Source organism: Streptomyces sp. SYSU D01066-1, assembly GCF_054956795.1.
The window spans coordinates 1-57,671 of sequence record NZ_JBUDHV010000020.1 but is presented as its reverse complement, the minus strand read 5'-3'; the positions used below and the strand labels follow the sequence as shown (position 1 = coordinate 57,671).

30 protein-coding genes and 1 pseudogene are annotated in these 57,671 nt (G+C 74.0%); 8 read left to right on the top strand and 23 right to left on the bottom strand.

Going from position 1 to position 57,671, the window contains the following annotated elements; translation table 11 throughout:
* Nucleotides 1-397: 397 nt before the first annotated feature.
* Both ACY1JF_RS19495 and ACY1JF_RS19490 read right to left on the bottom strand, forming a co-directional pair.
* The gene (locus ACY1JF_RS19495; protein ID WP_462706429.1) at nt 398-901 is read right to left on the bottom strand and encodes a TIGR04222 domain-containing membrane protein; all 504 of its coding nucleotides are present in this window, start codon (nt 899-901) and stop codon (nt 398-400) included.
* Nucleotides 902-1,323: 422 nt separating this feature from the next.
* Nucleotides 1,324-1,965, bottom strand: a complete 642-nt coding sequence (locus ACY1JF_RS19490; protein ID WP_462706428.1) for a hypothetical protein — start codon at nt 1,963-1,965, stop codon at nt 1,324-1,326.
* A gap of 547 nt (nt 1,966-2,512) precedes the next feature.
* Between ACY1JF_RS19490 and ACY1JF_RS19485 the strand changes: the two genes are divergently transcribed.
* Nucleotides 2,513-3,109: a LuxR C-terminal-related transcriptional regulator gene (locus ACY1JF_RS19485; RefSeq protein ID WP_462706427.1), complete on the top strand. Its 597-nt coding sequence runs from the start codon at nt 2,513-2,515 to the stop codon at nt 3,107-3,109.
* Nucleotides 3,110-3,241: 132 nt separating this feature from the next.
* On the opposite strand, the gene ACY1JF_RS19480 is transcribed toward ACY1JF_RS19485, so the two are convergent.
* The 6 genes from ACY1JF_RS19480 to ACY1JF_RS19455 all read right to left on the bottom strand — a co-directional run bounded on the left by ACY1JF_RS19480 (nt 3,242) and on the right by ACY1JF_RS19455 (nt 12,500).
* Nucleotides 3,242-5,026, bottom strand: coding sequence for an ATP-binding cassette domain-containing protein (locus ACY1JF_RS19480; protein WP_462706477.1), 1,785 nt, complete (start codon nt 5,024-5,026; stop codon nt 3,242-3,244).
* A 674-nt stretch (nt 5,027-5,700) separates the two neighbouring features.
* Nucleotides 5,701-7,488: an ABC transporter ATP-binding protein gene (locus tag ACY1JF_RS19475; protein ID WP_462706426.1), complete on the bottom strand. Its 1,788-nt coding sequence runs from the start codon at nt 7,486-7,488 to the stop codon at nt 5,701-5,703.
* A gap of 206 nt (nt 7,489-7,694) precedes the next feature.
* Nucleotides 7,695-7,823, bottom strand: coding sequence for a mycelium formation morphogenetic lantipeptide SapB (gene ramS, locus ACY1JF_RS19470; protein ID WP_215167632.1), 129 nt, complete (start codon nt 7,821-7,823; stop codon nt 7,695-7,697).
* A complete protein-coding gene (lanKC, locus tag ACY1JF_RS19465) occupies nt 7,820-10,477 on the bottom strand; it encodes a class III lanthionine synthetase LanKC (RefSeq protein ID WP_462706425.1) in 2,658 nt (885 codons plus the stop codon). The genes ramS and lanKC overlap by 4 nt, the downstream gene beginning before the upstream one ends.
* A 133-nt stretch (nt 10,478-10,610) precedes the next feature.
* Nucleotides 10,611-11,216, bottom strand: a complete 606-nt coding sequence (locus ACY1JF_RS19460; RefSeq protein ID WP_462706424.1) for a histidine phosphatase family protein — start codon at nt 11,214-11,216, stop codon at nt 10,611-10,613.
* A gap of 75 nt (nt 11,217-11,291) precedes the next feature.
* Nucleotides 11,292-12,500, bottom strand: a complete 1,209-nt coding sequence (locus ACY1JF_RS19455; protein ID WP_462706423.1) for a pyridoxal phosphate-dependent aminotransferase — start codon at nt 12,498-12,500, stop codon at nt 11,292-11,294.
* Nucleotides 12,501-12,587: 87 nt separating this feature from the next.
* Here ACY1JF_RS19455 and ACY1JF_RS19450 point away from each other — a divergent pair, with 87 nt between their 5' ends.
* Nucleotides 12,588-13,250, top strand: coding sequence for a winged helix-turn-helix transcriptional regulator (locus tag ACY1JF_RS19450; RefSeq protein WP_462706422.1), 663 nt, complete (start codon nt 12,588-12,590; stop codon nt 13,248-13,250).
* 441 nt (nt 13,251-13,691) lie between these two features.
* Here the strand turns inward: ACY1JF_RS19450 and ACY1JF_RS19445 are convergent, their stop codons facing one another.
* From ACY1JF_RS19445 to ACY1JF_RS19435, 3 genes are read right to left on the bottom strand one after another with little or no spacing between them, the layout of a single operon-like run.
* Nucleotides 13,692-14,519, bottom strand: coding sequence for a hypothetical protein (locus tag ACY1JF_RS19445; RefSeq protein ID WP_462706421.1), 828 nt, complete (start codon nt 14,517-14,519; stop codon nt 13,692-13,694).
* The gene (locus ACY1JF_RS19440) at nt 14,519-15,802 is read right to left on the bottom strand and encodes a VWA domain-containing protein (protein WP_462706420.1); all 1,284 of its coding nucleotides are present in this window, start codon (nt 15,800-15,802) and stop codon (nt 14,519-14,521) included. Before ACY1JF_RS19440 ends, ACY1JF_RS19445 begins: the two co-directional genes overlap by 1 nt.
* Nucleotides 15,803-15,858: 56 nt before the next feature.
* The gene (locus ACY1JF_RS19435) at nt 15,859-17,466 is read right to left on the bottom strand and encodes an IucA/IucC family protein (protein ID WP_462706419.1); all 1,608 of its coding nucleotides are present in this window, start codon (nt 17,464-17,466) and stop codon (nt 15,859-15,861) included.
* Nucleotides 17,467-17,605: 139 nt separating this feature from the next.
* Between ACY1JF_RS19435 and ACY1JF_RS19430 the strand changes: the two genes are divergently transcribed.
* Nucleotides 17,606-19,159 (top strand): IucA/IucC family protein, encoded by a 1,554-nt coding sequence (locus ACY1JF_RS19430; protein WP_462706476.1) that lies wholly within the window; start codon nt 17,606-17,608, stop codon nt 19,157-19,159.
* Between the two features lie 165 nt (nt 19,160-19,324).
* On the opposite strand, the gene ACY1JF_RS19425 is transcribed toward ACY1JF_RS19430, so the two are convergent.
* The 7 genes from ACY1JF_RS19425 to ACY1JF_RS19395 form a co-directional block, all read right to left on the bottom strand.
* The gene (locus ACY1JF_RS19425) at nt 19,325-20,398 is read right to left on the bottom strand and encodes an ABC transporter ATP-binding protein (RefSeq protein WP_462706418.1); all 1,074 of its coding nucleotides are present in this window, start codon (nt 20,396-20,398) and stop codon (nt 19,325-19,327) included.
* Entirely contained in the window at nt 20,395-21,228 is an 834-nt protein-coding gene (locus ACY1JF_RS19420; protein ID WP_462706417.1) for an ABC transporter permease, read from the bottom strand. The genes ACY1JF_RS19425 and ACY1JF_RS19420 overlap by 4 nt, the downstream gene beginning before the upstream one ends.
* On the bottom strand, nt 21,225-22,037 hold the full coding sequence (modA, locus tag ACY1JF_RS19415) for a molybdate ABC transporter substrate-binding protein (RefSeq protein ID WP_462706416.1): 813 nt from the start codon (nt 22,035-22,037) through the stop codon (nt 21,225-21,227). Before modA ends, ACY1JF_RS19420 begins: the two co-directional genes overlap by 4 nt.
* A 152-nt stretch (nt 22,038-22,189) precedes the next feature.
* Entirely contained in the window at nt 22,190-22,585 is a 396-nt protein-coding gene (locus ACY1JF_RS19410) for a TOBE domain-containing protein (protein WP_462706415.1), read from the bottom strand.
* 28 nt (nt 22,586-22,613) lie between these two features.
* Nucleotides 22,614-24,755, bottom strand: coding sequence for a UvrD-helicase domain-containing protein (locus ACY1JF_RS19405; RefSeq protein ID WP_462706414.1), 2,142 nt, complete (start codon nt 24,753-24,755; stop codon nt 22,614-22,616).
* 80 nt (nt 24,756-24,835) lie between these two features.
* Nucleotides 24,836-26,431 (bottom strand): serine/threonine-protein kinase, encoded by a 1,596-nt coding sequence (locus ACY1JF_RS19400; RefSeq protein ID WP_462706413.1) that lies wholly within the window; start codon nt 26,429-26,431, stop codon nt 24,836-24,838.
* A gap of 128 nt (nt 26,432-26,559) precedes the next feature.
* The gene (locus tag ACY1JF_RS19395) at nt 26,560-27,045 is read right to left on the bottom strand and encodes an ATP-binding protein (RefSeq protein ID WP_462706412.1); all 486 of its coding nucleotides are present in this window, start codon (nt 27,043-27,045) and stop codon (nt 26,560-26,562) included.
* 129 nt (nt 27,046-27,174) lie between these two features.
* On the opposite strand from ACY1JF_RS19395, the gene ACY1JF_RS19390 reads away from it, so the two are divergent.
* Together ACY1JF_RS19390 and ACY1JF_RS19385 are read left to right on the top strand one after the other, a co-directional pair.
* Nucleotides 27,175-28,035 (top strand): helix-turn-helix domain-containing protein, encoded by an 861-nt coding sequence (locus tag ACY1JF_RS19390; protein ID WP_462706411.1) that lies wholly within the window; start codon nt 27,175-27,177, stop codon nt 28,033-28,035.
* Nucleotides 28,032-28,238: a DUF397 domain-containing protein gene (locus tag ACY1JF_RS19385; protein ID WP_462706410.1), complete on the top strand. Its 207-nt coding sequence runs from the start codon at nt 28,032-28,034 to the stop codon at nt 28,236-28,238. The genes ACY1JF_RS19390 and ACY1JF_RS19385 overlap by 4 nt, the downstream gene beginning before the upstream one ends.
* Nucleotides 28,239-28,293: 55 nt before the next feature.
* On the opposite strand, the gene ACY1JF_RS19380 is transcribed toward ACY1JF_RS19385, so the two are convergent.
* The 5 genes from ACY1JF_RS19380 to ACY1JF_RS19360 form a co-directional block, all read right to left on the bottom strand.
* Nucleotides 28,294-31,476, bottom strand: coding sequence for a type I restriction endonuclease subunit R (locus ACY1JF_RS19380; RefSeq protein WP_462706409.1), 3,183 nt, complete (start codon nt 31,474-31,476; stop codon nt 28,294-28,296).
* Nucleotides 31,473-32,732: a restriction endonuclease subunit S gene (locus ACY1JF_RS19375; RefSeq protein WP_462706408.1), complete on the bottom strand. Its 1,260-nt coding sequence runs from the start codon at nt 32,730-32,732 to the stop codon at nt 31,473-31,475. The genes ACY1JF_RS19380 and ACY1JF_RS19375 overlap by 4 nt, the downstream gene beginning before the upstream one ends.
* Nucleotides 32,729-34,720, bottom strand: a complete 1,992-nt coding sequence (locus ACY1JF_RS19370; RefSeq protein WP_462706407.1) for a type I restriction-modification system subunit M — start codon at nt 34,718-34,720, stop codon at nt 32,729-32,731. Before ACY1JF_RS19370 ends, ACY1JF_RS19375 begins: the two co-directional genes overlap by 4 nt.
* A 101-nt stretch (nt 34,721-34,821) precedes the next feature.
* Entirely contained in the window at nt 34,822-36,957 is a 2,136-nt protein-coding gene (locus ACY1JF_RS19365; RefSeq protein WP_462706406.1) for an N-6 DNA methylase, read from the bottom strand.
* 95 nt (nt 36,958-37,052) lie between these two features.
* On the bottom strand, nt 37,053-51,944 hold the full coding sequence (locus ACY1JF_RS19360; protein WP_462706405.1) for an SDR family NAD(P)-dependent oxidoreductase: 14,892 nt from the start codon (nt 51,942-51,944) through the stop codon (nt 37,053-37,055).
* A 1,136-nt stretch (nt 51,945-53,080) separates the two neighbouring features.
* Between ACY1JF_RS19360 and ACY1JF_RS19355 the strand changes: the two genes are divergently transcribed.
* The 3 genes and pseudogenes from ACY1JF_RS19355 to ACY1JF_RS19345 all read left to right on the top strand — a co-directional run bounded on the left by ACY1JF_RS19355 (nt 53,081) and on the right by ACY1JF_RS19345 (nt 57,094).
* Entirely contained in the window at nt 53,081-53,764 is a 684-nt protein-coding gene (locus ACY1JF_RS19355; RefSeq protein WP_462706404.1) for a thioesterase II family protein, read from the top strand.
* Between the two features lie 501 nt (nt 53,765-54,265).
* Nucleotides 54,266-54,391 (top strand): annotated as a pseudogene (locus ACY1JF_RS19350) (HipA family kinase); the annotation flags it as partial.
* 891 nt (nt 54,392-55,282) lie between these two features.
* A complete protein-coding gene (locus ACY1JF_RS19345; protein ID WP_462706403.1) occupies nt 55,283-57,094 on the top strand; it encodes a DUF2207 domain-containing protein in 1,812 nt (603 codons plus the stop codon).
* The last annotated feature ends 577 nt before the right edge of the window (nt 57,095-57,671 follow it).

Here is a 57,671-nt window from a genome sequence, read left to right as displayed (position 1 = left end):
CGCGGAGCACCGGGTGCCGGTCGTCGTGGAGGCGGTCCCGGAGCGGGTCACCGACCCTTCCGTGCCGGCGGCGAACGGCATCACGGCCGTACGGAGTCCGAGGAGACGGCCACCGGGCCCGGCCACGCCCCGGCCGCCGTCGGGCCGCTGAGGCCCTGAGCCCCCGCGGACCCGGCGGAGGGCGGTCCGCTCCCGGGCGGGCCGCCTCCTCGCCGGGCTCAGTCGCCGCCGCCTCCGCCTCCGCCCCCACCGCAGCCGAAGCCCCCGCCGCCGTGACCGCCGTCGTGACCGGAGCCGGCACCGGACCCGTCCTCGTCATCGTCGGCCCGCCACCGCAGGAACCGGTCCGTGCGGCCGAACGGGAAGCGGCCCGCGTCCGCGTGGGCGCCCCGTCCGGTCAGCCGGGCGCGCTCGGTGAAGCGCGGCAGCAGCGCCGTGAGCGCCGGGTCCCGTACAGGGCGACGGCGAGCGCCATCTCGTCGTACGTGAACCCTTCGGGACCGGCGGGCAGCGGGAAGGCCGCGCGCAACTTCCTCAGGCGCCTGCGGCCGGCACGGGTCGGACGGCCGGTCAGCGGTCCCAGCAGCCCGGCCGCCACGAGCTCCCTCCGTGCCCGGGACACCGCCGCGCACACCACCGAGCGCGCCCGCAACTCCTCCAGCCCGGCCGGGCGGTGGAGCCCGCCGCGCACCGCGCGCTCCAGGTCGTTGCGGTGCGGCGGGTGCCGCGCCGCGTCCGGGACCAGCGTCCGGCGCAGGGTTCCCGGCCGTCCGGCGGCCACCGCGCCGCGCAGGTGCAGGGCCACCACGGCGACCGTGACGGCGGCGCGTGCTCCGCCGCGCATCAGCGCGACGTGGTACGGCTCCAGCCGGATGCCCGTGGCGCGGTCGGCGCTTCTCATGCGATCACCCCCGTTACGGGGGGACGTGCCCGCCGGCGGGGGTGGTCCAAGCGCGCCGGCGCCGGTTTCGGAGGAGGACTTGAGGATGCCGTACCGCGCGTACGGCCGAGGGTGTACGCGCGGTACGGCGGGCAGGACCAAGACCGCGGGCCCGGTCCGCGCGTACGGCCCCGGCCGCCCCGCCGGACACAGCCCGGCCGGCGCGCCGATGAGCAGGGTCGCCGCGGCGCCGCTCGGCTGCTGTCGGCGGCCCAAGGCGGTGACCGCCCGGCGTGCTCCGCGCAGCCGAGGTGCCCGGCCCGGTCGAGGCGGCCCGGCGGATCCGTCTCGTACCCGCGGACGGTCACCGGAACGGGGAACGGCCGGCCCGCGGCCGCCGCCCTTCCTCGTGGACGGTCCGACCGGGCGGTCGTGACCACCCGTCACACCCGGCGTGGCGACGCCAGCAGGTAGCGGACCCTGGTCCGTGGCTCGGTGTGCGCGCCGGCCTGCCAGCCGGCCCGCTCCAGGGTGTCCGCCGCCGCCCGCAGCGCCCCGGTGTCCGGCGCGTACACGGCGACCGCCTCGGGCTGCGGAGTGGCCCGCACCCGGTAGCCGTCGGCCTCCGCGTCCGCCGGCCGGTGCCCGGCCGCCTCCAGGGCGAGAGCGGCGGCCCGCACCAGATGCGTCCGTTCCCAGCCGCAGGGCCGGTCCGTGGCGCCGTCCGGGTTGGTCATCCGGCGCAGCTCCAGCAGCCCCTGCCAGGCACCGCGCACCTCCCGGAGCCGCTCCGGCCCGGCGGGCCCCTCCTCCTCACCGCCGACCCGCGCGGCGAAGACACCGTCGGAGGCGGCGGGCGCCGTCTCGGCGGCGTGCGGCGCGGCGCCGCCGGCCTCCTGGGCGGACTCCCGTGCCCGATGGCCGGCCGGGGTCAGGAAGTGGGCGTGCGGCGGGCGCGGGTGCCGGAAGGCGAGCCCCTGCCGCACCAGCGCCGCGAGCTGCGCCGGCGTCCCCTCCAGCCGCCCCGTGACGGGATCGGCGGCGTCGATGACCCGCCGCTGCGCGGCGGTCGGCGGTCGGACCACGGCGTACACCTCCCTTCGGCGGGCCGCGCGGCCCGCCGGCGTCTTTGGGTCCCGGCCGCTCGCACCCTCGTCCTCGGTCGAAGAGTAGTTCGGCCGACGGCCCGGGGCTGAAGCGCATCGGCCGGGCGGGCGGCCCGGCCGACGGATTCCGGACAGATGGGACGGCGACGCTTTCCGGCCGTTCCCGAACGGGCCCCGGTCCGCTGCTCCCGGCGTCCGGTCCGGCGGGTTCCGGCGGGTTCCGGCGGGCCCGTGGTCGTGCGCCGGTCCCTGGCCAGGGAGCCGGGGCATCGGCGGCGGGCGGGCGTCCGCCCGGGCACCCGCCGGTTCCGCCCTCGGACCGGTGGGCGTACTGGCCGGATCGCGCCCGCGTGAGCGTCACCGTTTCGCCTCCCCGGGAGCGCGGAGGCGGCAAAATGACTCCGATGCACCCTTCACGCCCTCCGGTGCTGTGTTCCGCCGGGAGAAATCAGGGCACATGGCCGGTGGCGTGGGAGGGGCGCGGGTCGGCGTCCTGCCGGACAGCCGCTGACGAGGGGTGGGGGAGATGGTTCGGGTTCTCGTGGTGCACGACGAGGAGCTGCTGCGGTCGGCGCTGGTGCAGCTGCTCAGATCCGACGGCGCCCTGGAGGTCTCGTCCACGTCCCCCCGCGTCGGCATGCCGGATCATGACGCGTTGCCGACGGACGTGTGTGTCGTGGACGGCGAGTGTCTGCAGGAAATACAGGAGATATGTGACGCGCGGTCCCGGGAGTGGTGCGGGGAGCGGTCCGTCGTCCTGACGACGCCCAGTCGGCCGGGTGTGCTGCGCAGGGCGTTCGACGCCGGCGCGCTCGGGCTGGTCGACAAGAACGCCCCGCCGCAGCGGCTGATCACGGCGGTGCACGCGGTGGCCAAGGGGGAACGTTTCCTCGACGGGACGCTCACCGTGGCCCTGCTCGAAGGCGCGGAGATGCCCCTGACCAACCGCGAGCTGAGCGTGCTGTCCCTGGCGGCCCAGGGGGCGCCGATGGCCGAGATAGCGGCCTGTCTGCATCTGTCCCGGGGGACCATCCGCAACTACATGGCCACGGCGATCCGGAAAGTGGGCGCCCGCAACCGGGTCGACGCGATCCGCATACTGCAGAGCGCCGGCTGGACGTGAGCGCCGGCTGGACGCGGGTGTCGGCTGGACGTGCGCGCCGGCTGGACGCGCCTGTCGGCAGGGCGTGACGCGTCGGCAGGGCGTGACGCGTCGGCAGGGCGTGACGGGCAGGCCGGGCGCGACGCTCCGCCGTCAGGTCTCCCCGTGCGGCCCCGCGTTCCAGTGGCCCGTCAGGTCGCGGTAGAGGGGCGAGCGGGCCAGCACGTCCTCGTGGCTGCCGCACACCGCCCGCACGCCGTCCAGGACCAGCACCCGGTCGGCCCGGACGGCGGACGACAGCCGGTGCGCCACGACCAGCAGCGTCCCGGGCCGCCGCGCGAGCGCCTCCTCCGCGCGCGCCTCGGCCGCCGGATCGAGGTGGCTGGTGGCCTCGTCGAGCAGCAGCAGGGGCGCGGGTGACAGGTACGCGCGCGCCAGCGCGACCAGCTGCTTCTCCCCGGCCGACAGCCCGGTAGGACACACCGGGCCGTCGAGCCCGCCGAGGCGCTCCACCAGTGACCGCAGGCCGAGCGCCCGTACGGCCGCGTCGAGCTCCGCGCGGCTCGCGTCCGGACGCAGATAGGCGAGGTTGTCGCCCACGCTGCCGGAGAAGACGTACGCCTCCTGGGGGACCAGGGCGCGCAGGGCGGCCAGTTCGGCGGCGGGACGGCCGGTCACCGTCCGCCCGGCCACCCGTACCTCGCCGTGGCCCGGCGCGAGCGTCCCCGCGATCAGACGGACGAGCGTCGACTTGCCGATGCCGCTCGGTCCGACCACGGCGAGGTGTTCGCCCGGGGCGACGCGCAGGTCCAGGGAGTCGAGGACCGGCTCGGCGCGGACGCCGTAGGACAGGGTGACGGAACGCAGCTCCACCGCCGCGGCCGGCCGGCCGGTCACGGGAGGCCGCGCCCCCGGGGCGGACGGCCGCACGGAAGCGTCGGTGAGGTGCCCGGACGGGCTGACCGTGCCGGGCGGGGAGACGGCCGCGGGCCGCGGTCCGGGGCCGGTGATGCGGTCCAGGACGACCAGCAGACGCGCGCCGGCCGTGCCCAGCGCGGTCATCAGTGTGTGCAGGGCGGGCAGCAGGGACTGGACGAGATAGGTGAACGCGCCCAGCAGCGCGCCCGCCGTCACCCCCCGGCCGCGCAGCCACGGCACGGTGACGAGCAGCGCCAGCACGGGCAGGTGGCCCGCGACCCCCAGCGCCGCCGTGCGCACCGCCGCCCAGCCGGCCAGGGTGCGGGCCGCCGAGGCGGCGTCGGCCACCGGGCGGGCGCCGTGCCGCTCCGTCCCGGGGCCGGTTCCGCAGGCCGTGAGGTCACGCAACGCCGTCCGCACCCGCGCCGCGTGGTCGCCCAGCGCCTCGTCGGCGGCCAGGGCACGCCGCTGCGCCGCCGCCATGGGCCGCAGCGTGGCCAGGAACAGGGCCAGTCCGCCCAGCATGGGGGGGAGCACCACCACGAGCAGGGCCGGGTGCAGGGACAGCAGGCCGAGCAGCGCCCCGGCGGCGGTGAAGACGAACGAGCGCAGGGTGAGGACCAGACCGGCGAAGCTGTCCCGGGCGATCTCGACCTGGTTGGTCAGCCGGGAGACGGCCGCCCGGTCCGTCCCGCCCGTCCCGTCCAGCGCGTGGGCCAGGGACCGGTCGACGGCCCGCCGGACCAACCCGTCGCGCAGCGGCTCGGTCAGCCCCGCCAGCCCGGCGAACACGCCCCGTGCCACCGGCGCGCCGGACACCACGGCGACCAGGGCGACGGTGAGCCACAGCAGCCCCCTGCGGGTGTCTCCGGTGAGGAACCCCTGATCGACGGAGCGGGCGACCCCGTACCCCACCAGGAACGCCTGGCCCGCCTCCGCCAGCGACCACAGCGCGAGCCGTGCCAGCACCCCCTTGCGACGGGCGAGGAAGCGACGCGCCGAGGGAACCGTCCGGCGCAACGCCCCGGCCCCGTCACCCGCGAGAGGCGTCCCGCCATTCCGAGAGGGAAGTCCGTCGGTCTTGCCGGTCCTGCCGGTCCTGCCGGTCTTGCCGGTCCCGTCGGTCCTGCCGGTCCTGCCGGTCCTGCCGGTCCCGTTGGTCCTGCCGGTCCCGACGGTCCAGTCGGTCCTGCCGGTCCTGCCGGTCCCGTTGGTCCCGACGGTCCTGCCGGTCCCCTGGGAGGGGTTGCCGCTGTGCGCGACGACTCCGGTGCCGTCCCCGGCGAGCGGTTCGTCGTCCGCGTGAGGCTCACGGGCGCCTCCGACGGGGGCGTCGCCGCCTCTGCCGGGGGCGTTGCCGTGTCCGGTGGGAGTTCCGCTGCCGCCGGTGGGTGCGGTGTGGTCCCCGGTGGGGGATTGGTTGTCGCCGGAGGATGCGCCGTGATCCCCAGTGAGGGCTCCGCCGTCGCCGGTGGGTGCGTTGTGGTCTTCGCCGGGGGCTCCGCTGTCACCGGTGAGTGCGCCGCTGTCCCCGGTGAGGGCTCCGCTGTCCCCGGTGAGGGCTCCGCTGTCGCCGGTGGGGAAGCGGTCGTCCCCAGTGAGGGCTCCGCTGTCGCCGGCGGGTACGCTGCCGTCCCCGCCCCCAGGCTCCTGCTGCCCGGCGCGTGCGCCGTCGCGTCCGCTGGTCGTGCTGGTCACGGTCGTGCCTTCCGGGAGGCGGGACGCCGGTCCCGTGCGGCGTCCCGGGTCGTCGTGGCCACGGTTCCGGCGACGCCGAAGACGGCCCGGTACGCGGCCGTGTGCCACAGCTCGCGGTGCGCCGCGACGGCCCGCACCCGTCCGTCCTCCAGCCAGATCACCAGATCCGCCCGGGCGGCGACCGACGGCCGGTGCGCGACGACCAGCCGGGTGCCCCGCCGCGGGGAGTGGCGCAACGCCCGGTCCACCTCGTGCTCCGTGGCGGTGTCCAGACTGGACGTCGCGTCGTCCATGATCAGCAGCCGCCCCGCGTGCGCGAACGCCCGTGCCAGCCCCAGACGCTGGCGCTCACCCCCGGACAGGGGCGCCACCGGCAACGGCGTGCCGGCACCGCGCGGCAGCCTGCGTACGAAGCCGTCGGCGCCCGCGGCGCGCAGGGCCGTCCGCACCTGCTCGCCGGAGACCCGCCGCGGCCCCGCGGCGACCGCCTCGGCGACCGTGCCCTCGCCCAGCACCGGACGCTCGAAGGCGAAGGCGACCTCGGCGCGCAACGCCTCGCGGCTCAGCCGCTCCAGGGGGACACCGTCCAGCAGCACCTGTCCCTCGTCGGGGTCGGTGAGCCGCCCCGCCACGGCCACCAGCACCGACTTGCCCGCCCCGCCGCGGCCGACCACCGCGACGCCGGCGCCGCCCGGTATCCGCAGGTCGTCGACGCGCAGCACCTCCCGGCCGTCGCGTACCACCCGCACACCGCGCAGTTCGAGGGCGCCCGGCCCGTCCGCCGGAAGGCCCCGCGTGCCGTAGGCCAGCGCGGGCAGCCGCTCCAGCGCCAGGGTCCGGGCCCGCGCCGCCCGGCCCCGTACCACCGCGCCCAGCAGCGACGCGGCCCCGCCGACGCCGGCCGCCAGCTGCGCGTACCGGCAGGCGGCGAGCAGGCCGCCCACGCTCAGTGCGCCCGCCGCCAGACGCAGCCCGCCCACCGCGGTGGCGGCCAGCACCAGCGACGGCACCAGGACGCCGCTCCTGCCCAGTGCCCGTCCGTGCAGGGCCCACATCCGCCGCCCCAGGGCAGCGAGTTCCGGCAGCGGGGCCAGCACCCGCTCGCGTTCGCGTGCCGCGGTGCCCGCGGCGGCGATCGTCGCCGCGCCGTCCAGTGCCTCCAGCAGCCGGGTGGCGATCTGCGACTGGACGCGCTGGTAGGCGGCCACCGACGCGCCCGTGTCCCGGGCGAACGTCCGCAGCACCAGCGCCAGCGCGGGCAGCCCGGCCAGCACGCACCCCGCCACCCATACGTCGACGAGGGCCAGCGCCGCGAACGCTCCGGCCGGGGTGATCAGCGAGGCCGCCAGCGCGGCGCGGGCGGCCGGGGCCGCTCCCGCGTCGGCGGCGTTGAGGGTCAGGCGGGTCCCGACGTCCCCCGGGGAGAACTCGCGCGCCCGGTCGGGCGCGCAGCGCAGCAGTCCGGCGAGGGCACGGGAGCGGACGGCGGCCGTCCACCCGGCGGTGCAGCGGCCGGTGGACAGCGCGGTGAGGCTGTCGAACAGCACCTCGCCGACCAGCAGGCCGGCACTGAGCAGCAGCCAGCGTCCCGTGTCACCGCCGCGCAGCAGCAGGTCGAGGGTGCGGCCCAGGACGAAGGGCTGGGCCACCCCGGTCACCGCCGCCCCGACCGAGCACAGCAGCACCAGCAGCTCGGGCACGCGTGTCGGCCGCGCGCCGTCGGCCGCGGCCCCCGCCGAGGGCGCCCGTCGTGCCCGCCGTGCCCGGGGCCCGGTCGTCACCATCGAGGAACTCCCTTCCGCCCGGCGCCCGACCCGCCGTACCGGTGGCGCGGACGCGAACCCGGCGCCCTGGGCGTGGACCCGGCGCCCCGGAGGCGAACCCGACGTCCCGGAGACGACCCCGGGGCCCCGGACGCGAACCCGGCGCCCCGGACGCGAACCCGGCGCCCCGGGTGTGGACCCGGGGCGCCGGTACCGAGTGGCCTCGGTCAGTTACAGGTCGTGACGCTGAGGCTGCTGTCGCCACACAGCAGCAGGCTCGCGCGGCTGCCGGTCTCGACGTCGCCCATGGCCTCGTCCTTCGGGGTCTCCAGCGACTGCAGTTCGAACAGGTTCATGACATGTTCCTCTCGTACGGCAACGGGTTCCGTTGTTTCATCACGACCCCGGATGAGGCCGAGTCGGAGGGCCGCAGCGCGGGGCGCGGCGGCGGGAGGAACGGCAGCCCGGCGGGCGGGTCGCCGTGCACGGCGGCGACGGCCAGCAGGCAGCCGGCCGTTCCCGTGGACAGGTCCATGGACAGCCGCATCATCTGCTCGCCGGGGAAGGCGAGGTGGCCGCGGTAGGACATGGCGTGCCAGGACAGCGCGTCGAGCTGGCGCCGGACGGCCTCGGGGCCCGTGCCGGGTACCGGGGCCGTGGTGCGGGCCAGGTACAGCACCATCCCGGCCACGCCCCGGTACAGGCCCGGCTGGGCGTAGAACATGGCCTGCGCCGCGGCCACGATCTCCGCTCTGGCCCGCGCGAACTCCTCGTCGTCGCGGTGCGCCAGGTAGTCGTCGAGCACCATGCCGATGCCCACGCTGCCCGCGCCCAGGTAGGGCATGGTGCGCCACCCCTCGTCGACCTGGAGCGCGCCGCCCGCGCCCCGGACGCAGCGGGCCAGGTCCCGGCGCAGGGCGTCCCGCGCGAGATCGAGCAGCGCGGTGTCCCCGGTGCGTTCGTACAGCCGCAGGAAGAGCAGGGCGCCGCCCGTCGCGCCGTGCAGCAGCCCCGCGCGCGGGGGAGCGGAGGAGCCCGCGCCCCCGGCCGGCGCGTGACGCGCCGTCAGGTCGGCGCAGCGCAGGGCGGCCGACCGCAGCGCGGTGTCACCGGTCGTGGCGGCCAGCGAGTCCAGGGCCAGGCCGAGCCCGGCGGTGCCGCTGTGCAGGTCCGGGGACAGGTGGTCGAAGGACTGGTCGAGGAGGAGCCCGGCGAGGTCCAGGGCGCGGTCGCGGTGGCCGAGGTGCTCCAGCGTCCAGGCGATCCCGGCGAGTCCGTCGTGGAAGCCGAGCGGCGTGCCCGAGGGCAGCTGCCCGGTGCGGTCCAGCAGCCACTGCTCCTCGTCCTCGCGGCGCTCCGCGCCGCTCACGGCCAGGGCGTACAGCACCCCGGCCGCGCCGTGGCCGAAGGCCAGCCCGCCGCCCGCCGTCGCGAACTGGGCGATGTCGCCCGGGAAGAGACGGTCCGTACGGGAGGGGGTCGCCGACGCGTGGATCGCCGCGGCCATCGACTCCCGGCTGCGCGGCCAGTCGCCCGGCTCGACGGGGACCACCGGCCCGCCCGGGCCCCGTGCCGGGGAGGAGCCCGCGGCTCCCTGTGTTATCTCCTCGACCGCCGCGTCCAGGAAGGCCCGGTCCACCGGGAACTGCTTCGCCACCAGGTCGGCGAGGTGCGCCGCCTTGTACCGGTCCAGGGCGAACAGGCTGGTGAGGGGCAGGAAGAGGGCCAGCCGCAGACAGGCCAGCGCGTACCGGTCCACCGCCACGCCCCGCCGGTCGGCGGGTGCCACGAAGGCCGGGTTGGCGACGGTCTGCCGACCGGGTTCCCCGACGTGGTGCGCGGCCTCGAAGTCCAGCAGGGCGACGCTGCCGTCGTCCCGGATCATGATGTTGAACAGGTGCAGGTCGTTGAAGACCACGCCCCGCGCGTGGACGTCCGCGACGGCGCGCTCCACCCGGGCGTGGACGTCGAGGGCCCAGTCGGTGTACTCGGCCAGCCGCCGCTCGTCCGGGTCGGCCTCGATCAGCGGATGGCGGCGTGCGAAGAACGTGTTGAGCGGTTTGCCGTCGAGGTACTCCAGCACCAGGAAGTGGTGGTCCCCGACCGTCAGGTGATCGAGCACCTCGGGGGTGCAGCCGAGCCCCGACAGCCGTTCCAGCGCCCGCCGTTCGCGGTGCAGCCGGGCCACGGCGTCGGCGCCGTCGGCGGCCAGTCCGGCGTGCGGCCGGGCCTCCTTGAGCACCACCCGCTCGCCGGTACGGGTGTCCCGGCCGAGGTAGACCCCACCGCCGTTGGAGAAGTGCAGCGCCGACTCGACGGTGTAGGGCAGGCCGGCCACGGTCACCGCGGAGCGGGCCTCCAGGTGCGGGCGCAGGAAGGCGGGCACGGTCACCCACTCCGGCACCCGGAAGACGGGTCCGCGCAGGTCGGGCACGAGCTTCCCGTCGGGGCCGGCCACGGCCGGCCGCAGCTCGCCGTCGGCGTCGTAGCAGTTGCGGCGGGTGAAGCCGCCGTAGCGGACGTGCACGGGGCCCTCGCCGAGCCGCAGGTCACTGAGGATGTGCGGGCCGGGCTCGCCGGCCAGCAGCTTTGACAGCTCACCCGCGAGCCGCTCGAACCGCGCCTCGTCGGCCGGGTACACGGTGATGAACTTGCCGCTGCCGGCCCGGTCCGCGTACTTGGCGTTGCGCTGGTGCAGCAGGTAGCGGCTGGGCACGAACTTGAAGGCCGTGCCCCCCGCGAAGCAGTGCCGTGCCACCCGCTCCAGCACGGACTCGGCGTTGTCGAGGCAGGCGGAGACGTGGATCTTCCAGCCCTGGTCGGGCAGGTCGGCGTCGACCGGGCGCAGCGCCAGCCAGTCCCCGCTCTCGCTCCGCTGCCATCCCGCCGGGACGGGCGCCGAGGCCAGGGCGTACCGGGACCGGGCGCCGCCCGGCCGGGCGACGGCGCGGTGCGGAGCGTCGTAGAAACACGGGTCCGCGTCGCAGTACACGGCGTAGCCCTTGTTCATGCCCGCTCCCTCCCACCGGCCGCTGACTGCAACGACGGTGCCACAGGGCGCACAGGGCCGAACAGTTGCCGCTGTCACCACTCCGATGTGCGGAACGCACGGGTAACCTCCCCGGCGTCCCCGGACGGCGGGTCTAGGACGGGGGTCCGGGCCGGACGTTCCAGGCGGCGATCACCGGCCGCCCGTGCTCGGTGCCCAGCCGGCACAGCGTCCCCGTCGCCAGTTGGAACAGGGCGCCGTGGGAGGCCGGCAGACCCAGGCGCCGTGCGGTGAGCACCCGCAGGAAGTGCCCGTGCGCCACCAGCACCACACACCCCTCGGTGTCCGCCAGCGCGGCGTCCACCTTCCCCAGCACCCGGTCGGCCCGCGCCCCGACCTGCTCCGGCGTCTCCCCGGGGTGGTCCGGCGGCCCGGGCGCGACGCCGTCCGTGAACAGGAACCAGTTTGGCCGGTCCCGCTGTATCTCCGGCGTCGTGATCCCCTCGTAGCCGCCGTAGTCCCACTCGTGCAGGTCGGGGTCGATCCGCACGCCGTGCAGTCCGATCAGCTCGGCCGTCTCCCGGGCCCGCTGGAACGGGCTCACGAAGGCGGCCCCGATGCGGTGCGACCGGATCAGCGGCACCAGGCTCCGCGCCTGCTCCCGGCCGTGCTCGGTCAGCGGCACGTCCGTCAGTCCGGTGTGCCGCCCCGACCGCGACCACTCGGTCTCGCCGTGCCGTACGAGGAAAAGATCACCCATGCCACCAGCCTACGACCGGTCCGGGGTTGGTCCGCCGCGGGTCCGGGGCCGGCCTCCTGCCGGTCCGGGGCCGGCCTACTGCCGGTACCCGTCCAGGAACCGCCCGATCCGTCCGATCGCCGCCTCCAGGTCCTCCGCGTGCGGCAGGGTCAGGATGCGGAAGTGGTCGGGGGCCGGCCAGTTGAAACCGGTGCCCTGGACGACCTGGATCTTCTCCCGCAGCAGCAGGTCGAGGACGAACTTCTCGTCGTCGTGGATGCGGTGCACCCCGGGGTCGATGCGCGGGAAGGCGTACAGCGCCCCCTTGGGCTTCACGCACGACACGCCCGGGATCTCGTTGAGCTTCTGCCACGCCACGTCCCGCTGCTCGCGCAGCCGCCCGCCCGGCGCGGTCAGCTCGTGGATGGACTGCCGGCCGCCGAGGGCGGCCTGGATGGCGTACTGGGCGGGCGCGTTGGCGCACAGCCGCATGGAGGCCAGCATCGTCAGGCCCTCCAGGTAGTCGCGCGCGTGCTGCTTCGGGCCCGTCACGACCAGCCAGCCGGAGCGGAACCCCGCCACCCGGTACGTCTTCGACAGCCCGCAGAAGGTGAGCACCACCAGGTCGGGGGCGAGGGCCGCCGTCGAGTGGTGGACCTCGCCGTCGTACAGGATGCGGTCGTAGACCTCGTCGGCGAGGACCATCAGGCCGTGCCGGCGGGCGAGGTCGAGGATGCCCTCCAGGACCTCCTTGGGATAGACCGCGCCGGTGGGGTTGTTGGGGTTGATGACGACGACCGCCTTGGTGCGGTCGGTGATCTTCGACTCCATGTCGGCGAGGTCCGGGTACCAGTCGGCCTGCTCGTCGCACAGGTAGTGGACCGCCCTGCCGCCCGCGAGGGTGGTCACCGCCGTCCACAGGGGGAAGTCGGGGGCGGGGATCAGGACCTCGTCGCCGTCCTCCACCAGCGCCTGCACGGCCATCGACACCAGCTCGGAGACGCCGTTGCCCAGCCACACGTCGTCCACCCCGACCTCCAGGCCGAGGGTCTGGTAGCGCTGGGCGACGGCCCGGCGGGCGGAGAGGACGCCGCGCGAGTCGGTGTAGCCGTGCGCCCGCGGCAGCATCCGGATCATGTCCTGGAGGATCTCCTCCGGCGCCTCGAAGCCGAACAGCGCCGGGTTGCCGGTGTTCAGGCGCAGCACGCTGTGGCCCGCCTCCTCCAGCGCGTCGGCGTGCTCTATCACCGGGCCGCGGATCTCGTAGCAGACCTCGCTGAGCTTGTTCGACTGCCGGAACTCCATGCGCCGCTTCCCCTCCGGTATCTGGTGTTGCTTGGTTTTACCAAGTTCACGCTTGGAAAGTCCAACACCTTGTCTACACTGCGTCGCATGTCACCTCGTCGCCGAAGCTACGACCAGTACTGCTCCGCCGCCCGCGCCCTCGACGTCGTCGGCGACCGCTGGACCCTGCTGATCGTCCGGGAACTGCTGGCCGGACCGCGCCGCTACACCGACCTGCACGCGGACCTGCCGGGCGTGAGCACGGACGTACTCGCCTCCCGGCTGAAGGACATGGAGCGCGACGGACTGGCCACCCGCCGCCGGCTGCCCCCGCCCGCGGCGGCCTACGTCTACGAACTCACCGGGCGCGGCCGTGAGTTGCTGCCCGTGCTCCAGGCGCTGGGCAGTTGGGGCGCGGGCGAGATGGACGAACGGCGGCCCACGGACGCCCTGCGCGCCCACTGGTTCGCGCTGCCGCTGCTGAGCGCCCTGGACGGCGAGGGCGTCGGCGAGGGCGTCGTCGAGGTCCGGCTGGAGGAAGGCGACTTCCACGACGGCGTCTTCCACCTCTACGCCGGCGCCACGGACGGCCCGGCCTACGGGGAGGGCCCCGCCCCCCGCGAACCCGACGCCCGCCTGGTCCTGGACGCCGGCACCTGCGCCGCCGTCGGCCGCGGCGAGACGAGCCTGCCCGACGCGGTACGGGCCGGGCGCGTCGAGGTGACGGGGGAGGGCGTACTGGCGAAGGCGCTGCGGGAGGCCGCGGCGTAGGGACGTCCGCCGGGTGGGCGGGGTGCCTGTACGGAGGAGGGTCCGCCGGGTGGGCGGGGTGCCTGTACGGGGAGGGTCCGCCGGGTGGGCGGGGTGCCTGTACGGGGAGGGTCCGCCGGGCCGACGGGGTGCTCGTACGCGGGAAGGCCCGCTGGGGCGGCGGGAGGCCGCGGCGTAGGGACGTCCGCCGGGCGGGCGGGGTGCCTGTACGGGAGGGTCCGCCGGGTGGGTGGGGTGCCCGTACGGGGGAGGGTCCGCCGGGTGGGCGGGGTGCTCGTACGGGGGAAGGCCCGCCGGGGCGGCGGGAGGCCGCGGCGTAGGGACGTCCGCCGGGTGGGCAGGGTGCCCGTACGGGGGAGGGTCTGCCGGGTGGGCGGGGTGCTCGTACGCGGGAAGGCCCGCCGGGCGGGCGGGCCTTCCTGGAAGGAGCGGTCGCCGGTGTCAGGCGCCCGGCGGGACCCCCCGGGGCCGGCCCGAGCCGCGGGTCAGGGCGTAGCCGCCGATGCCCGCCAGCGCGGCCAGCACCGCGCCCACGCCCGTCCACACCCACCGGTCGGACCACCAGCCGGAGGACCAGCCGTCCTCGGGCTCGATCGCGGACAGCACGGCGGAGCCGCCGGACCCGTCCGCCTCGTCCGCTTCATCCTCCTCGTCCGCCTCGTCCTGCGCGGACGTCACCGCGATCCCCGGCACCAGCGGTTCGGCCAGCGAGCCGTCCACCGCCGCCGCGCCGCCCATGTCCTTCGAGTCGGCCCGCACCGCCACGCCGACCGGCAGACCGAGGTCGGAGGTCGGCAGGTTCAGGGCCGTCACCCGGACGTAGTACGTACCCGGCAGCGGGTCGTTCGCCCACGGCTCGGACCAGGCCCGGACCGTGCGCAGTACGCAGGCCAGTTCGAGGGTGGAGGTGCCCGCCGCCGCGGTGCGCGTCTGGGCGCCGTACTGGCAGGCCTGCCGGCGGCGCAGCCCGTCGTAGACGTCGACCTGCCAGGTCTGGGACGCGTGCGTGTCGGGCAGCTGCACGGTCGCCTTCACCGTGGGGCGCTGCCCGGCGTCCGCCGGGAACGACCAGTACAGGTAGTCGCCCGCGGAGCCGCTCGCACTCGCCCGCTGCCCCTGGTCGATCTCCGTCGCCGTCCGGAACGACGTCCCCGCCCGCGTGGGCGCGTCGTCCTCGGCGGAAGGGCTCGGTGAGGAGTCCGCCGCCGCGGGTCCCGCGGCCAGTCCGAGCGCCAGCAGCGCCGCGCCCACCAGTCCTGTGATCCGCATCAGTTGGTCCTCCACACGGCGATGCGCCAGCGCGACACCCAGCCCCACACCAGTCCGGCGAGGAAGCCCACCACGACCAGCGCGCCCAGCAGCCACCAGCCGCGGCCGAGCCCGAAGGAGGCCACGTCGGACGCCTGGTCCGGGCCGTCCACGACGTCGACGGTCAGCTCCAGCGGCAGACCCGGGGTGGTCTTCACCCCCGAGGCCGCCGAGAAGGAGTGGGCCACTTCGAGGCACACGGTCTCGGTGGCGTCCCCTTTCTCGTCCTCGTCCTCGTCCCCGTCGGCCTCGGCCTTCGGGTACCGCAGCCCCGTCGAGATCACGTCCGTACGCCCGTCGCCCGCGGCCTCACCGCGCACGATCTCCCGGCCGTGCGCGGTGACCGCCCGCAGCAGCACGCCGTAGGAGGGGTTCACGTCGCGGTCGGCCGACACGCTCACCGAGGCCCGCAGCTCCTGGCCCGGCTCCACGTCCACGCGGTACCAGCGCCGCTGCCCGAACTCCTCGCGGTCGGTGTACAGGCCGGACTTCAGCGTCGGCGCCGCCGCGCAGCGCTCCGCGCCCTCGGTGGCGACCGGCGTCACCACCGGGTCGGCCGCCTGGTCCACCAACTGGTTGACCTTGTCGGTGAGTTCCTCGGTGTGCTGCACCGACGTGTACGTCCCGCCGGTCGCCTCCGCGATGCAGCTGAGCTGCTGGCGCATCGTGGAGTTGGGGACCAGGCCGAGCGTGTCGATGGTCAGCCCGATGCCCTTGGCGGCTATCTCACGGGCCACCTCGCACGGGTCGAGCGGCGCGCAGGTGTCCTCGCCGTCGCTGATCAGCACGATCCGCTTGGAACCGGTGCCGTCCCCGAAGTCGTCGGCCGCCGCCAGCAGGGCGGGACCGATCGGCGTCCAGCCGGTCGGCGCCAGCGTCGCCACCGCCGTCTTGGCCTCCGTGCGGTCCAGCGGGCCGACCGGATAGAGCCGGGCGGTGTCCTCGCAGCCCGTCTTCCGGTCGTCGCCCGGATAGTCCGCGCCGAGGGTCCGGATGCCGAGGCGCACTTCCTCGGGGGTCGCGTCGAGCACCTCGTTGAACGCCTGCTTCGCCGCGGCCATCCGGCTCCCGCCGTCGATGTCCTTGGTCCGCATGGAGCCGCTGACGTCGAGCACGAGGTCGACCTGGGGGGCGTCCTCGCCGGTGGGTTCGCCGGCGGACGCCGGGGCCGGGAGGGCGAGCCCGGCCGTCAGCGCGGCGAGCAGGGCGCAGACGCCCGCCGCCAGCCGTTTACTTGTGATCATCGGCGGATCCTATTGACCCGGGGTGCCGTGGGCCAAAACGGGCGGGTGCGGCGGGTTCACATCCGCAGCGGATTGGGCAGCGCGGCCCACTGGTCGCCGGGCCGCCGCGGCGACAGCCGCATCAGCGTCAGCGCCTTCGCGGGCAGCGGCTCCTCGCACAGCGCCGCGAGGTCCGGGGTGCGCGGCAGCTCCCGTACGGCCGTCTCCAGGGCCTCCCGCAGCGCCGGCCCGGAACCCGCCGTACCGGCCAGCGCGCCCGCCACCAGGGACCCGAACAGCTTGCGCCGCAGCACCGTGACGTCGTCCGTGACCATGCGGGCGGGCAGGTCCGGCATCCGGACGCCGTGCCGGGCGAGCCGGGCCGGGCTGACCCGGAGGTCGGCCAGATCCCGGTAGACCAGCCGGAGCGGTTCGCCCGCCGGGGAGAGCACCACCAGCAGGTTCTGGCCGTGCGCCTCCAGGGCCACGCCCAGCTCCAGGGCGCGCAGCCCCACCCGCAGCGCGAGCCGGGCGAGCCGTCCCGTCCAGCCGGGCGTCCGGGGCAGCGAGGTGGTCGCCAGCGCCGCCACCGGGACGACCCGCTCACCGGGCGCCCCGTACACGTCCGGCGACTCGCGCAGCACGGCGGCGAGGTCGGGGGAGTACGCGGTGGCCGCGCCCAGCGTCCGGGTGATGTGCAGCAGCCCCTCGCAGCGCGCGGCCAGCAGCTCGCCGAACGCCGACAGGGGCGCCGACGCGGCGATCGAGGCGACGGAGATGTCCCGTACCGAGGAGGTCAGCCGGGCGCTCAGCGCGGTCTTGACGTGCGGTCCGGGCGACGTGCCGCCGGACAGGGCGAGGGTGCGCAGCGACATCAGCGGGTGCGCGTCGAGCCGGGAACCGCCCCCACCCGGCCCCCGCACCGCCCCTTCGCCCAGCTCCCGCCCCGCCCCTTCGCCCGGCCCCCGCGCGACCCCCGCGTCCAGCCCCCGTGACGCCCCCTCGCCCAGTCCCTTCAGCACATGCGCCGCCTGCCACGGGTGCACCGGCAGCAGCAGCCGCCCCCCGTCCCGCATCCAGGCCGGCCAGTCGCCCGACACCAGGCACTCCTCGGCCGGCACCGGCACCTGCCCCAGCGACACCACCGGCCCGTGCTCGGGCGCGTAGGCGAGCTGCTCGGCCACCGAGAAACCCGGCCGGGACCGGCAGCCGGGGTGGAAGGGGTGCCCGTCGACCACCCGCTGCTCCCACTCCCAGCCGCTCTCCGGCCACGCGGCACCCACCTCCCGCCCCGCCCGGGACAGCGCCAACGACGCGGTACTGTGCCCCAGTTCGGCGGCGAACCCCTCGGAGCCGGGTACGGCGAGACCGGTCATCAGCCGCGCCGGGTCGGCGTACTCGGACTCGTCGCACCGTACGGCGGTGACGTAGGCGTCGGTGCGGTACGGGTCGGCGTCCGGGCCGTACAGCCGGCGGCCGTCCCGCAGGCGCAGGACGAGCCCCCCGGCGACGGGCTCACGGCGGACGACCCACGGCAGCGGGTCATGGGCCAGCGCGCGCCACAGCCGGGACAGCACGGCCGCGCGGGCGCCCGGCAGATAGGCCGTGAACCGGGGGAGGAGACCGGGACGGACGGCGGCCAGTTCCTCGGCGACCTCGGCCTCGGCGGTGGGGGGACGGTGCACGTTCGGGCTCCTCGGGTGCGGACTCGGGCAGGACTCGGGCAGGACTCGGGCAGGACTCGGTCGTGTACGGGGCGTCACGGGGGAGTGACGGGGGCAGACATACTGATCCTCTCCGCCCATGACAGACCGTAGGGAACGAGTGGAACGCGTGGATGTCCTGCCCCCGTCCACCGGCGACGACGCCGTGATCCGTGACGCCGTCGCGGCGTCGGCCGACGCCTGCGCGGTGGTACCGCTGCTCAACTGCCTGCTGCGCGAGGTGGCCGAACCCTTGCCCGCCTCCGTCCCCGGCCGGGGCCCGCGTCCCGGGCCCGGAGGCCGGCCGACGTACCGGCTGCCGGGCACGGGCCGGCTGCTGCGGGTGCGCGGCGGCCGGCGCCCGGCCGGCCCGGAGGTCCGCACGGCGGGCGGCTGGCACCGCGTCGGCCACGCCGAACTGGTCGAACTCGTCGCCGAGGAACTCCTGCTCCACACCGGCCTGTCCAACCACGAACTGCCCACCGAGATGACCGCCAGCCGGGACGCGGTGGCCGCCCTGCTGACCGCCCGCGCCGCCGCGCGCCCGCCCGCCGACCCGTACCTCCGCTCCGAACAGGCCCTGCTCATCGGCCACCCCCACCACCCCGCGCCCAAGGCCCGCGGCGGCGGCCCGACCGCGGCCTGGCTGCCCTACGCCCCCGAGGCGCACGCCCGCTTCCCGCTGACGCTCCTCGGGCTGCGCGCGGACACGGTCGTCGAGGAGGGCGACACCGCCGCCCTCGACGCCCTGGGCGAGGCCCCGCCCGGCTACCGGCTGCTGCCCGCGCACCCCTGGCAGCTCGCCCTGACCGCCGACGCCCTCGCCCCGGCCTTCGCCGACGGCCGTCTGATCCGGCTGGGCGAGACCACCGCCCCCGCCTGGCCCACGGCCGCGATCCGCACCCTCTACGTGCCGGAGAGCGACCTGTTCCTCAAGTTCAGCCTCGACGTGCGCATCACCAACGACATCCGCCGGCTGTGGCGCCACGACCTGCTCAGGCTGCGCCGCACGGACACCGCGGCCCGCGCCGCCGTCACCGCGGGGCCCGGCCCCGCCGCCTGGCTGGGCGACACCGGCTACCGCACCGCCGCCTTCGCCTTCGAGGAACTCGCCGTCCTGGTCCGCGACGGACTGCGCGGCCATCTGCTGCCCGGCGCCACCCCGCTGCTCGCCGCCGGCCTGGCCGAGGGCTTCACGGGCAGCCCGCTCGCCGCCGCCGGCGACCCGGACGCCTGGTGGGAGGCGTACCTCGCCCAGGTGGTCCCCCCGGCCCTCAGCGCCTTCCACGACCACGGCGTCGTCCTGGAGGCCCACCTCCAGAACACCCTGGTCGCGGTCGACGCCCACGGGACGCCCGTACAGGCGCTGTTCCGGGACGCCGAGGGCGTCAAGCTGCTGCCGGAGGTCTCCCGGGAGGCCGGCTGGGAGCGGCTGGTGTACTGCCTGGTCGTCAACCACCTCACCGAGGTCGCCGGGGCACTGGCCGAACGGCACCCGGGGACGGACCCCTGGCCCGCCGTCCGCCGCGAGCTGGCCCGGCACGCCCTCCCCGAGATCCCCGCCCTGCTCACCGCGCCCACCCTGCCCGGCAAGACCAACCTCCTCCTGCGCTGGACCGGCGCGGACGGCGCCGCCGCCCGCTATCTGCCGCTGCCCAATCCGCTGGCGGGATGAGGCCCGCCCAGTGGCTGCTCGACGGCTGCTCAGTGGCTGCTCGACGGCTGCTCAGTGGCCGTTCGACGGCTGCCCGGCGCCCGTCCCGTGGCCGCTCAGTGGCCGTTCGACGGCCGTTCCGTGGCCGGCCGTTCAACGGCCTTTCGACGGCCGTCCCGCGGCCGCTCAGGCGGGATACGCGTGGGTCTGCGCCGCCTTCACCGTCGCCCAGACCTCCGCGCCCGGCCGGAGGCCGAGTTCCGCCGCGGCGACCGCGCTGAGATCGGCGGCGAGCGCCAGTTCGCCGCGGAGCGCGGCCCGGATCTGGTCCCCGTGCGGTTCCATGCCCGTGACCTCGCAGTGCCACAGGTTGCGGGCGCTGGAGCCGGTGGGCCGGTCCCGGTGCAGGGTGACCGCGCTCGGCGGGAACGCCACGAAGGCCGGCCCGGACAGCTCCTCGGTGGTGACGACGGACGGACCGGAGGCGAGCCGGACGGTGTGCCCGTCGGCCTCGCCCCGGTACAGGTTCAGGCCGACCAGCCGGGCGACGTAGTCGGTACGGGGCCGGCGGGCGATGTCGGACGGACCGCCCTCCTGCACGACCCGCCCGTGCTCGACGACCACCAGCCGGTCCGCCAGCACCATCGCGTCCAGCGGGTCGTGGGTGACGAGGACGGCGACGGCCTCGAACTCCGCCAGATGGCGCCGCAGTTCGGCCCGGACCTCCAGCCGGGTACGGGCGTCCAGCGCCGCGAGGGGTTCGTCGAGCAGCAGCAGCCGGGGCCGGGTGGCCAGCGCGCGGGCGACGGCGACGCGCTGCGCCTGCCCGCCGGAGAGCCGGCGCGGCTTGACCCCGGCGTGCTCGGCGAGCCCCAGCCGCTCCAGCCACGCGGCGGCCCGCGCCCGCGCCTCGGCCTTGCCCACGCCCTGACAGCGCGGCCCGAAGGCCACGTTGTCCAGCGCGGTCAGGTGCGGGAAGAGCAGGTAGTCCTGGAAGACGACGCCGACCGGGCGCAGCTCCGGCGGGGTGCGCTCCAGCGCCGCGCCGTCCAGCCGCAGCCGCCCGCCGGTGAGCGGGGTCAGCCCGGCCAGGGCGCGCAGGGCGGTGGTCTTCCCGGCGCCGTTCGGGCCGAGCAGGGCCACCACCTCGCCCGGTGCGGCGGTCAGTTCGAGATCCAGCCGGAACGTGCCGCGCTCGACGACGAGACGGGCGTCGAGGCCGGCGCGTGCGGCGTCCGCGCTGCCGGTGAGGCCGGTCATCCGGCGGTCATCCAGCGGTCGCGCAGCCCGGCGAGGACGGCGACGGACACGGCCAGCAGCACCAGGCTCAGGGCGGTGGCGGCCTCCGGATCGCTCTGCAGGGCCAGGTAGACGGCGAGCGGCATGGTCTGGGTGCGGCCGGGGAAGTTGCCCGCGAAGGTGATCGTCGCGCCGAACTCGCCCAGCGCCCGCGCCCAGGCCAGTACGGCGCCGGCCGCGACGCCCGGCGCGATCAGCGGCAGTGTGACCCGGCGGAACGCGGTGAAGCGGGAGGCGCCCAGGGTGGCCGCCGCCTCCTCGTAGCGCGGGTCGGCGGCGCGCAGGGTGCCCTCGACGCTGATGACCAGGAACGGCATCGCGACGAAGGCCTCCGCGACCACCACGCCGGTGGTGGTGAACGGCAGGGTGAGGCCGGACCAGTCGTCCAGCCACGACCCGACGACGCCGTTGCGGCCGAACGCCATCAGCAGGGCGACGCCGCCGACGACCGGCGGCAGCACCAGCGGCAGCGTCACCAGGGACCGCACCAGCCGGCGCCCGGGGAACTCCACCCGGGCCAGCAGCCAGGCCAGCGGCACCCCGATCACCATGCTCACCGCCGTCGCCGCCGTGGCGCACAGCAGCGACAGCCGCAGTGCCTGCCACACCCCGGCGCTGGTCAGCAGCTCGGGCAGGCCCGACCACGGGGTCCGTACCAGCAGGGCGATCAGCGGCACGATCAGGAACGCCAGGCCGATCACCGCGGGCACCAGCAGCGGCAGCGGCACGCCGCGCACCTGGGCCCGCACGGGCCGGCGCCGGGCGCGTACGGCTTCGTCGGCCGGGGTCACGACGTCAGGAACCCGGCCTCGGCCAGCACCCGCTGCCCTTCGTCGGACCGCACCAGGTCGATGAAGGCGTCGGCGCCCGCGGTGTTGCCGGCGTCCTTCAGACGGGCGATCGGGTAGTCGTTGACGGCCTCGGCGGATTCGGGGAAGTCCACGCCCTCCACTTTGTCACCCGCCGCGTGCACATCGGTCTTGTAGACGACGGCCGCGTCGGCCTCCTTCAGCTCGACCTTGGTCAGGGCGGCCTTGACGTCCTGCTCGTAGGAGACCGGGGTGAGCTTCAGGCCGCCGGCGGCGAGGGCGGTCTTGGCGGCGGCCCCGCACGGCACCTCCTCGGCGCACAGCACGACCTTCAGCTTCGCGTCGGTGAGGTCCTCCAGCGAGTCGATGCCGTGCGGGTTGCCCGGCAGGGTGGCGATCTCCAGCTGGTTGCGCACGAAGGTGACGGGGGTGCCCGCCGCGTCCCCGGCGTCCGTGACGATCTTCATCGTCTTGGGGCTGGCCGAGGCGAAGACGTCGGCGGGGGCGCCCCCGGTGATGCTCGCCGCGAGCGAGTCGCTGCCGCCGAAGCTGAACGTCACCTCGGTACCGGGGTGGACCTTCTCGAACGTCTCGCCCAGCGCCGTGAAGCTCTCCTTCAGCGAGGCCGCGGCGAAGACGGTCACCGTGCCGGACAGCCGGTCCGAGGTGGAGGAGTCCGGCGTGGCCGCCGCGGAGCCGTCCGACGACGAACAGGCGCTCAGCGCGAGCAGCGCGGCGACGCCCGCTCCGGCCGCCGGCAGCGCACGGGTACGGGCACGGGCACGGGTCATCACAGGTCCACTCCCTCGGACTCCTGACAGCGGGATGTCCCGATGATAATGCCGCAGATGCCAGCCAGAAGTGTGCTACGGGTTCGCATCAGCATGATGCGCGAGCGATGAAGTCGGCAGATGCGTGCGCCGGTGAGGGTGTCGCGCGCCGCTCACACGCGGTCGATGTGCACGTTGGTCGACTTCACGCGGGCGGTGGCCTCCATGCCGACCTCCAGCCCCAGTTCCTCCACGGCCTCACGGGTCAGCAGCGACACCAGCCGGTGCGGACCCGCCTGGATCTCGACCTGCGCGGCGACATCGCCGAGCTTCACGGCGGTGACGATGCCGGGGAAGGCGTTGCGGACGGAGGTGTACGAGGCGTCTTCCTCACCGCCGCCGGACTTGGCCAGCTCCACCGAGAAGGCCGCCAGGTCCCGGCCGTCGACGAGCCGCCGCCCGGCCTCGTCCCGGTGGGTGGCCACCCGGCCCGCGTCCGCCCAGCGGCGCGCGGTGTCGGGACTGACGCCGAGCAGCCGCGCCGCCTGGCCGATCGTGTAGGAGTGCATGCGGTGAAGATACGTGACCGGTCCCCGACTACCCCGCCCCGCACCCGGCCTCGACCAGGAACGGGCTCGGTTCCCCGGTCCACGAGACGTACAGACCGTCCCGCGCCCGGGTGCAGGCGACGAACAGCAGGCAGCGTTCCGCGGTGAGGTCGGCCTCGTGCTGGAGCCGGTCGACCTCCTTTGGGGTGATGGCCGACGGGTTGGGCAGAGCGCGGTCGTCGGCGCCGACGACGGCGGTGTAGCGGTACTCGAGCCCCTTGAAGGTGTGCATGGTGCCCACGTTGACCGCGTCATCGGTGCGGGCGGCGCCCGCGCGGACCCGGCTGGCGGGAATCCCCGCCGCGATCAGGCGGTCCTTGGCCTTCTGGCAGGTCTTGTTGAACCGCGCGCAGATCCCGATCTCCCCGTACGCGGCACCGCCGTCCACCCACGCGCGCACCTGCTCGACCAGGGCGTCGAGTTCGGCCTCCTCCGTCTTCGCCGCGTGCAGGCGCGGCCCGCAGCCGTGCAGGGCGGAGCTGTACCCGACCAGGGTGTCGTGCCGTCCGCTGTCGGCCAGTTCGGCGTAGGGGCGGCCGAGCAGGAGCCCCGTCGCCCAGCTGAGGATCTCCTGGGTGGAGCGGTAGTTCTTGCGCAGCTTGGTCGAACGGCCCGCGACGTTGATGCCGAGGGACTTCAGCGACACCCGGTTGTCGTAGATCCGCTGGTGCGGGTCGCCCGCGACGAACAGGTCGTCGGGGCGGCGCGGGACGGCCGCGCGGAGCATCCGCCACTGGGCCGGGTGGAGGTCCTGGGCCTCGTCGACGACGACGTGCCGGTAGCACGGCCCCTGCCCGGCCAGCAGGTCGGTGGCCTCCACGCAGGTGCCGAGGTAGGTGCGCAGCCCGTCCTCGGCCAGCCGCCGGGTGAACTCCTGAACGGTCCGCCACACCAGCGGCCGGGCGGAGGCGGGCAGCGCGCTGCCGCGGCCCCGGCGCTCGCAGCGCTCGTACTGCTCCTGGCCGCGGAGGTCCTGGGCGAGGACGACGTGCTTGTACTCCTGGGCGAGGAACTGCGGGGTGCCGGTGAAGCCGGTGGCCTCGGCGGCCTGCTCCCACCGTGCGGTCTCCTCGTACCCGCTGAGCGGCCGGCGCGAGGTGTTGACCACGCGTCCGGCGAAGGCGTCGACGGTCATGACGTCGACCCGGTCGCGCAGGTCGGGATCGTCGACGAGCAGGCAGAGGCCCTCGGTGAGGGAGTCCACGAGGGCGTTGGTGAAGGTGGTGAGCAGGATGCGGTCGCCGTCGCGCAGGTGCCGCAGCAGGTGCCGCACCCGGTGCAGGGCGACGACGGACTTCCCGGTGCCGGGTCCGCCGGTCACCTGTGCGGGGCCGGAGTACGACGGGCGGTAGGCGACCTTGTGCTGGGCGGGGTGCAGGAAGACCCGCCAGGCGGCGAACGGCTTGTCGAGGATGTCGCGCAGTTCGTCGGCGTCCGTGACGACGGCGATCCGGGTGCGGGTGTGCGCGATGGCGGTCGCGTAGTCGGTGGTGTCGACGGGCTCCTGGGAGGTCGCGTCGGCCAGCGCCGGCACGACGACCTCCTGCCACGTCTGCTCGACGCTCGCGCCGAGCGCCAGGTGCTCCAGCACCTGGTACTGGTCCGGCGGGAAGAACCGCCCGAAGACGTCGAGCTGTTCCAGGCTGGTCAGCACGCGGGCCTGCGCGAGGGTGGTGGCGTCGATGCCGAGCGCGGCCATCTCCCCGTCGGAGACCTTCGCGAAGAGCCGCCGCTCCTCGGCGGGCGCGATGCGCTCGTAGGCGGGGGCCAGCTCCTCCAGGGTGGCGATCTCGCGGAGTTCCACGGCGCCGGTGACGGCGTTGATGGTCGCCTTCTGCTTCACCGCCCACTCGGTGGCCTCGTCGTGCGGGCCGACCCGCAGCAGCACGAAGGTGTCGCCCGTCGCGGGCGCGAGGACCACGCCGCGGTATCCCTGGGTGATCCGGATGGTCCGGATCTGCCGGTCCTTGGCCCCCTTGAGGGATTCCAGCTTCAAGCCGGGGTCTTTGAAGAGCTGGTCGAGGGTGAGCCGCTCGAACTTCTCCCAGGCGTCGAACACGCCGTTCCTGACGTGCTTCTCGAGTTTCTCCAGCTGCTGGCAGAAGGCCTTGTCGAGGGCGAGGTGCGGCATGACGGGATTCTAGGCCGCCGCGGCGTGACCGCGGGCCGTCCGGGCGTTCTCGCACCGGCTCTCCGGCCGGTCGGCGACGGTCACCCGTCGCCGCCGAGTTCCCGGCGGAGCATGGCCAGGACCTCGGCGGCCTCGGCGGCCACGTCGTGGCGCGGGCCGTGGACGAGCACCACGTCCTCGTACAGGGCCGCCAGCCAGGCCCCGGCCTCCTCCGGGTCGCCCTGGCTGAGCAGCAGCATGCCGATGTCGCGGCGCAGCTCCACCGCCGCGTCGCTGACGTCGCTCTCGACGGCCCGCTCCACGTCGAGGACCGCCCGCAGCTCCGCCAGCGCCTCGGTCACCTGGCCGAGTTCGCCGCGGCAGCGGGCGGCCTGGGCGCGGCAGTCGCGGGCGGCCTCGCCGGCCGGCCCGTCGACGCGGGCGAACGCCTCGGCCAGCACCTCGAACTCGGGCAGGGCCGCCCGGTGGTCGCCGGCCAGCTGCCGGCTGACCGCCCGGCGCCGCCGCAGCCGCAGCACGGCCTTGTTCTCGGCGCCCAGGGCCCGCGCCAGCGGCTCGATCATCTCGCCCGCGACCTCGGCGGCCTGCGTGTAGCGCTCCTCCTCCATGAGGGCGATGTAGTGCTCGTCCACCTCCCGCAGCTGGGCCCGCAGCAGCTCCCGCTCGGGCGGTGAGACCACGTACGCGGCGACCTGGCCGGGCGCCGCCGTGCCCGGGGCGGGGCGGGGACGGCTCTCGGCCCGGGCACGGGGCGCGTAGGGGCGGCGGTAGAGCCCGGTCGGGTCCGGCGCCCCGGGCGGCCCGGCCTCCCCGAGGGCGGAGGACTCCCCGGGCGCGGGCAGGAAGGGCGCCAGCCGCTCGTACACCTCCTGCACGTCCACCGGCCGGCTCTCCGGGGACTTGCGGAGCAAGTGCAGGACCAGTGCTTCCAGTTCCTCCGGCACGTCCGCGCGCAGCCGCCGCAGCGGGGTGGGCGCGGCCCGGACGTGCCGGTCCATCAGCTCGAAGTCGCCGCGCGCGCTGAACAGCGGCTTGCCGCACAGCAGTTCGTGGAGCACGCAGCCGAGGGCGTAGAGGTCGGTGCGCGGGGTGACACGGGTGCCGCGCACCTGCTCGGGCGACATGTACTGGTGCGTGCCGATGGGCCGGCCGGAGGCCGTCAGCCTGGTGACGTCGGTCTGCAGGATCGCCGCGACGCCGAAGTCGAGGACCTTCACCGTGCCGTCCCGCGCGACCAGGATGTTGGACGGCTTCAGGTCGCGGTGCACCACGGGCACGTCGTGCGCGTACGACAGCACGGTGGCGACCTGCGCGGCGACCGCCACCGCCCAGCTGACGGGCAGGGGCCGCTCCTCGTGCACGTACCGGGTGAGGGGGACGCCCTCCACCAGCTCCATGACGAGGAACAGGTGCTCGTGGGTGCTGTCGAGGACGGCGTCGTACACCTGCGGCACGCCCGGGTGCTGGATGCGGGCGGTGATCCGCGCCTCGCGCCGGAAGCGCCGCTCCAGCTCCTCGGCCAGCTGCGGCGTGGCGGCGACGACCTGCGGCCGGATCCGCTTCACGGCGACCGGACGGTCCAGGACCGCGTCGTAACCCCGCCACACGTCGCCCATGCCGCCGTTGCCGAGCCGCTCCAGCAGCTCGTAGCGGCCCGCGACCGGTTTCTCCGGCACCTGTCCCCGCCCCGCGTCCTCACCGGCGCCCGCCCGTTCCCCCGAGCCCCGTCGGTCGCGGTCAGTCTCCCCGGAAAGGGATCACTGCGTCCAGCCCCGCCCTGCCAGGGCGCGGCGGACGACCCGCATCACACCACCGCCGCCACCGCGTACTCGGCCCAGACCGTCTTGCCGGGGCCGTCCGGGCGCGGCGCGCAGCCCCAGCGGTCCGCGAGGGCCGCGACCAGGAGCAGACCGCGTCCGCCGGTCCGGGGCAGACCGGTGGCCGGGTCGGTGACGGGGGCGGTGGCGGGCTCGGGAAGCGAGTCCCCCCGCGTGTCGGTGACCTCCACGCGGACGGTGAGGTACGCGGTGGTGGGCACGGCATAGGCGAGGAGATGGACGCGGAAGTCACGACCGGACACGTGGCCGTGGGTGACGGCGTTGGTGGCGAGTTCGGAGACGAGCAGGCTCAGCACGTCGTGGTCGTCGCTGCCGTACGGCACGCCCCAGGAGGCGAGCCGCTCGGAGCAGAGCCGGCGGGCCAGGCGCGCGCCCCGGGGCGTGGAGCTGAAGCGGAGGGTGAAGCAGGCGTGGGCGGGGGTCGCCGGTGCGGGTTGTTCCGTTCGGTTCATGCACGCAGCGTCGCCGGGTGTGGCATAGCGTGACCAGGGGTGACGCGCCGACGCGGTGGGGAGTACCCGGGGGCGCGCACCGTGTACGGGACGGTACGGCCGCGTGAGCGGGAAGTGGGGTGTGCGGTGGTGGACGACAAGGAGAGCGGCGTCGGCGCCGGGGTGCCGGGGCAGCGCCACGCGGAGGAGGAGTCGGCGAGGGGTCTGATCGGCGCGTTCGGACGGCAGTTGAAGCTGCTGCGGACGCGGGCGGGGCTGGACCGGGCCGAGTTCGGCAGACGGGTCGGGTACTCGGCCGACACGATCGCCTCCTACGAGCAGGGACGGCGGGTTCCGCAACCTCGGTTCATCGACGAGGCGGACGACGTGCTGGACGCGGGTGGGGTGTTGGTGGCGATGAAGGGGGAGGTGGCCCGGGCGCGGTATCCCGTCTTCTTCCAGGATGCCGCCCGGCTTGAGGCTAAGGCGTCAGCATTGAATGTGTACGCCGTCTATGCCGTACCTGGCTTGTTGCAGACCGAGGCTTACGCCCGAGCCGTCTTCCACATGGAACGCCCCTTGCTGAGCGACGAGGTGATCGAGGAAGGGCTTGAAGCGCGCCTGCAACGACAGGAGATCTTCAACCGTCGGCCGGCTCCCTTGATGAGCTTCGTCATCGAGGAGGCGGTCCTCAGAAGGCCGCTGGGAGGGACGCAAGTTCTACGGGAGGCGCTGGAGCACATCCTGCTTCTCGGCCAGTCCCGGAACGTAGAAATCCAGGTCATGCCTACCGGGCGTGCCGACCACGGTGCGCTCGGAGGCCCCTTCACCTTGATCGACACTGATGACGACCAACGGATCGCGTACGCCGAAGTACAGGATCACAGTCGTCTTCATACGGACAGCAAGTATGTACGCACGCTTGAAGCGCGTTATGGCATCCTCCGGTCACAGGCGCTGACCCCGAGCGAGTCGGCAGCGTTCATCGTGCAACTGATGGGAGAGACATGAGCGCCCAGCGGACCGAGCCGTCTGGAGGCGATGTCACATGGTTCAAGAGCAGCTACAGCACGGGCAACGGCGGTGAGTGCATCGAGGTCGCTGCTGCTCCCGACGCCGTTCTGGTCCGGGACTCGAAACAGTTCGCGGGACCTGTCCTGGCGCTCGGGCGACAGGCATGGGCCGACTTCGTCGGGCTGGCCGCGCGCGGCTGAGACAGGCGCGACCTGGGGCACCGGCATCGGGTGAGTGCCGGTGCCCCAGGCGTCCTCAGAAGTCGTCCAGCCCTTCCTCCTGGCGGATCATCCGCCAGGCCGCGCGGCGGGCGCTGCGGTCGAGGTTGGACTTGAAGTCGCGGTCCGTTCCGAAGTACCGCTTGCCGAGCGTGTCGATGGTGGAGACGTGGTCCATCATGTTCTCCTCGAACTTTTTGTCGAAGACGACGCCGAAGTTCTCCTCGTCGTTGACGAGGGCGGCGGCCCGGACCTTCGGGTCCTTTTTCGTGGCGTTGAAGGCGGGGAGGACGTCCTCCTCGGTGAACTCCGTGCCGAACTTCGCGTTGAACTTCTCGATCAGCTCCGACAGCAGTGACTTCTCGGCGTCCTTGCCGCCGCCCGCCCCGTCGCCGAACCCTTCGAGTTCGGCCGGGCCTTCGGGCGTGAGGGACTTGTCGTGCTCGCCGGTCTTCTCGACGCGCAGGTGGCTGAGGTCGACCTCCCCTATATCGACGCCGCCGTCCGCGAGGCGGGGGAGCCGGTTGAGCAGGTAGCGCCCGTACAGGTACAGGCGTTCCAGGTCGGCGTCCTGGTACGGGACGATCTGGGCGAGAAAGCCGTACTTGCGGACGTAGTCGTTGAGGTGGGCCCGGAACTCCTCGGCGGCCTCGACGTCGTCCTCCTCCTCGCTCTCCAGGAGGGCGCTGAAGCGGGTGACGGCGGGGGAGAGGAGCCGGTACAGCTCGGCGTGCAGTTTCTCCCACTTGGTCTGGGAGCCGCCGGCCTTCTCCTGCGCCTCGAAGTACGCGGCGACGAACTCGTCCATGTCCTGCTCCGAGATGATCGGGGCGGACATGACGCGGCTCTGGGCCGTGTAGAGGAGGTTGGGGTCGGAGGGCAGGGTGTGCGCCTCCTCGAAGTACGGGCGGAACGCGTCCTGGATGTCCTCGGCCTCGTTGACGAAGTCCAGGACGGCCAGGTCGGCCTGCGACTTGCGGTCGGCGGTGCGGTTGAGGCGCGAGAGCGTCTGCACGGCGGCGATGCCGGTCAGCGTCTTGTTGACGTACATCGTCGTCAGGAGCGGCTGGTCGAAGCCGGTCTGGTACTTCTCGGCGACGACGAGGATCCGGTACTCCTGCTGGCCCCTGCCGCCGGCCTTCGCGGCCTTGTCGTCGGCGCGGGTGTATGCGAACGCCTTGGGCAGCGCGCTCTCCGGCAGACCGCCGTTCTCCTTGTTCTCGGTGGTCTCCTCGCCGTCGATGGTGAGGGGACCGGAGAAGGCGACCAGGACGCCGAGGTCCGGGTACTTGGTGTCGTACTCGCGGTCGGCGATGTAGCTCTTGATGGCGCGGGCCATCTGCACGGCGGACAGGCGGGACGCCGTGACCACCATGGCCTTGGCGCGTCCGCCGAGCCGGCCGCGGGTGTGGGCGACGAAGTGCTCCACGATCACCTGGGCGTGCTGGGACACCGTGTGCTCGTGCATGAGGGCGAACCGGGCGAGCAGGCTGTTCGCCTTGGAGGGGTCGACCTCCTTCTCGTCGCGGTTGAGGTTCGCGAGCTTCCAGTACGTCTTGTAGGTGACGTAGTTGCGCAGCGGGTCGAGGATGAAGCCCTCCTCGATGGCCTGGCGCATGGAGTAGGTGTGGAAGGGGCGGTAGACGGTCTTGCCGTTCTCCACGCCTTCCGTGCCGAAGAGTTCGAGCGTCTTGGCCTTGGGGGTGGCCGTGAAGGCGAAGTAGGAGAGGTTGGCGGCGCGGGAGCGCTCGACCGCCTTCGCCTTCAGCTTGTCCTCGACGGCGACCTTGGTCGCGCCCTCGTCGTCCGAGTCGGCGTCCAGGCCGAGGTCGCGCAGGGCCGACTTCACGGCGGTGGCCGCGTCACCGGACTGGGAGGAGTGCGCCTCGTCGACGATGACCGCGAAGCGGGTGCCCTTGATCTCGGTCGGATTGCGCTTGATGTAGTCCAGCAGCGCGGGGAACGAGTGCAGGGTGACCGTGACGATCTTTCCGGTGTCCCGGGAGAGGGCGCGGGCGAGCTGCTCGCTTTTCGCCCCGTGCCTCTCGTCGATCTTCACGACCAGGCCGTCGGTCTGCGAGAAGCTGCCGACGGTCGCCGAGAGCTGGGCGTCCAGCGCGCGGCGGTCGGTGATGACGATGACCTTGTCGAAGACGGGTTCGCCCGGCTTGATACGGCCGTCGGCGAGGGCGTCGGGCCGCAGGACAGCGGGATCGCGGCGGGCGTGCAGGTCGCTGAGACGGTGGGCCAGCCAACCGATGGTGTTCGACTTGCCGGAGCCAGCGGAGGCCATGACCAGGTAGTTCTGACCGGCGCCGTGGACGGACGCGTGCGCGGTGAGCTTGCGGACCACGTCCCACTGGTGGAAGCGGGGGAAGATCGTCGTCTTGGTGGTGCCGCCGCCGGGCGTCTTGTGCTTCTGCTGGTGCACGAAACGCTGGAGGAGGTCGAGCCAGTTGTCCCGCTGCCAGACCTCTTCCCAGAGGTAGGAAGTGGCGTACGTGCCGGGGGCGGTCGGCGCCGGGTTGCCTGCCCCGCCGGGCTGGCCGGGGCCGTTCGAGCCGGTGTTGAACGGCAGGAACCGGGTGCTCTTGCCGCGGAGCTGGGTGGTGACGAAGACCAGGTCCGGGTCGACCGCGAAGTTCGCGATCACGCGACGCGTGAAGATCAGCTCGGTCGGGTCGCGGTCCGTGCGGTACTGCTCCTTGGCCTGCTCGACGCCCTGACCGGTGAGCGGGTTCTTCAACTCGGCGGTGGCGACGGGGATGCCGTTGAGGAACAGGGTCAGATCGAGGCGGTGGCCCCAGTCGGCCTGCTTGGTGGCGTAGGGCAGCTCACGGACGACGGTGAGGCGGTTGGCCCGGTAGCCGTCGAGGACGGAGGGGGTGGAGATGAGGTTGGGCTTGAAGTAGGCCACGCGGAGCAGGACCCCGCGGTCCTTCACGCCGTTGCGCAGGACGTGGAGCAGCCCGTCATCGGCGATGGCCCGGTCGAGGCGCTGCGCGAAACCGCGCTGCGCCTCGTTGGGGTTGCCGCCGTAGACGGTGAGCAGTTCGTCCCACTCGTCGGGCTGCGTCGCGCCGATGAAGGTGAACAGCTCGTTGGTGTCCAGGCCGAGGTCGGGCTGATAGTCCTCGGGATTTGCCTCGCGCCAGCCGCGCTCGCAGAGGGCGGCGACGATGGCGGAGCCGAAGGAGGACTCGTCGTGCACGGGGCTCATACGGAGACTCCTTCGGTGATGTTGCGTCCGCTGGCGGTGGATACGTCGAACTGGCCGGTTACGGCGGCGGTGATGAGGGCTTGGCGGCGTTCGGCTAGTAGATCGAGCTGACGCTCACAAGCGTCAACGGCCGCTTTGGTCTGCTTCCAGGATTGCTGGTGCTCGGCTACCACAGATCGTTGCGTCCGCAGGTCCGGGATAGGGAGCATTGCGGCCTTCACAATCTCTAGATTGATCATGGACCGTGTGGAGCCTCGGCCTTCGATCGCGCTGGCGCCGACAGGTGAGGATAGCAGCAGGGAAATAAATTCAGCGTCGGCAGTCTCTGTCTCCAGACGTGCTCGGAAGCACTTTCCCTTCACGATTGCCGGGCCGAGATCTGGGGCCACGCAAGCGCGTCCGGCATGGTTGCGGGCATCTCCCAGTCCGGCGATGAGCACGTCTCCTCGACTGACCTGGTGGTATTGGAACTGCTGGTACAAGCTCATCGGGATATACGCCTGATCGGTCGCCCTGTATTCCGCGAAACCGATGTTCCCAAGCCGTACCACTGCTGCGCCCGACTCGGTATAGTCGTCGCTGGAAAAAGCACTCCCGAATGGGCCGTCGATGATGGAGCGTACGAGGCGGCGCAGCGGAATCACCGATCCAGCTGCGGCGTCCAAGACCTCCTGAAAGTGCGACCACCGACGTGAAATAAGGAGGTCACGTTGCTTGAGGCGCAACCCCGCAACATGGTCGATGCGGGCGGTCTCGGCGTCGAGGAAGTCGGCGATGCGGCGCTGCTCGTCCAAGGGCGGTAGGAGAATCGGTAGCTTGCGCAATTGGTCCCAGGGCGTATCGAACTGAGACGGCGGCATCCACTTCGAGATGCGGGTCAACTCGGCGAGGTATGGGCCAGAGCGGAGGATGTAGTGGAGAAACCGAGGGTTCGTAGAGGCTTTAGGCCGGCAGACGAAGTAGGCGGGACTGACGATGCCCTCGTGTCCAGAAACGCCAAGCCCGCCTTGCCATGTCCGTAGCTTGTTGAAGACGATGTCATCCGGGCGCACTACCAGGTAGCGGGAGAGGTCTTCTCCTAGCTGATTGTGGTTGTCCTCCCGTGAGCTGCGGGGGACCACCCCGGCATCGAGGAAGACCGACAGGGGTGGAAGATCTGGTCGTCCAACTTCTTTGACGCGGGGCGCAACCGCCCAAAGGTCCTGCCAGTCCCAGTAAATAGGTGCGGCAATGCCGCTCAGTGCTCCCCGAGTCATTCCGTCACCTCCCCGAGAAGGCCCTGAATCTCCGCCTCCAACGCCTTCAACTCCGCATCGATCTCCGCCAACGGCCGCGGCGGCTCGTAAACGTAGAAATGCCGCGTGAACGGAATCTCGTACCCAATCTTCGTCTTGCTGTGGTCGATCCACGCGTCCGGCACATGCGGGTGGACCTCGCGCGCCAGGTACTCCTCGACGTCCTCGCCCAACGGAACGTTCTCGTAGTCCCGCAGCTCCCCGTCCGGCTCGGGCTCGCCCTTGACGAGCTGCACCTCGCCCTCCGGGTCCCGTACGCCGACGACCTCGCGCAGCGCCTTGTTGAACGGCGCCCCCGTGGGCCACGTCCCGCCGGCCTGGACCACCGCATCCTTCAACGCGAGCCAAGCCTCCTGCTTCGTCGCCCAGCTCGTGCCCATCAGTGACTTGAACGCGTCCGCCAGGATTGGAGCCTGCGGAAGCTTCTGGATCGCCTTGGAGGCCTCCAGTGCCGCCAGCGTCTCCTCCGTCACCTCGAACCGCAGCTTCAGCGGGCGCTCGACCGTGATCCGCTGGTAGCCGAAGTCCTCGTTGCGGAAGACCTTCACCTTGCCGTGCAGCGGGTGTTCCGCGTCGTCCGCCACCGCCAGGGCCTCGCCGTACAGCTTGACGATCGTGGCGATGTGGTCCTTGCCCAGCTCCTTGCGCTTGTCGCCCAGCGACTTGCGCATCTTCTGCCACTGGTCGCGGGCGTCCAGCAGGACGACCTTGCCCTTGTGGTCGGGGCTCTTGCGGTTGGTCAGGATCCAGAAGTACGTCGAGATGCCGGTGTTGTAGAAGAGCTGGTCCGGCAGGGCGACGATGGCCTCCAGCCAGTCGTTCTCCAGGATCCAGCGGCGGATCTCCGACTCGCCCGAACCGGCCGCGCCGGTGAAGAGGGGCGAGCCGTTGAAGACGATCGCCAGGCGTGAGCCGCCCCCGCCGTCCACGTCGACCGGCTTCATCTTGGAGATCATGTGCTGGAGGAACAGCAGCGAGCCGTCGTTGATGCGCGGCAGCCCCGCGCCGAAGCGGCCGGCGTCGCCGAGCGTCCGGTGCTCGCGCTCGACCTCGTCCTTGACCTTCTTCCACTCCACGCCGAACGGCGGGTTGGCCAGCATGTAGTCGAAGGTCCTGCGGGCGTGGCCGTCGTCGGAGAAGGAGTTGCCGAAGGCGATGTTCTCCGGGTCCTGGCCCTTGATCATGAGGTCGGACCGGCAGATCGCCCAGGACTCGGGGTTGAGTTCCTGCCCGTACACCTCCACCGTGGCGTCCGGGTTCAGCTCCGTGATCAGGTCGTCCATCGCGGAGAGCATGCCGCCCGTGCCGCAGGCCGGGTCGAGGACCGTGCGCACCGCGCCCGGGAGCTGGAGCGCGTCACCGTCCGGGGCGACCAGCAGCCGCACCATGAGCTGGATGACCTCGCGCGGGGTGAAGTGCTCACCGGCCGTCTCGTTGGACTGCTCGGAGAAGCGGCGGATCAGCTCCTCGAAGATGTAGCCCATGTTGTGGTTGGGCACGGTCTCGGGACGCAGGTCCAGGTCGGTGAACTTGCCGATGACCTGGTAGAGCAGTCCCGCGCCGTCCAGCCGCTTGATCTGCTGGGCGAACTCGAAGCGGTCCAGGACGCCGCGGGCGTTGTCGGAGAACGCCCCGATGTACACGGTGAGGTTCCTCGCCGCGTTCTGCGGGTCCGCCGCGATCTTCTTCAGGGTCAGTGTGGTCCTGTTGTAGAAGGCGTGGCCAGAGGCCCGGCGCAGGAAGCGGTCCGGGTCGATGTCGCCGTCCTTGTACCGCTCCGCGATCTCGGCGACCTCCTCGCGGGTCGGCTCCAGCACGCACTCCAGTCGCCGCAGCACCGTGAACGGCAGGATGACCTTGCCGTAGTCGGACTGCTTGTAGTCCCCCCGCAGGAGGTCGGCGACGGACCACGCGTGGTTCGCCAACTCCGTGTGCTTGCTGCTGTTCAAGACTTCTTCCGTTTCCCTTCCGGGGCCGGTATGGGTGACTGTGGGCGCGGTGGGAGGGGCGATGTCCTCCCGTCCGCGTCAAGAACGAGGGGTCTCAGAGCCTAGAGGGACTCCGGCACCAGCTGTCCGCCCGTGAGCCCCCCGCTCACGAGCCGTGCCGTCTCCTCGGCCGAGTCCGCTGCGCGCCGTGCCTGTTCGCGCAGCGCCTCGACGTGGCGGAAGGCCTCGCCGTACCGGCGCTGCTCCGCCAGCGGCAGCAGCGGTACGCGCAGCCGCCCCGGGCTGAGGTGGAGCGTGGAACTGCCGGTCGAGGCGCCGGCCAGGTTGGCCTCGGAGCTGAGGAAACCTAGGAGGAACCAGGGGTTCAGCCGCGCCGGGTCCGGCCGGAACAGGTGGACGCCGACCCCCAGCAGGGTGCCGGCCTCCGCCTCGCCCGCGACCCGGGCCACGGCGCCGGCGCCGCCGACCAGGTTGCGCACCAGGACGTCGCCCACGGCGATCTCCGGCATCTGCTCGGCCTGCACGTCCAAGGCCCGCCCCGTCGGCCCGGTCCCGCGGGCGATGTCACCGCCCGTCAGAACGGGCCGGCGTTCCCCGCGGTCGGCGCCCGCCTGCGGGTCCTCCGCCCCGGCGGCCGTCGCCCGCGGCGAGATGGGCACCGCGCGCAGCACCTTCAGCGCCCCGCCCCGGGCCAGGTCCGACACCGTGGCCGTGCGCCATTCGCGGGCCGAAGCCCCCGCGGCGCTCCACGACGCCGTGCCGGCCAGTTCGGCCACCGTCCGCGCCGCCGCCGCCAGCCCTTCGCGGGCCGCGGCGGTCTCGCGGGCCAGTTCCCGCGGGTCGACGTCCGCCCGGGAGGCGCGCACCTGCCGGGCCGGGGTCACGTCGACGACCTCGTCGAGCAGGTCGACCACGCTCACCGCACGCGCCACACCGGCCCGCGCCTCGAACCCGTCCGGGTCCTCGGCGTACGCCGTCCACGCGGACACGATCCGTTCCGTCACCCGCGCCCAGTCCACCGAACCCGAACGGGTCCCGCCGCGCCCCGGCGCCGACGGCTCGCCCGCCGTGTCGACGAAGAGCACCGTCCGGTACGCGGGCCGGGTCGGCTCCGGGCGCTGGAGCACCCACACCTGGAGACCGATGTGGAGCGGGATCGCCGCCCCCGGCGGCAGGGCCGCCACCGCCCGCAGCGCGCCGCTGCGGATCAGCTCGGCGCGGATGCGGCGGCCGGAGGAGCGGGACGCGGTGGCCGGCGGGAGGAGCAGCACGGCGTGGCCACCCGGTGCGAGGTGGGCCAGCGCGTGCTGGACCCAGGCCAGTTCGGACTCGGCACGGGGCGGGAAACCGTACGCCCAGCGCGGGTCGTAGGCCAGTTCGTCGTGGCCCCAGTCCCGGTCGCCGTAGGGCGGGTTGCACAGCACGGCGTCGACGGTGAGGTCCGGGAAGGCGTCGGTGCGCAGGCTGTCGCCCGTGCGCACGGTGACGTCCGTGCCCTCCTTCACCGTCAGGGTCAGGCCCACGGCGGTGCGCCGGGCCTGGACGGGCAGACTGTCCTGCCCGTACAGCTCGTACGCGCCGCGCGCCGCGGCGGCCGCCAGCAGGGTGCCGCTGCCGCAGGCGGGGTCGAGGACGCGGGCGGGGGAGCCCGGGAGCAGGCGGGCCAGCAGGTCGGCGAGGGGGGCCGGGGTGCGGTAGGCGCCGCTGGCGGCGCTGTCCTCCAGCTCCCGCTCCGCCAGGACGCCCAGCGCCGTCTGCGCGCCCTCGGCGCGGACGCAGAGCAGCAGGGCGCGCAGGGCCGTGGCGTCGGCGGCGGTGAACCGTACGGGTTCGGTGCCCGGCACCACGTCCGTGACCTCGGCCGCCGCGTCGTTCGCCCGCTTCAGCAGGTCGTCGTCGGACAGCGCGAGCAGGCCGGTGAGGCCGTCGGCGGGGCGGCGGGCGGCCGCCAGGACCAGCAGGAGCAGGTCGGAGGTGCCGGCGCCGGCCGGCTCGCGCAGGCGCAGGGTGGTGCGGAGCTCGCCGCTGGGCGTGGCCGCCGTGTGCTGTCCGCGTGCGGCGAGCCAGGCGCGGACCTCCTCCAGGTCGTACAGCGGGCTGCCGTCCGTGCCGCCCGAGGGCGCGGGGAAGTCGTCGTGCCGACGGCGCCAGTTGCTGACGGTGGCGCGCGTGACACCCGCGATGCGGGAGATCTCGGCGGCTGTCACCTGGGCGGACGGTGGGGATGGCTGCGGCATGGGTGTGGTCCTGGCTCCGATGGTCGGCGTGGTCACACCCTACAGCGCAAGTCAACTCGTGAAAACTGTTGGACAGTGTTTTCACGGGTGTATTTTCATGTGGTCATTTCCGGCGGTGAGCGTCGCTCCCCGGCGTGACCGGGGCACCTCCGGCGAATACGCCCCCGTCCGGCAAGGCCTGCCTGGCCTTCTCCGTCACCCCGCAAAACGGCTCCACGTGCGCGATCGACCTGGGCATGGTCAGCCCGTCCCGCCCGGACGGCGCCGAGGAGGTCCTCGGCACGGACGCGGGCTTCGACGGCGTACCGGACACGCACCTGTTGCCGGGCGCGTCGCGGAAGTCGGAGACGGCCCGCGTGTTCCCCGAGGCGGCCGAGAACGGCCGGATCGAGATCACGCCGGCCGGTACCCCCGGCTCCGGCCGGTACCGCACCGCCGTCCTCACCGGCCGGGTGCGGTGACCCGGGCCGCGGACGGGACCCCGCCGGGCACCTCTCCGAGCGCCGGGTCCTCAGCAGCGAGGCGATGTCGTCCTCCACGGTGAGGTAGCGGCCGGACAGCGGATCCGCCTCACCCGCGGCCAGGCGGACAAGCATCTCCGCCGAGCGGCGGGGGTCGACGAGCCGCCGGCCCTCGCGCTGGGCCAGCAGCCACTCCCTGACCTCGTCGCTCCACCGCTCCCCGGTCACCCCGCCCTCGATCTGCCGCTGGGTGATGCCGAGGTCGACGAGGCCGGGGTGGTAGCTGAACACCGTCACTCCCGTCCCCTCCAGCTCGGGCGCCAGGTTCTCACCCAGTTTGATCAGTGCCGCCTTCGACACGGAGTACCCGGAGACGAGGGGCCACCGGTGCTTGCCCGCCGAGCTGACGATGTTGACGACGCGGCCGCCGCGCCGCTCGACCATGCCCGGCAGCACGGCCCGGCAAGCTCGGGCGCTGCCGCGGAGGTTGACCTCCATGGCGTGCCACCACGCGTCGTCGTCCGTCTCCCACAGCGGGCCGGCCGGACCGGTCACCCCCGCGTTGTTCACCAGGACGTCGACCGCCTCGAACCGCTCCCCGACCGCCGCCAGCAGCCGCGGCATCGCGTCGCGGTCACCCAGGTCCGCCGGCAGCGCGAGGACCTCGGCCCGCCGTTCCCGCAGCTCCCGCAGCTCCCGCAGCTCCCGCAGCTCCCGCGCGAGCCGGTCGAGCCGGTCCGTGTCGCGTCCGGTGACCACGAGGTTCGCCCCGGCCTCGGCCAGCGCCGTCGCGAACAGCCGCCCCAGCGCTCCGGTGGCCCCCGTCAGCAGGACGGTCCGCCCCTCCAGGGGGAGCACCGCTCCGGACGCCGCCGGGGCCTCGTACCCGCGCTCGACGACGTCCGCCGAGGGCGCGGGCTCCCGCTCCCCGGCCGGCACGGTGATCTGCGTGTGCAGGTACCGGGCCAGCGCGTCCGGGGTGGGGTGGTCGAAGACCGCGGTGGCCGGGAGGGGCTGTCCCGCCAGCTTCTCGACGCGGTTCCTGAGTTCGAGGGCGGTCAGCGAGTCGAACCCGATCTCGAAGAAGTCACGGTCCGCCTCGACGTCCTCCGTGCTGCCGAACCCGAGGACCGCCGCGACCTCCTGGGCCACCACCGACTCCAGCAGCTTCGCCCGCCCGTCCTCGTCCAGGGGGGCCAGCAGCTGTCCCAGCGACCTCACGGCCTCCGCGTGGCCCGACGGCTTCGCCGCGTCCGACGACGGACGCAGGTGATCGCGCAGCAGGGGCGTGAGGGGCGCCGCCTCGGTGTCGGACAGGTCCCGGGTGTCCAGCCGCAGCGGCAGCAGTACGGGGTTGTCCGCTCCCAGCGCCGTGTCGAAGGCCGCCAGCGCGTCGGCGGTGGCGAGGGGGGCGATGCCGAGCCGGGCGAGCCGGCGCAGGTCACCGCTGTCCAGGTGTCCGCTCAGCTCGCTGCGCTCCGCCCACAGCCCCCAGGCCAGGGACAGTCCCGCGTGTCCCGCCGCACGGCGTCGCCCCACCATGGCGTCGACGCACGCGTTGCTCGCCGCGTAGTTCGCCTGCCCGGCGCTGCCCCACCAGCCCGCGGCCGACGAGCACACGACGAACCAGTCCAGCGGGAGGTGCCGGGTGAGCTCGTCGAGGTGGTGCACGGCGTCCACCTTCGCCGGCAGCAACTGCTCCAGCCCCTCCCGCGTCAGCCCGCGGAAGGTGCCGTCCCGGGTCGTGCCGGCCGCGTGCAGGACACCGCGCAGCGGACGGTCGGCCGGTACACGCGCCAGGACGTCCGCGAGCTGGTCGCGGTCGCTGACGTCGCACGCCTCGACCGAGGCCGTGGCGCCCAGCGCGCGCAGCTCGTCCGCCAGTTCCACCATGCCGGGGGCCCGCTCGCCGCGCCGGCTGAGCAGGACCACGTGGCCCACGCCGTGCGTGCGGACCGCGTGCCGCGCGAGGGCCGAGCCCACCACGCCGCCCGCCCCCGTCACCAGCAGGGAGGAATTCGCCCAGGCTGCGGAGCCCTGCGCGCCGGCGCCGTCCGCCGCCGGCGCGGCAGCGCCTGCCACCGTGACCAGGCGGGGGGCGTGCGCCGTCCCGGCCCGGACGGCGATCTGCGGTTCACCGTCCGACAGGAGGGCCGCGAGCCCGTCGACCGACGCGGGGTCCGCGTCGACGTCGGCCAGCAGCAGCCGTCCGGGGTGCTCGGTCTGCGCCGTGCGCAGCATGCCCCAGACCGCCGCCTGCGCGGGGTCCGGGCCCCCGGACCGCCCGTCCGTCACGACCGCGTCCCGCGTGACGACGACCAGGCGCTCCCCGGGGTCCCGCTCCCCGGCCAGCCACGCCTGCACGTCCGCCAGGACGGCGAAGAGCGCGGCGCGCACCCGTGCGGGATCCGGGGCGTCACCGTCGAGGCACCTCAGGAAGCGCACGTCCCCGCCGCCCCGCGCCATACGGGCGGCCACCGCGTCCGTCCCGGTGTCCCCGGTCAGCACGAGGTACCGGTACGCCGGACCGCCGGCCGCAGCCGCGGTCGCGGTCGCGGTGGCCGGTACGGGCGTCCACCGCACCTCGTGGAGGCACTGCTGAGGCGTGCTCCGCAGGGCTCCGAGCTCGTTTGGCCCCATCACCCGCAGGGTCAGCCCGTCGGCCGTCAGCACCAGCCGGCCGTCCGGGTCCCACGCGGTGAGCGCCACGGTGTCGTCACCGGTCCGTGCCAGCCGGACGCGCAGGCGCGCGGCACCGTGCCGGTGGATCTCCACACCGGTCCAGGAGAACGGCAGCCGCAGCCCGGCGGCGTCCGGCAGCGCTCCCGGCACCGTCAGCGGATGGAGCGCCGCGTCGAGCAGGGCCGGGTGCGTCAGATACGCCCCCGCCTCGCGCGCCACGTGCTCCGGCAGTCCGATCTCCGCGAAGACCTCCCCGTCCCGGCCCCAGACGGCGCCGGCGCCCCGGAAGGCGGGTCCGTAGCGAAGGCCCCGCACTTCGAGGCCGGCGAGCGCCGACTCCAGGTCGAGGCGGTCCGTCCCGCCGGGTGGCCAGGCCGGCATCGGGCCGGCCTGCGGGTCCGCCCCGGCCGGCTGACGGGCCAGCCGGGCCGTCGCGTTGTCGGTCCACGGCACGTCGTCCCCGGCCGCGGCGGGCCTGGAGTGCACGCTCACGTCGCGCAGTCCCCGGCCGTCGGGCGGTGACACGAACAGCTGGACCTCCAGGTCGTCCTTTGCGGGGACCACCATCGGCGCGCGCAGGACGAGTTCGGCGACCCGCGGGGCACCGGCCCGCTGCCCGGCCGCCGCCAGCATCTCCAGGATCGCGGTGCTCGGCGCGACGACGGTGTCGCCCACCTGGTGGTCCGCCAGCCACGTCACGTCCGCGGTGGACAGCCGCCCGGTCAGGGCCACCGCGCCGCCCGCGAGACGGATCGCCGTGCCCAGCAGCGGGTGTCCCGGCTCGCCGGACGGCTCCGCGGCGCGGCGGGCGGCGGGAGCGGGGGCGGGGTCGAGCCAGTAGCGCTCCCGCTGGAAGGCGTAGGTGGGCAGCCGCAGCGGCGGCCGGGCCCCGTCCGCCGCACCGAGCACCGACTCCCACCGCACGGGGGCGCCCTGCACGAACAGCCGGGCCGCCGCCTCCAGCAGCGCCCTGTCCTCCGGCCGGTCCTTGCGCAGCAGCGGGACCAGCGTGGCCGCGGACGGCTCCCGCAGGCACCCCGCGGCCAGGGCGGACAGCGTTCCGTCCGGCCCCAGTTCCACGAACGTCCGCGCCCCCGCTTCCTCCAGGGCACGCACGCCGTCGTGGAACCTGACGGATTCGCGCACGTGCGTCACCCAGTACTCGGCCGAGGTGAAGTCGCCGGCCGTGGCCTGTGCGCCGGTGAGGGTGGAGACCAGCGGGACCCGCGGCACGCCGAAGCCGATCCGGGACACGACGGCGCGGAAGTCGTCGAGCACGGGCTCCATGAGCGGCGAGTGGAACGCGTGGCTCACGCGCAGCGCGCGGGTCCTGCGGCCGCGCCGCTCCAGCTGTCCGACGATGTCCGCGACCTGCCCGCCGTCGCCCGACACGACGGTGGCGGCGGGCCCGTTGACCGCCGCGACACCGACGGCGTCATGACCCGCCAGCAGCGCCCTGACCTCGTCCTCCGGAGCCTGGACCGCGACCATGGCACCGCCGTCGGGCAGCCGCTGCATCAACCGGCCGCGCGCCGTGACCAGCGCGGCCGCGTCCGGCAGCGACAGGACGCCGGCCACGTGCGCCGCGGCGATCTCGCCGACGGAGTGGCCGGCCAGGTACGCCGGACGCACCCCCCAGGAGGTGAGCAGCCGGAACAGGGCTACCTGCAGGGCGAACAGGCACGGCTGCGCGTACTCGGTGCGGTTCAGCACCTCGGCCGCCTCGGGGTCGTCGGCGTCCGCGAGGACGACGTCCGCCGGCCGGCGGTCCAGATGGACCTCCAGGGCCGCGCTCACCTCGTCGAACGCCTCGGCGTACGCGGGGAACGCCCGGTACAGCCCGCGGCCCATCGCCGGCCGCTGGCTTCCCTGCCCGGAGAACAGGAACGCGGTCTTCCCCGCCTTGCGGGTGTCGTCGGCGAGAACGGCGTGCGGGTGCCGTTCCCCCCGCGCGGCGGCGGACAGCGCGCCGACGAGCTCCCCGTGATCGGCGCCGAGCACGACGGCGCGGTGCCTGAGGACCGCGCGCCCCGAGGCCAGCGCCGTGGCGACCGCGTGGTCGTCCGCCTCGCTCCGTTTGTCGACGAAGTCGAGCAGACGGGCCGCCTGGGCCGTGAGGGCGCCCCGGGTCGTACCGCTGAGCACCCACGGGAGCACGCTCGTCGCGGGCCGCTCGGGGGCGGGGGCCGCCGGGGCGGGGTCCGTGGGCTGCTCCAGGATCACGTGGGCGTTCGTGCCGCTGATGCCGAAGGAGGAGACGGCCGCCCGCCGCGGGCCGTGCTCCGCCGGCCACGTCCGCTCCTCGGTCAGCAGCCGGACCGCCCCGGAGCCCCAGTCGACGTGCCGCGTGGGCTCGCCCACGTGCAGCGTCCGCGGCATGACGCCGTGGTGCATCGCCATGACCGTCTTGATGATGCCGCCCACCCCGGCGGCCGCCTGGCTGTGTCCGATGTTGGACTTCAGGGTGCCCAGCCACAGGGGCCGTTCGCGGTCGTGCCCGTACGTGGCCAGGAGCGCCTGGGCCTCGATCGGGTCGCCCAGGGGGGTGCCCGTGCCGTGCGCCTCGACCACGTCGATGTCCTGGGGGGACAGCGACGCGTCGGCGAGGGCCTGCCGGATGACGCGCTGCTGGGCGGGACCGCTCGGGGCGGTCAGACCGTTGGAGGAACCGTCCTGGTTCACCGCGGAGCCGCGTACGACGGCCATCACCCGGTGGCCGTTGCGCCGGGCCTGCGACAGCCGCTCGACGACGAGCACACCCACGCCCTCGGCCCATCCGGTGCCGTTCGCGTCGGACGAGAAGGCCTTGCAGCGCCCGTCCGGGGCGAGGCCGCGCTGCCGGCTGAAGTCGATGAACGTGCTGGGGGTGGACATCACGGTCACCCCGCCCACGAGGGCCAGCGAGCACTCGTCGCGCCGCAGTGCCTGACTCGCCAGGTGCAGCGCGACCAGGGAGGACGAGCACGCGGTGTCCACCGTCACCGCCGGACCCTCGAACCCCATGACGTAGGAGACCCGGCCCGACGCCACGCTGCCCAGGCTGCCGTTGATCAGGTAGCCCTCCATGCCGTCCGGGGTCTCGTGGAGGCGGGAGCCGTAGTCGTGGTACATGACGCCGGCGAACACGCCGGTCGGTGAGCCCTTGAGCGTCTGCGGGTTGATGCCCGCGTGCTCCAGCGCCTCCCAGGAGGTCTCCAGCAGCAGCCGCTGCTGCGGGTCGGTGGCGAGGGCCTCGCGCGGGGAGACGCCGAAGAACTTGGCGTCGAACATCGCGGCGTCGTGCAGGAAGCCGCCGGTCCGCGTGTGGCTGGTGCCCGGCAGGTCCGGATCGTCGGCGAACAGGCTCTCGAAGTCCCAGCCGCGGTCCGTGGGGAACGGCGTCACGCCGTCGGAGCCGCTCGCCACCAGGTCCCAGAGGTCGTCGGGGGACGCGACGCCTCCGGGGTAACGGCACGCCATGCCCACGATGACGATCGGGTCGTCCGCCACGGCCGGGGCGGCCGTGGTCCGCGGCGCCGGGGCCGTGGCCGGCTCCTGCGCCGTGGCCGGCTCCTGCGCCGTGCCGAGGGCCTGTACGAGGTGGTCCGTCAGCGCCGGGAGGGTGGGCTGGTCGAACAGGAGGGTGGGCGGCAGCTGGAGGCCCGTGGCGCGGTTCAGGAAGTCGCGCAGTTCGAGCGCCATCAGCGAGTCCACGCCCAGCTCCGAGAACGCCGCCTCCAGCTGGTCCTCGCGCAGGTCCTGCCGTCCGAGGACGGTGGCGGTGCCGGTGCGCACCAGGTCCGCCAGGGCCTGCCGCCGCTGTTCTCCCGCGGGCGGCAGCGCCGTGGCCGGCGGGCCGGCCGGAGCGGGGAGCGTCCCGGCCGGCCGCGGCTGTCCCGCCCGCGCGCCGGCCGGGACGCGCGCACCGGGGGCGGGCGTCGCGAGGAAGGGCGGCAAGGAGCCCGGGACGGCGTTTGGCAGGCCGGCCGTGCCCAGCCGGACCGGCGCGAGGACCGGTTCCGGCCGCGCCAGCGCACGGTCGAACGCCCGCAGCGCGTCCGCCGTGGAGAGCGGCTCGATCCCCACCCGCGCCATCCTGCGGATGTCCACGTCGCTCAGGTGCCCGGAGAGTTCGCTCCGTTCCTCCCACAGTCCCCAGGCGAGCGACAGCGCGGGGTGGCCCGCGCGGTGCCGGTTCTCGATCAGCGCGTCCACGCAGGCGTTGGCCGCCGCGTAGTTCGCCTGTCCGGCCGTCCCCCACCAGCCGGCCACGGACGAGCAGGCCACGAACCAGTCCAGCCCCAGGTCCCGGGTGGCCGCGTCGAGCACGTGCACCGCGTCCACCTTGGCGCCGAGCACGGCGTGCAGCCGGTCGGGGGTCAGCGTGTCGACGACGGCGTCCGCCAGCGTCCCCGCGGCGTGGATGACCCCCCGCAGCGGGTGGGTGCCGGGGATGTCCGCCAGCACCGCGGCGACCTGCGCGGGGTCGGCCGCGTCACAGGCGGCGACGGTGACCGTGGCCCCCAGCTCCCGGAGGTCGTCGGCGAGTTCGCGCACGCCCGGTCCCGCCGGGCCGCGCCGGCTCACGAGGACGACGTGGCCGACCCCTCGGGTGGCCACGACATGACGGGTGAGCGCCGAGCCCACCACGCCTCCCGCTCCGGTCACCAGCACCGAGGCGTTCGCGAGCCGCGACGCGGCCGCACCGCCCGGGGCGGCGGCCGACGGCTCGCCGGCCGGGGCCCCGACGTGCTCCAGGCGCGGGACGAACAGCTCGCCGCCCCGCACCGCGAGCTGCGGTGCCGCGGCCTCCACGGCCGCGGAGAGCCCCTCGGGCACGTCCCGCGTCCCGTCCACGTCGATGAGCCGCACCTGTCCGGGGTGCTCGGTCTGCACCGTGCGCACCAGCCCCCAGACGGCCGCGTGCAGCGGATCGGCCACCGCGTCGGGACCGGCCGGGCAGGCCTGCCGGGTGATCACCACCAGGTGCTCGTCCTCGTGCCGCGGCGCGGCGAGCCACGCCTGGATCCGCTCCAGCACCGCGGCCAGCCCGGCGCGCACCCGCTCGGGTGCCGTACCCGCCGCGTCGCCGACGCGGTCGACCACCGCGGCGGCGCCGGCCAGGTGGTCGTGCACCGCCTCGGCGGCGGGGGAGCCGACCACGAGGTACCGCCGCGCCGACGGAGCCCGCCCGCCGTCCGCGGCCTCGGCCCCCAGCGGCTCCCACACCATCCGGTACAGCGGCTCCTCGCGGCCGGCGGACAGCGCCGGCCGCAGCTCGGCCGCCGCCACCGGCCGCAGCACCACAGCGGCCTCGGCGACGGGGCCGCCCTGGGTGTCCCAGGCCGTCAGGCGGACCGTGTCGGGCCCTTCCCGGCGCATCCGCACCCGCAGCGCCGAGGCCCCGTGGGCGTGGTGGCGTACGGCGGACCAGGCGAACGGCAGCCGCGCGCCCCGCGTGTCGGGCAGCAGCTCGCCCGCGGCGAGCGGGTGCAGCACCGCGTCCAGCAGCGCGGGGTGCAGCAGGTACGCGTCGCTCCGCGCCGCGCCGGCGTCCGGCAGCCGCACCTCGGCGAACAGCTCGCCGTCGTGGCTCCAGACCGCCCGCAGGCCGCGGAAGGCCGGACCGTAGACGAGGCCGCGTGCCGCCAGCTCGTCGTAACAGCGCTCGACGTCCAGCGCCACGGCGCCCGCCGGGGGCCACGCGGCCGGGGGCCGGACGTCGAGCGCCGCGGCGGCCGGCTCCCCGCCCAGCGTCCCCGTGGCGTGCGTGGTCCACTCGTCGCCACCGGCGCACCGGGCGAGCAGGCGGAGCGCGAGGACACCGGGGGTGTCCGTCGCCTCGATCCTCACCTGCACGTCGGCCGCCCCGCCGTCGGCGATGACCAGCGGAGTGTGCAGCAGCAGCTCCGTCACCCCGCCGTGGCCGGTCTGTCCGGCGGCCCGTGCCGCCGTCTCCAGCAGGGCCGTGCCCGGCACCACGAGGGCGCCGCCCACCCGGTGGTCGGCGAGCCAGGGCAGGCGCCGGGTGCTCAGCCGGCCGGTGAGCACCGCCCCGTCGTCCAGCCGCACGGCCGCCGCCAGCAGCGGGTGTTCCACCGGGACCAGGCCGGCGGACGCGATGTCCGGCTTCCGGGCGGGCGGTTCCAGCCAGTACCGCTCGTGCTGGAACGCGTACGTCGGCAGGTCCACCACGCGGGCGTCCGTGCCCGAGAAGCAGGCGGCCCAGTCGATCTCCGTGCCCGACGCGTGCAGCTGCCCGATCGCCAGGGCCAGTGCCGTCGGCTCGGGCCGGTCCTTGCGCAGCACCGGCAGGATCAGCTGGTCGGTGTCGTCCAGGCAGCCCTGTGCCATCGCGCTCAGCACGCCGTCCGGGCCGATCTCCAGGAAGCGGGTGACGCCCCGCTGCCTGAGGTGGCGGACGCCGTCGGCGAAGCGGACCGTGTCCCGTACGTGCGTGACCCAGTGCCCGGCGGCGCCCAGTTCCTCCGCGGACGCCTCGCGGCCGGTGAGGTTGGAGACGAGGGGGATGTCCGGGGCGGCGTAGGTGAGGCTTTCCGTGACGCTGAGGAAACGTTTCAGCATGGGTTCCATCAGGGGCGAGTGGAACGCGTGGCTGACCGCCAGCCTGCGCGTCCTGCGGCCGCGTCGCGCCCACTCGGCGGCGAGCGCCAGTACGGCTTCCTCGTCACCGGACAGGACGACCGACTCCGGGCCGTTGACGGCCGCGACGCTCACCCGGTCGGTGAGCTGCCCCAGCACCTCGTCCTCGCGGGCCTGGACGGCGACCATGGCCCCGGCCGCGGGCAGCTCCTGCATCAGCCGGCCGCGCTCGGCGACCAGCAGCGCCGCGTCCGCCAGGGACAGCACGCCGCAGACGTGCGCGGCCGTCAGTTCCCCGATCGAGTGGCCGGTGACGTAGTCCGGCCGGACTCCCCAGTCCTCCAGCAGCCGGTACAGCGCCACCTCGACGGCGAACAGCGCCGCCTGGGTGTGGACCGTGCGGTCCAGCAGTTCCTCGTCCGTGCCCCAGACGACCTCGCGCAGCGGACGGTCCAGGTGCCGGTCCAGCTCGTCCGCCACGGCGTCGAACGCGGCGGCGAACACCGGGTGCGCGGCGTGCAGTTCCCGGCCCATGCCCAGGCGCTGGGCGCCCTGGCCGGTGAACATGAAGGCCAGTCCGCCCGCCGGCTCGGCGTGCCCCCTGCCCACGCCCGGAGCGCCGCGGCCGTCCGCCAGGGCCGCCAGCGCGGACAGCAGCTCCTCGTGGTCGCGGCCGGCCACGACGGCGCGGTGCGGGAAGGCGGTGCGCGCCGTGGCCAGTGAGTACGCGACGTCCGCCGGCCGCAGCGCGGGCCGCTCCGCGACGAAGGAGCGCAACCGTCCGGCCTGGGCCGCCACGGCGGCCGGGGACTTTCCGCTGATCACCCACGGAAGGACCGTCGCCACCTTTGCGGAGGGCCGCTTTGGCCGGTCGCCGGCCGGCCCGTCCGAGGGCGCCTGCTCGATGATGACGTGGGCGTTCGTTCCGCTGATGCCGAAGGAGGAGACGGCCGCGCGCCGCACCCGCTCGCCCTCGGGCCAGGGTTGTGCCCGGGTGAGCAGCGCGACGGCGCCCGCGCTCCAGTCGACCTTCCGCGACGGCTCCCGCACGTGCAGCGTCTGGGGCAGTACGCCGTGGCGCAGGGCCATGACCATCTTGATCACGCCGGCGACACCCGCCGCGGCCTGGGTGTGCCCGATGTTCGACTTCAGGGAACCGAGCCACAGGGGGCGCTCGGCGTCGCGGTCCCGCCCGTAGGTCGCCAGCAGCGCCTGCGCCTCGATCGGGTCGCCCAGCGCGGTGCCGGTGCCGTGCGCCTCGACCGCGTCGACCTCGGCCGCCGACAGGCCGGCGTCGGCCAGCGCCTGCCGGATCACCCGCTGCTGCGCGGGGCCGTTCGGCGCGGTCAGGCCGTTGGACGCGCCGTCCTGGTTGACCGCCGACCCCCGCAGCACCGCCAGGACGCGGTGACCGTTGCGCCGGGCGTCGGACAGCCTCTCCACCACCAGGACACCGACGCCCTCCGCCCACCCGGTGCCGTCCGCCGCGTCCGAGAACGCCTTGCAGCGGCCGTCCGCGGCCAGTGCCCGCTGACGTCCGAACTCGGTGAACATCCCCGGCGTGCTCATCACCGTGACGCCGGCGGCCAGCGCGAGGGAGCACTCGCCCCGGCGCAGCGCGCCGGCGGCGAGGTGGAGCGCCACGAGGGACGACGAGCACGCCGTGTCCACCGTGAGGGCGGGCCCTTCGAGCCCGAGGCAGTACGCCACCCGGCCCGACACCACGCTGGTCGCCAGACCGGTCAGGAGGTGCCCGGCGACCTGGTCCGGACCCTCGTGAAGAGGCGTCCCGTAATCGCCCGCCATGGCTCCGGCGAAGACCCCCGTCCGGCTGCCCCGGAGGGTGTCCGGCACGATGCCGGCCGCCTCCAGCGCCTCCCACGACGCCTCCAGCAGCAGCCGCTGCTGGGGGTCCATCGCGAGCGCCTCGCGCGGTGCGATGCCGAAGAACTCGGCGTCGAACCCGGCCGCGTCGTAGAGGAAGCCGCCCCGGTGGGAGTGCTCCTCCCCGGCCGCGTCCCCGGCGAGGGGATCCAGCACGTCCCAGTGGCGGTCGGCGGGACGGTCGCCCAGGGCCTCCTGCGCGTCGTGCACCAGCCGCCACAGGTCCTGCGGAGACCCGACGCCCCCGGGGAACCGGCAGCTCATGCCGACGATGACGACGGGGTCGTCCCCGGCCGGCTCCCGCGAGACCCCCGCGGCCTCGGCCACCGCCGCGGACGCGCCGCCCGCGCCGCGCAGGGCGTCCAGCTCCCCGGCCAGACGCGCGGGGGTGGGGTGGTCGAAGACGACGCCGGACGGCAGCGCGAGTTCGGTGGCGGCGCTGAGCCGGTTGCGCAGCTCCACGGCCATGACCGAGTCGAAACCCTGGTCCTTGAAGGACCGGTCGATCCGGACGTCCGCCGGATCGGCGCGCAGGACCAGGGCGGTCTGCGCGCGGACGAGGTCGAGCGCGGGGGCCGGCCCGTGGACCGCCCGCCGCTCCGGCCCGGCGTCCGGCTCCCGCGGCGCGGCGGCGGCCGGCGCGGGACCGTCCGGGCGCGCGGGCCCGGCGGCCGTCCAGTGCCGCCGCCGCTGGAACGCGTACGTCGGGAGCTCGTGCGCCGGCAGCGGCTCGACGCCGGCGGGGAGGAACTCCGCCCAGCGGACGGGAGCGCCGCGCACGTACAGCTCCGCCAGGCAGGTGAGGAACCGCTCCAGCCCCCCGTCGTCGCGCCGCAGCGAACCGGTCGTGAAGACCCCCGCCGCCGCCGCTTCGTCGGCGATGTCGCAGACGGCCGCCGTCAGGACGGGGTGCGGACTGCACTCGACGAAGTCCGTGTACCCCGCGGCCAGCAGTTCCCGGACCGCGGCACTGAAACGCACCGGTTCCCGCAGGTTGCGCGCCCAGTACCCGGCGTCCAGGGTGTCACCGTCCAGCCAGGCGCACTCCACCGTCGACATCAGGGGCACCCGCCCGGCGGCCGGTGCGATGCCGGCCAGGGCGTCGAGGAGGTCGTCCCGGAGGGGGTCGACCTGCGGGCTGTGCGAGGCGTAGTCCACGGCGATGCGCCGGACCTTGACACCGGCCCGCTCCCACGCGGCCTCCAGGCCCTGGAGAACCTCCGGATCGCCGGAGAGCACGGTCGAGCCGGGGCCGTTGACCACGGCCACCGAGACCCCCGGGTGGGACCGGATCCGCGCCCGCACCTCGTCGGCCGGCAGGCCGACCGACGTCATGGCTCCCTTCCCCGCCAGCCGGTCGGCGATCAGCCTGCTGCGCAGCACCACCACCTTGGCGGCGTCCTCCAGGGACAGCGCGCCGGCGACGACGGCGGCCGCGATCTCCCCCTGGGAGTGGCCGACCACGGCGTCGGGCGACACCCCCGCCGCCTCCCACATGGCCGCCAGGGACACCATGACGGCCCACGAGACGGGCTGGACGACGTCGACCCGCTCCAGCTCCTCCCCGTTGGCCAGCACTTCGGTCAACGACCAGTCCACGTGGGCGCCGAGCGCCCGGTCGCAGTGGGCCATGCGGTCGGCGAACACGGGGGAGGAGGCCAGGAGTTCCCTGCCCATGCCCGCCCACTGGGCGCCCTGTCCGGGGAAGACGAAGACCGTGCGGGTGTCACGCGAGGAGTCCGCGTGTCCCACGACGGCCCCCTCACCGGGGACACCGCGCGCGATTCGGTCGAGACTCGCCCGCAGCGCGTCCCGGTCCGGAGCCAGCACGACGGCCCGGTGGTCGAAGAGCGTGCGGGACGCGAGCAGCGTGGCGGCGGCGCCGGCGGGGTCGGCGTCGGGCCGCCGTGCCAGGAACGCGTGCAGCCGCTCGGCCTGGCCGCGCACGGCCGCCGCGCTCCTGGCGCTGAGCACGTAGGGCACCGGCGCCCCGCCGGCGCCCGCAGGCGCGGCGGGCGTCCTTGCCGGGGCGGCGTCCGGCGTCCGGGGCGCACCGGCCAGGACGACGTGGCAGTTGGCCCCGCCCATGCCGAAGGAGCTCACGCCGGCCAGCCGCTCGTGGGCCGGGCGGCCCCAGTCGGAGAGCTCCGTCTGCACGCGCAGCCCCAGCTCCGCGAAGGGGATGCGGGGGTTGGGCCGCTCGAAGTTCAGACTGGGCGGAAGCTGGCCGTACCGGATCGCCAGGACCGCCTTGAGCAGGCCGGTGATCCCCGCGGCGCCCTCCAGGTGGCCGACGTTCGTCTTGGCCGACCCCACGGCGAGCGGCGCGTCGCCGGCCCGGCCGGGGCCGGTCACCGCGCCCAGCGCGGCGGCCTCGACCGGGTCACCGACCCTGGTGCCGGTGCCGTGCAGCTCGACGTACTGCACCCTGCTCGGCTCGACGCCCGCCCGCTCGTACGCCGTCCGCAGGACGGACTCCTGCGCCGAGGCGTCGGGGGTGGTGAGGCCGTCGCTCGCCCCGTCGTTGTTCACCGCGCTGCCGCGGATCACGCAGTACACCGTGTCGCCGTCGGCCAGCGCCCTGTGCAGCGGCTTCAGGACGACGAGGCCGCCGCCCTCGCCCCGGACGTAGCCGTTGGCCCGCTCGTCGAAGGTGTGACAGCGCCCGTCGGGCGACAGTCCGCCGAACATCGAGGCGGCGACCGTGCTGCCGGGGTCGACGTTCAGGTGCACGCCGCCGGCCAGCGCCAGTTCCGACTCACCCGACCGCAGGCTCTCGCAGGCCAGGTGCACGGCGACGAGCGAGGAGGACTGGGCGGAGTCCACGACGAAGCTGGGGCCCCGCAGTCCCAGCGCGTACGACACGCGGTTCGCGATGAGGCCGCGGCTCAGACCGACCACGGTGTGGTGGTCGATGCCCTCCAGGCCCCGCTGCCGGCTGAGCGCCGCGTAGTCGGTGCCGATCGCGCCGGCGAAGACGCCGACGGGCGCTCCGCGCAGCGTGCCGGGCACCACACCGGCGTTCTCCAGGGCCTCCCAGCCGAGTTCGAGCATGAGCCGCTGCTGCGGGTCCATGGCAGCGGCCTCACGGGGGGAGATGCCGAAGAATTCCGCGTCGAAGTGGCCGACGTCCTCCAGGAAACCGCCCCAGCGCGAAGCGGTCCGCCCCGCACGGGCGGAGCCGGAGTCAGGGCCGGAGTCGGGGCCGTGGAGCGACGACGTGTCCCACCGCTCGTCGGGGACCTCGGTGACAGCGGTCTCACCGGCGCTGAGCAGGCGCCAGAAGGCATGGGGGTCAGCGGCACCGGGCAGCCGGCACGACACTCCGATGACCGCGATGTCGACACGGGGGGTGGGGGGTTGCGGGGAGACACTCATTGCGCTGTTCCCATCTAGCGGCAGTGACGAGATCTGCTGAGGCGCACTGGTCACCCACGATGTGGGGAGGGGTGTCCAGCGCGACGGGGCACGGAAGTGGTCGTGGAATTCCAGCTGGGAAAAGAGACGGGGGACGAGAAGAGGGCGGGTTCGCGTGTAGTTTCCGTGTACATGCGGCGATGTCGCCCGGGGAATGGACACGAATTCACACGCACACAGCCTCATTGCCGTGCCGCGAGGAGAGCTGCGGTTTCGATGGAACGATGCGTTACATCGAGGCAGCGCCCGAAGGGTGGGTTTCCTCCTTCGGGTGCCTTGCCGACCGAGCGGGTTCTCGGGACCCCCGGGAACGAACGGACGGCAACCACAGGTTTTGAGTGCGAACGGCGTGCGTGATCACGTTAAACATGCTGTCGGGACGTCAGCAAGAGGCTCATGCCGCACTGTTGAGTGGTGTAACTCACCCCCTGACCTGGTTCGGATCGGGTCCGCGCGGGCCAGGGGCCCCGCCGCCACCGCCGCGCCGAGCCGGCTACGCGGGTAGCGTCCGGACGGTGCGTCCGGCATTCCAGGACGGCGGGTATCACCCCGTTACCGGCCTCGTGTCGAGTTCTTCACCCATTTCCTTCACCCGTCGTTCACGAGGTGATGTCCCGGCCCCCGGGCAACTGGACAGATCAGCGGGGGCGAGTGAACAATGATCCGGTCCCCGCGCCAGGCCCCGAAAACCGCCGGCCGCGCCGGTGACATCGACCATTCCGGGCCGGCCGACGCTGTCCGTCCGGCCGGACCGACGCCCCCCCATAACCCATAACCCGTCCTGACGGTTACGTCCGTCGAATTCACGGAACAGGCGAGCCCGTCGCGGACCGGCCCACCGCCGGCGCCGTCCCGTCCGCCGCATGCCTGTGCGGGGGTGAGAGGGCGCGGCCGGGGGCTCACCGCCGGGGATCGCTCCCCGGACTCATCCCCGGGAGCGATCCCGGGGATCGCTCCCGGGCGGGGTCCCGCCGTTTCCGCCGTTTCCGCCGCTATGAACCCACCTCCGAGGAGCAACCATGGTGAGCCCCACCGGACGCGTCACTGGCAAGGGGATACAGAGGTTCCATCCGTCCCCTGACGCGGAAGCGGTCTTGGTGTGCTTTCCGCACGCCGGTGGCGCCGCGAGTTACTACCGGCCGTTCTCCACCGCGCTGAGCCCTGACATCGACGTCCTGGCGGTCCAGTACCCAGGGCGGCAGAACCGCAGGACGGAGCCGCTCGCCCACACCGTCGAACGATTGGTCGAAGACAGTGTGGAGGCGCTGGAGCCGTGGTCCCACCGGGCGCTGTCCCTGTTCGGACACAGCATGGGCGCCGTGGTCGCCTACGAGGTGGCCAGACGGCTGACCGAGGCCGGCAGCCCTCCCGTCACCCTCGTCGTCTCCGGCCGTCGCGCACCCGGTGACGGACAACGGCACGAGGTGCACCTGCGGGACCACGACGGCCTCCTGGCCGAGATCGAGAGGCTGGGCGGGACGGACATGCGCGTGTTCGAAAGCCCTGACATGCGCGCCCTGTTCCTGCCGGTCCTGCGCGCCGACTACCGAGCCGTGGAGACCTACCGGCACACCGAGGGGCCGCGGCTCCCCTGTCCCGTGCTCGCCCTGGCCGGCGACAGCGATCCGGTGGCGTCCCCGGCCGAGATGCGTCACTGGGCCGCCCGGACGTCGGCGCGGTTCGACGTGCGCGGCTTCAGCGGCGGTCACTTCTACCTGACCGACCACTGCGAGGCCGTGGCGTCCGTCGTGCGCGACCATGTCATCGCGCTGACCCGCTGACTTCCTCGGCGAGCGGTCGGTGACGGGGCCCGCTTCCGGTCGCGCCGGTCACAGAAAACGACGGGAGTCCGGCGTGGGGACGCCGCCGACGGGGCGACGGGGACGGGACGACGGCGACAGGACGCCGCCGACGGGACGCCGCCGACAGGATGACGGCGACCACGGGCGGCGGGCGGCGGCGGCCCCGCAGGACGGCTGCCACGTGCTGCGGCACACCTTCGCCTCGATCATGCTGGAGACGGGGGAGACCGTCCCGACGGTGGTCCACCGCCCGGAGCACTCTTCACCGGCGGTCACCCTCGGTTACTATGCACACTTCATGCCAGAGGCCGGAAGCAAGGGACACGCGGCCATCGACGCACTGCCGGGGAGGACGGGAGACGGCATGCCGATCCGAACTCCCCGGATTCTCCCACGGCCGGTCCCGGGCGATCCGGCTCGGCGAGCAGTCGAGGAGGTGGCCGTGGAACGTGAGGCCGAGGGGACAGGTCGGCTGCCGAAATGCTGAGACACGTCACCGCCACCCGCTACGTCGAACCCCTCACCACCGGCGGCTCCGTCCCCGCCCTCGTCGAGGCCGACGACCTCGGGACCTACGTGGTGAAGTTGCCGGGGGAGGGACGGGGACCTGCGGTGATGCACCGCAATCCAATGTTGACCTGCGAGTTTCTGTCTTTCGGCGTCTTTCACGGCCGGGTCGTCTTGTGCGATCGATCCTCCCCACGCGCTCCCCGGCGGCGTGGATACTCCCCAGATACTCCCCGGAAAAGACGGCCGCGACCTGCGGCAAGGAAGTGGAGCCGGCTGGTCTAGCGGGCACGGTAGGTGATTGTCGCCGACCTGCATCCCCTGCAGGCGGTTCTACTGCAGTCAGGTGCCCCGGAAGAGACCAGGGGACGCGGTGACCTGCCGCGATGAGTGGTCTGTGGTCGCCGAGCCGCGCGAATGCCCTTTCGGCTGTTTCACGGTCGTGCCGCTTGGTGGGGCCGGAAGTCCCAGGCAAGTCCCAAGGGACTCCCACTGCTGACGGGTGCCTTTCGGCCCTGTACGACAGTACGGGCAGTCGAACGGCCTCGTTTCCAGCCAGGGTGGTGGAGCCTGGATGACGAGTGACTGGCGCCCGGCCGATGCCTTGCGGGATGGGTGAGGTCCTGATGATCGATGACGACTCTGTGGTCGCTGGTGGCAGCGAGTCGGCCGTGCCCGCCCTCATGGTCCTGACGAACCACCGCTGACCGATGATGTCGTCGCTGGACTACCGGCCCGGACCTGCCCGACTGCCCTTTCCGCCCCTCACGCCACATCGGTGACCTACGCCTTCACGCTACACACCGCTCACTGATCCGCCCAGCTGAGACAGCAAGCGCACCGGACCGGACCAGACGAGACAGAGACCAGCTCGGTCCGAGACCTGCTACCGGACCAGCAAGAGCGTGTTCCGTAAGCAGAGGAGTAGCCTGCCCGCAGCGCGCCGGGGGCCGGGGCTGGGGACGACATGGGGAGCCAGTGAGCACAGCCGTGACCGAAGTGGACGAGGTGCGCCGCAGACGCCGCTGGCGGGTGGGCCTGCTGATCGTCCTCGCATCCTTCCTGGGCGGGCTGGCCGTCTTCGCCGCCGCGCTCGTCGCTCCCGAGACCGTCAACCGGCTCTGGGTCAGCGCCGAGCTGGCGAAGGACGGCTCCGCACGGATCACCGAGGTCGTCGACTACGACTTCGGCACCGAATCCCGTCACGGCATCTACCGGGACGTCCCCGGCCTGGACCCCGAGGCACAGGCGTCGGAGGTGGACGTCACCATGGACGGCGAGCCGGTCCCGTACGAGATCGAGCCCTATGGCGGGGACGACGACGAGACCCGGATACGGATCGGCGACCCTGACAGCACGGTCGGCGGACTCCACCGCTACCGGATCGTCTACCGACTGCCCGACGTCGCGCACGACGGACGACTCGCCTGGAACGCCGTCGGCACCGGCTGGTACGTCGAACTGAGGGACGTCGAGATCCAGGTGACCGCCCCCTACGCGCTGCACGACCCCAGCTGCGTCCGCGGCCGTGCGGGCTCTCGCACCGTCTGCGCGACCGACCGACCGGAACCGGGCCGGCTCACTTACGGGCTCGGCGCCCTGGCCGCCCACCGCGGGATCACCGTCGCGGCGGACACCGGTGCCGCCCTCGCCGTCGCGCCGGCCCCGCCCGCCGAACCCACCGGCGCGGTGCGGTCCACCGGCCGCCCCGGACTGCTCGACGTGCTGCTCCTGGTGGCCGGGTGCGTCCTGCTGGGCGGACTGGTCGCCGAGGGGGCGCAGCGGCTGGCCGGACGCGAGAAGGTTCACCGGGACGATCCGGTCGGTCTTGGCACGGACCCGGCCGCACCGGCCCGCCGCCTCGACATCACCCGGCTTCCCTCCCTCGTCCCCGAGGTATCCGCCCCGCCCGGGGAACTCACCCCGGCCCAGGGCGGATTCCTCCTCGGCGGGGCCGACTCGCACTACCGGACGGCCTGGCTGCTGACCGCCGTGCAGGACGGCCACGTCGTCCTGGAGGAAGACGGTCCCCACCCCGTCCTCGTCCGCCCCGCCCGTGCGGACGCCCCGCGCGCCGACCGTGAGGTGCGGGAGACGCTGGACCACATCTTCGCCGGCCGCGACCGGATCACCCTGGGCCGCTCCTACGACCGGTCCTTCACCCAGGGCTGGAAGCGGATCGACGCCGGACTCGGCACCTGGATGCGCGGGCTGCGGGACCTGCGCTCGGCCTCGATCGGCAGCAAGGTGGCCGCCGCCGCCCCGGTCGCCCTGCTGGCCGGTGTCATCGGCGTCGTCGTCGGTGGGGTGGGCGCGGGCCGGCCGTACGGCTTCTGGACGGTGCTGCTGCCGGCCGTCGCCGCCCTCGCGGGTGCCGGTCTCATGCTGACCGGGGCATCCGAGGAACTGTACCTCCGGACGCCGCGGGGCAACGCCCTGTGGCTGCGGGTGGAGGGCTTCCGCCGGTATCTCGCCGGGGCCGGGTCCCGACAGGTCGAGGAGGCCGCCGCGGCGGGTGTCCTCGACCTCTACACCCGCTGGGCGGTCGCGCTCGGCGAGGCCGACCGCTGGTCGGCCGCGGTGGCGAAGTCGACCACCGTCCCGGCCCGGCCCCAGCGAGGCCCGTCACTGCTCACGCCGCTCCTTGCCTTGGTCGTGATCGACGCGATCGCCTCGAACACCACGCCGGTGTCCGTACCGAGTTCGTCGTCCGGCTCCTCGTCGTCGGCCTCGTCGGACTTCGGCGGCGGAGGGTCCTCGGTGGGCGACGGGGCGGGCGGCGGTGGCGGCGGCTCGTGGTGACCCGCCCGGCCCCGGGCGAGAGGCCACCAGGTCCACAACGGAGGCGCGTACGGGCACGGCCCTCTTGGGAACATCGCAAAAGCCCAGGCCAGACAACGTCTGTCCGGTGCTTTTGCCGGAGCCCCCTGTCGGATTCGAACCGACGACCTGCGCATTACGAGACCGTGAGCGTTCGTGCTACGTGGTGCCTGGCCGTGCTGCCGAGTGACGTTTTGCCTGATCAAAGCACGTGCGACAGGTATGGGCTGGTCACCGATCCTGCCTCCACTTTTGCTGCCGACTACGGTCCGCTGCTGGCCGCGCTGCGCGGGAGCAGGCCGGACGGCCCGCTCCAAGCGGGGCGACTGGCTGTTCCTTGCACACACAGGGATGGCCCTTGTCGGGAGGGCGAGAAGGACCTTGATCGCGGCTGCTTCCGCGCCTACGGGCGTGTCCCTGACCCGGCTACCGCGGGGAGCTGTGACCGTGCTGCTCCCTAAGTGAGCGTTTGGTTCGCTGGTGTCCGTTTGGTTCGGGGTTAGGTGTCGCGCCAGTTGGTGGTGGTTTCCTGGGTGACTCGGCGGCTCATGAGGTCGAT

Coding starts and splice junctions, on each gene's coding strand:
- ramS (WP_215167632.1), bottom strand. CDS start 7,823: ATGAACCTGTTCGAACTGCAGTCGCTGGAGACCCCGAAGGACGAGGCC.
- ACY1JF_RS19380 (WP_462706409.1), bottom strand. CDS start 31,476: ATGAGCCCCGTGCACGACGAGTCCTCCTTCGGCTCCGCCATCGTCGCC.
- ACY1JF_RS19365 (WP_462706406.1), bottom strand. CDS start 36,957: ATGCCGCAGCCATCCCCACCGTCCGCCCAGGTGACAGCCGCCGAGATC.
- ACY1JF_RS19460 (WP_462706424.1), bottom strand. CDS start 11,216: ATGGGTGATCTTTTCCTCGTACGGCACGGCGAGACCGAGTGGTCGCGG.
- ACY1JF_RS19395 (WP_462706412.1), bottom strand. CDS start 27,045: ATGAACCGAACGGAACAACCCGCACCGGCGACCCCCGCCCACGCCTGC.
- ACY1JF_RS19425 (WP_462706418.1), bottom strand. CDS start 20,398: ATGACCGGCCTCACCGGCAGCGCGGACGCCGCACGCGCCGGCCTCGAC.
- ACY1JF_RS19405 (WP_462706414.1), bottom strand. CDS start 24,755: ATGCCGCACCTCGCCCTCGACAAGGCCTTCTGCCAGCAGCTGGAGAAA.
- ACY1JF_RS19455 (WP_462706423.1), bottom strand. CDS start 12,500: ATGGAGTTCCGGCAGTCGAACAAGCTCAGCGAGGTCTGCTACGAGATC.
- ACY1JF_RS19495 (WP_462706429.1), bottom strand. CDS start 901: ATGAGAAGCGCCGACCGCGCCACGGGCATCCGGCTGGAGCCGTACCAC.
- ACY1JF_RS19375 (WP_462706408.1), bottom strand. CDS start 32,732: ATGACTCGGGGAGCACTGAGCGGCATTGCCGCACCTATTTACTGGGAC.
- ACY1JF_RS19475 (WP_462706426.1), bottom strand. CDS start 7,488: ATGGTGACGACCGGGCCCCGGGCACGGCGGGCACGACGGGCGCCCTCG.
- ACY1JF_RS19385 (WP_462706410.1), top strand. CDS start 28,032: ATGAGCGCCCAGCGGACCGAGCCGTCTGGAGGCGATGTCACATGGTTC.
- modA (WP_462706416.1), bottom strand. CDS start 22,037: ATGACCCGTGCCCGTGCCCGTACCCGTGCGCTGCCGGCGGCCGGAGCG.
- ACY1JF_RS19360 (WP_462706405.1), bottom strand. CDS start 51,944: ATGAGTGTCTCCCCGCAACCCCCCACCCCCCGTGTCGACATCGCGGTC.
- ACY1JF_RS19485 (WP_462706427.1), top strand. CDS start 2,513: ATGGTTCGGGTTCTCGTGGTGCACGACGAGGAGCTGCTGCGGTCGGCG.
- ACY1JF_RS19440 (WP_462706420.1), bottom strand. CDS start 15,802: ATGATCACAAGTAAACGGCTGGCGGCGGGCGTCTGCGCCCTGCTCGCC.
- ACY1JF_RS19445 (WP_462706421.1), bottom strand. CDS start 14,519: ATGCGGATCACAGGACTGGTGGGCGCGGCGCTGCTGGCGCTCGGACTG.
- ACY1JF_RS19410 (WP_462706415.1), bottom strand. CDS start 22,585: ATGCACTCCTACACGATCGGCCAGGCGGCGCGGCTGCTCGGCGTCAGT.
- ACY1JF_RS19450 (WP_462706422.1), top strand. CDS start 12,588: ATGTCACCTCGTCGCCGAAGCTACGACCAGTACTGCTCCGCCGCCCGC.
- lanKC (WP_462706425.1), bottom strand. CDS start 10,477: ATGAACAAGGGCTACGCCGTGTACTGCGACGCGGACCCGTGTTTCTAC.